Source organism: Pseudomonas sp. RIT-PI-AD, from assembly GCF_025642785.1.
GTDB lineage: Bacteria > Pseudomonadota > Gammaproteobacteria > Pseudomonadales > Pseudomonadaceae > Pseudomonas_T.
Map to the genome: position 1 here is coordinate 114,537 of NZ_JANZKU010000011.1, position 41,897 is coordinate 156,433.

Consider the following 41,897-nt stretch of genomic DNA (forward strand, 5'->3'; position numbering starts at 1 on the left):
CTTCCTGCTCGGCACACGCAGCTTCACCTGCAACGTCGAACGCTTCCCGGCCGGCTGCGAGCTGCGCATCCACGCCAGCCGCTCGCTGCAGGACGACAACGGCATGGGCGTCTTCGAATGCCGCCTGGAAGGGCCGGACACACTCGCCCAGGCGCGCCTGAACGTTTTCCGTCCGCCGCAGCCGGACCGCTATCTCGAGGAACCCGAAGCATGAACGATCCGATCCTGGTGACCGGCTCCAGCCGCGGCATCGGCCGCGCCATCGCCCTGCGCCTGGCGCGCGCCGGCCACAACCTGGTGCTGCACTGCCGCAACGGCCGCGCCGAGGCCGACGCGGTGCGCGAGGAGATCCTCGGCCTCGGCCGGCAGGCGCGGGTGCTGCAATTCGACGTGGCCGAGCGCGACGCCTGCCGGGCCGCCCTGGAAGCCGACATCGAGGCCCACGGCGCCTACTACGGGGTGGTCTGCAACGCCGGGCTGACCCGCGACGGCGCCTTTCCGGCCCTCAGCGAGGACGACTGGGACCTGGTGCTGCGCACCAACCTGGACGGTTTCTACAACGTCCTGCATCCCCTGACCATGCCCATGGTGCGCCGCCGCAAGCCGGGGCGGATCGTCTGCATCACCTCGGTCTCCGGGCTGATCGGCAACCGTGGCCAGGTCAACTACAGCGCCTCCAAGGCCGGCGTGATAGGCGCGGCCAAGGCCCTGGCGATCGAACTGGGCAAGCGGCGCATCACGGTCAACTGCGTCGCCCCCGGACTCATCGACACCGACATGCTCGACGAGCGGGTGCCGGTGGAAGAGATGCTCAAGATGATCCCGGCGCAGCGCCTGGGCACCCCGGAAGAGGTCGCCGGCGCGGTGAACTTCCTGATGTCGGAAGAAGCCGCCTACATCACCCGCCAGGTGATCGCGGTGAACGGAGGGCTCTGCTGATGGCTACGATCAAGCGCGTGGTGGTCACCGGGATGGCCGGGATCACCTCCCTGGGCGACGACTGGGCGAGCATTTCGGCGAACTTCGCCGCCAATCGCAGCGGCATCCGCTACATGGCCGAATGGGAGCGCTACACCGAGTTGAACACCCGCCTGGGCGGGCCCATCGACGACTTCGCCGTGCCGAAGAGTTGGACCCGCAAGCAGTTGCGTAGCATGGGCCGGGTTTCGCGGCTGGCGGTGCGCGCGGCCGAGCGGGCCCTGGAGGACGCCGGCCTGCTCGGCGACCCGAGCATCCGCGACGGACGCATGGGCGTGGCCTGCGGCTCGTCCACCGGCAGCACCGAGGAGATCAAGGCATTCGGCAACATGCTGCTCAACTCGGTGGCCGACGGCCTCAACGCCAACTCCTACGTGCGCATGATGCCCCACACCACCGCGGCCAATATCAGCATCTTCTTCGGCCTCACCGGGCGCCTGATCCCCACCTCCAGCGCCTGCACCAGCGGCAGCCAGGGCATCGGCTACGCCTACGAGGCGATCAAGTTCGGCCGCCTGCCGCTGATGCTCGCCGGCGGCGCCGAGGAACTCTGCCCCACCGAGGCCATGGTCTTCGACGCGCTCTACGCCACCAGCCTGAAGAACGCCGCGCCCCAGTCCACACCGCGCCCCTACGACGAAGGGCGCGACGGCCTGGTGATCGGCGAGGGTGCCGGCATGCTGGTGCTGGAAGACTTGGAGCACGCCCTGGCGCGGGGCGCGCGCATCCATGCGGAAGTGGTGGGCTTCGGCAGCAACGCCGACGGCCAGCACATCACCAAGCCCGAACTGACCACCATGCGCGGCGCCATGCAGCTGGCGCTGAACGATGCGGAGCTGGCGCCGCAGGCCATCGGTTACGTGAACGGCCACGGCACCGCCACCGAGCAGGGCGACATCGCCGAGACCCTGGCCACCAGCAGCCTGTTCGGCACCAACATGCCGATCAGTTCGCAGAAAAGCTTCCTCGGCCACACCCTGGGCGCTTGCGGGGCCCTGGAGTCCTGGTTCAGCATCGAAATGCTCAACGGCGACCGCTATATCCACACCCTGAACCTCGACCAGCTCGACCCGCGTTGCGGCGAACTCGACTACCTCACCGGCGCGCCCCGGTCGATGAGCCACGAGTACGTGATGAACAACAATTTCGCCTTCGGTGGGGTCAATACCTCGCTGATCTTCCGTCGCTGGCGCTGATCCCGGGTCGAATCGACGACCCGACCGCGCCCCGCGCCATTTTCGATGACCCAGAAAGGAGAGTACCCATGAAGAACAAGAGCTGGATGATCGCTGCACTTTGCCTCGGCGCGTTGCCGGGCATCAGCCAGGCCCGCGACACCGTGCACTACCTGCCCTTCGACGCGGTGGTCGCCGAGGCCGTGCAGGCCGGCCGCCTGGACGGCAGCGTGAAGTTCTACCTGAACAAGCGCCCCGCCGGCAAAGTGACCGTCGTCAAGCCGAACGTCACCACCAATCAGAAGACCAACGCCTTCAACAAGTCCGACGAGGAAGCCTGCAGCTGGGTGCTGCAATCGGCGCTGATCCGTATGCAGGATGCCGCCAAGGCCGCCGGCGCCAACGCCGTGGTCAACATCGTCAGCAACTACAAAAGGAACGAATACCGCGACAACACCAGCTACGAGTGCCATGCCGGCGCGGTCATCGCCGGCGTCGCCCTCAAGGGCGACCTGGCCACCGTCAAGTAAGGCCAGCGCCCGACCAGACGCCCCGCCCCGCGCGGGGCGTTTTCGTTTCGCAGGGGCAGAATCGCAAGGCCACACCCGCAACGGGTAAGGAACGAAGAACCTGACCCCCAGGTCAACCCGGGGTCACGCCCGCGTTCCGCGAGCGCTCAGCCGGAGGTCCCATGCCCCGCATCACCCTGAACTACAGGTTCCGCGACGAACCGCGCCGCCATACCCTGGATTTCGACGAGGCGCGACCGGCGCCGCACCGGTTGGCCTATCGGCTGATCCTGTTGCACTACGCCGATGCCGAGAACAGCCTGCTGATCCCCTCCGCTGACGACAGCCCCGAGGCCATCCTTGAACAGGCGGAGGTGCTGGAGATCACCGACATCCGCGGCCAGGCGGAGAGCGGGGAAACGCCGCCGGCCTGAGACCGCGCGGCGCGGCAGGCGCCGTCTGACCTCAGCCCTGGTGGTAACCCGACGACAGCTCGTGCACCGCGTCGATGAAGGCGCCGGCATGGGCCGGATCGACTTCCGGGGTGATGCCGTGGCCCAGGTTGAACACATGGCCGGGCCCGGGGCCGTAGCTGGCGAGGATGCGCCCGACCTCGCGGCGGATCGCTTCGGGACGGGCATAGAGCACCGTGGGGTCCATGTTGCCTTGCAGCGCGACGCGCTCGCCGACCCGCCGGCGCGCTTCGCCGATGTCGCAGGTCCAGTCCAGGCCCAGGGCGTCGGCGCCGGTGGCGGCCATGCTTTCCAGCCACAGGCCGCCGTTCTTGGTGAACAGGATGACCGGCACGCGCCGGCCCTCGTGCTCGCGGATCAACCCGGCGACGATGCGCTGCATGTAGGCCAGGGAGAACTCCAGGTAGGCCGCCGACGACAGGCTGCCGCCCCAGGTATCGAAAATCTGCACTGCCTGGGCGCCGGCGCGGATCTGCGCGTTGAGGTAGTCGGTCACCGACCGCGCCAGCTTGTCGAGCAGGGCGTGCATGGCCTGCGGGTCGTCGTAGAGCATCGCCTTGCACTTGCGGAAGTCCTTCGACGAGCCGCCCTCGACCATGTAGGTGGCCAGGGTCCAGGGGCTGCCGGAAAAGCCGATCAGCGGCACCCGGCCGTTCAGTTCGCGGCGGATGGTGCGCACCGCGTCCATCACATAACCCAGGTCCTTTTCCGCATCCGGCACCGGCAGCGCGGCGACGTCGGCGGCGCAGCTCACCGCCTTGCGGAAGCGCGGCCCCTCGCCGGTCTCGAAATGCAGGCCCAGGCCCATGGCATCGGGGATGGTGAGGATGTCCGAGAACAGGATCGCCGCGTCCAGCGCATAGCGCTCCAGGGGCTGCAGGGTGACTTCGCAGGCCAGATCCGCGTTCTTGCACAGGCTCATGAAGTCGCCGGCACGGCCGCGGGTGGCGCGGTATTCCGGCAGGTAACGGCCGGCCTGGCGCATCATCCACACGGGGGTGACGTCGACGGGCTGCTTGAGCAGGGCACGCAGGAAACGGTCGTTCTTCAGGGCAGTCATGGCGGTATCCGGCAAAAGAGTGCGGGCATTTTCGCAAACTGCGCCGCAAAAAGGCACCGGCTGAACGCCCCGATGACACCGCAGCGACGAGACGGCCGTGGGACCGGGCCGGCAATGGGTTCAAACGGTCTCTTATAGCCATTCAGGTAATAAAGATAACTAACCAATCTACCTATCCGGAATAAAGAAATTGCCCCTGGCGGGCACAGGCTTCTATATTTCCTGACCTCTTATAACTAAATATACAGTTATTGATATAAGGACCAGTAAATGAATTTTAAGAAGTCGGTTCTCAAACGCGTGCTCCCGCTATTCGCCCTGGCCGCCGCCGGGCTGGCCTTCATCGCGCCTTCCGCCTCGGCCGACACCGAGAAAACCCTGCGCATCGGTTATCAGAAATTCAACAGCCTCAACATCCTCAAGGGCACCGGCGCCCTGGAGAAAGCCCTGGCGAGCCAGCACGTGAAGGTGAGCTGGCATGAGTTCGCCGCCGGCCCGCAGTTGCTCGAAGCCCTCGGCAGTGGCGCCATCGACCTGGGCCACGCCGCCGATACGCCCTCGGTGTTCGCCCAGGCCGCCGGCAAACCGGTGGTCTATCTCGCCGCGGAACAGCCCTACCCGCGAGGTATCGGTATCCTCGCCGACAAGGATTCGGCCATCGACACCATCGCCGACCTGAAGGGCAAGCGCGTCGCCATCGGCCGCGGCTGGAACGCCCAGTACCTGCTGGTGCTGGCCTTGGAAGAGGCCGGCCTGAGCTACAAGGACATCACCCCGGCCTACGTCAACAACGCCGCCGACGCCATCGCCGCGCTGCAATCCAAGAGCGTCGACGCCGTCGGCCTGTGGGACCCCTTCCTCGCCGCGGCGGAAAAGACTCTGCCGGTGAAGACCCTGCGCGACGGCCAGGGCCTGTCCAACAACCGTACCTTCTACCTGTCCACGGCCGCCTTCGCCGACGCCAACCGCCCCCTGCTGAAAACCTTCTTCGAGCAGCTCGGCCAGACCGCCGAGTGGGCCAACGCCAATCCCCAGGGGGTCGCGGACCTGCTCGCGCCGCAGTTGGGCATCGGCGCCGACGTGCTCAAGCTGGCCACCGAGCGGCGCAACTACGCGGCCGTGCCGATGGACGCGGCGATCACCGCCGAGCAGCAGAAACTGGCGGACACCTTCCTCCGCCTCGGCCTGATCCCGAAGCCATTGCGCGTCCAGGACGCGATCTACCCGGACACGCCGCTGCGCTGATCCGCGCGCCGGGCCGCCGCCTCGGCGGCCCGCTCCGGTTCCGCCGCACCGTCGGCGGCTTCCCTCCACGAACGCAGCCATCGCCATGTCCACGCCCCCACGCAAGCCCATTCGCTTCAACGCTTTCAGCATGAACGCCGCCAGCCACCAGTCGCCCGGTCTCTGGCGGCATCCGCGCGACCGCTCCTCGGAATACACCGACCTCGCCTACTGGACCGAACTGGCGCAGTTGCTCGAGCGCGGCCTGTTCGACAGCCTGTTCATCGCCGATGTGATGGGCGTCTATGACGTCTACCGCGGCTCGCCGGACAGCGCGCTGGCCGGCGCCGTGCAGGTGCCGACCAACGATCCCCTGCTGGTGGTCCCGGCGATGGCCGGGGTCACACGCCACCTGGGCTTCGGGATCACCTTCTCGCTGACCTACGAGCACCCTTACCCCTTCGCCCGGCGCATGAGCACCCTCGACCACCTGACCCAGGGCCGGGTCGGCTGGAACATCGTCACCGGCTACCTCGACAGCGCCGCGCGCAACCTGGGCCTGGCCCGGCAGCTCGGCCACGACGAGCGCTACGACCTCGCCGAGGAATACCTGGCGGTGCTGTACAAGCTCTGGGAGAAGAGCTGGGAGGACGGCGCGGTGCTGCGCGACCGCGCGGGCGGGCGCTTCACCGATCCTGCGCGGGTGCATCCGATCCGCCATGCCGGCGAGCACTTCCAGGTTCCCGGCATCCACCTCTGCGAACCCTCGCCGCAGCGCACCCCGGTGCTGTTCCAGGCCGGCGCCTCGGCGAAGGGCCAGGCCTTCGCCGCGCGGCATGCCGAGTGCGTGTTCATCAGCGCGCCCAGCGAAACCGCACTGCGCCGCTACGTCGACGGCATCCGCCAGGCGGTGGCCGAGGCCGGACGCCCGGCGCAGGAGGTGCTGATCTACGCCCAGGCGCTGATCGTCCTCGGCGACAGCCGCGAGGCGGCCGAGGCGAAATTCGCCGAATACCGTCGCTACGTGGACAGCGAGGCGGCGCTGACGTTGCTTTCCGGCTGGACCGGCATCGACTTTTCCGGCTACGACCTGGATGCCCCGGTGGAGTACCTGGAGAACGATGCCGGGCGCACCGCCCTGGCCGCCTTCACCACGGCCGACCCGCAGCGCCGCTGGACGGTGCGCGAAGCGGCGGAATTCGTCGGCCTGGGCGGCCGCGGCCCGGTGCTGCTGGGCTCGCCCGCGGAGGTCGCCGACCAGTTGGAGCATTGGCTGGACAGCACCGGGATCGACGGTTTCAACCTGACCTACGCAGTGGCGCCGGACGACCTGCGCGCGGTGGTCGAGCAGCTCGTACCCGAATTGCAGCGCCGGGGCCGCTACCGCCGCGAGTACCCGGCAGGCACCCTGCGGCACAAACTATTCGGCCAGGGCGACCGGCTGCCGCCGAGGCACCCCGGGCCGCGCAGCGAGATCGGCGCGGACTGAGGCGGGAACAGGGCCGGCGCCATGGGCCGGCCCGCCGGTCAGACGCCGAGGTAGTCGAGGATGCCCTCGGCGGCGTTGCGGCCCTCGAAGATCGCGGTCACCACCAGGTCGGAACCGCGCACCATGTCGCCACCGGCGAAGATCTTCGGGTTGCTGGTCTGGTGCTTGAAGGTGTTCTGCTCCGGCGCGACCACCCGCCCCTGGGCGTCGGTGGCGATCTGAAACTGCTCGAACCAGGGCGCCGGGCTGGGGCGGAAACCGAAGGCGATCAGCACCGCCTCGGCCGGGATGATTTCCTCGGACCCGGGGATCGGCTCGGGGCTGCGACGGCCCCGCGCATCCGGCTCGCCGAGGCGGGTCTCCACCACCTTGACGCCCTCGACCCGGCCGTCGCCGACGATGGCGATGGGCTGGCGGTTGAAGAGAAACTTCACCCCTTCTTCCTTGGCGTTCTTCACTTCCTTGCGCGAGCCCGGCATGTTCTCTTCGTCGCGGCGATAGGCACAGGTCACGCTTTTCGCGCCCTGGCGGATCGAGGTGCGGTTGCAATCCATGGCGGTGTCGCCGCCGCCGAGCACGACGATCCTCTTGCCCTTCATGTCGATGAAGTCTTCCGCGCACTTCTCGAAGCCGAGGTTGCGGTTGACGTTGGCGATGAGGAAGTCGAGGGCGTCATGCACGCCGGGCAGGTCCTCGCCGGGGAAACCGCCCTGCATGTAGGTGTAGGTGCCCATGCCCATGAACACCGCGTCGTACTCGGCGAGCAGCGCTTCCATGCTCAGGTCCTTGCCGATCTCGGTGTTGAGGCGGAACTCGATGCCCATCCCGGTGAAGACGTCCCGGCGCCGGCTGAGCACGCTCTTCTCCAGCTTGAATTCGGGAATGCCGAAGGTCAGCAGGCCGCCGATCTCCGGGTTGCGGTCGAACACCACCGGCGTCACCCCGTTGCGCACCAGCACGTCGGCGCAGCCCAGCCCGGCCGGCCCGGCGCCGATCACCGCGACGCGCTTGCCGGTCGGCTTGACCTTGGACATGTCCGGGCGCCAGCCCATGGCGAAGGCGGTGTCGGTGATGTACTTCTCCACCGAGCCGATGGTCACCGCGCCGAAGCCGTCGTTGAGGGTGCAGGCGCCTTCGCACAGGCGGTCCTGCGGGCACACCCGGCCGCAGACTTCCGGCAGGGTGTTGGTCTGGTGGGACAGCTCGGCGGCCGCCAGGATGTTGCCTTCCGAGACCAGCTTCAGCCAGTTGGGAATGAAGTTGTGCACCGGGCACTTCCATTCGCAATAGGGGTTGCCGCAGCCCAGGCAGCGATGCGACTGGTCCGCCGCCTGCTGCGGCTTGAACGAATCGTAGATCTCGACGAACTCGCGCTTGCGTTGGCGCAGCAGCTTCTTCTTCGGGTCCTTGCGGCCCACTTCGATGAACTGGAAGTCGTTGTTCAGACGTTCAGTCATTTGGCACAAACCTCTTAACAGCAGTCGCGAGCCGTGGCTTCGAGCTGCGAGACGATCACGGTGAGCGGGCGGGCCCTTGCACGGGCTCGCGCCACGAGCGGCGGCTTCTTATTGCGGGTTCGCCCGGGTACTGGAAAGCAGCGAGGCGAGGTTGGCCGCCTTCGGCTTGACCAGCCAGAACTTGCGCAGGTAGTCGTCCAGGTTCTCGGAGAGGGTCCGCCCCCACTCGCTGCCGGTCTCCCGCACGTATTCGGCGAGCACCCGCTCCAGGTGGCTGCGGTACGACTCCATCGACTCGTTGTTGATGCGCTGGATTTCCACCAACTCGTGGTTCACCCGGTCGACGAAACTGTGGTCCAGGTCGAGTACGTAGGCGAACCCGCCGGTCATGCCGGAGCCGAAGTTGTGGCCGGTCCGTCCCAGCACGCAGACGAAACCGCCGGTCATGTATTCGCAGCAGTGATCGCCGGTGCCTTCCACCACCGTGTGGGCCCCGGAGTTGCGCACGGCGAAGCGCTCGCCGGCGGTGCCGGCGGCGAACAGCCGGCCACCGGTGGCGCCGTACAGGCAGGTGTTGCCGATGATCGCGGTGTCCTGGGTCTTGAACGGGCTGCCCTGGGGCGGGGTGATCACCAGCTTGCCGCCGGTCATGCCCTTGCCGACGTAGTCGTTGGCGTCGCCCTCCAGGTACAGGTTGAGGCCGCCGGCGTTCCACACGCCGAAGCTCTGCCCCGCGGTGCCCTTGAAGCGGAAGGTGATCGGCGCCTTGGCCATGCCCTGGTTGCCGTGGGTGCGGGCGATCTCGCCGGACACCCGTGCCCCGATCGAGCGGTCGCAGTTGCAGATGTCCAGCTCGAACTCGGCGCCGCAGGCGTCGGCGATGGCCGGCTTGGCCAAGGCGACCATCTTCTCGGCCAGCAGGCCTTGGTCGAACGGCGGGTTGCGCTCGACCTGGCAGAACTGCGGCTTGTCCGCCGGGATGTGGTCGCTGCCGAGCAGCGGCGTCAGGTCCAGGTGGGCCTGCTTGTCGGTCTCGCCGGGCAGCCGCTCCAGCAGGTCGGTGCGGCCGATCAGGTCGCCCAGGCTGCGCACGCCCAGCTTGGCCAGCCACTCGCGGGTTTCCTCGGCGATGTAGGTGAAGAAGTTCACCACCATGTCGACGGTACCGATGAAATGGTCCTTGCGTAGCTTGTCATTCTGCGTCGCCACGCCGGTGGCGCAGTTGTTCAGGTGGCAGATGCGCAGGTACTTGCAGCCCAGGGCGATCATCGGCGCGGTGCCGAAACCGAAGCTTTCGGCGCCGAGGATCGCCGCCTTGACCACGTCGAGGCCGGTCTTCAGGCCGCCGTCGGTCTGCACCCGGACCTTGCCACGCAGGTCGTTGCCGCGCAGGGTCTGGTGCGTCTCGGCGAGGCCCAGTTCCCAGGGCGCGCCGGCGTACTTGATGGAGGTCAGCGGCGAGGCGCCGGTGCCGCCGTCGTAGCCGGAAATGGTGATCAGGTCGGCATAGGCCTTGGCCACGCCGGCGGCGATAGTGCCGACGCCGGCTTCCGCCACCAGCTTCACCGAGACCAGCGCCTGGGGATTGACCTGCTTGAGGTCATAGATCAGCTGCGCCAGGTCTTCGATGGAATAGATGTCGTGGTGCGGCGGCGGCGAGATCAGGGTCACGCCGGGCACCGCGTAGCGCAGCCGGGCGATCAGCCCGTTGACCTTGCCGCCCGGCAACTGGCCGCCCTCACCGGGCTTGGCGCCCTGGGCCACCTTGATCTGCAGCACTTCGGCGTTGACCAGGTATTCCGGGGTGACGCCGAAGCGGCCGGTGGCCACCTGCTTGATCTTCGAGCTGCGCACCGTGCCATAGCGGGCGGGGTCTTCGCCGCCCTCGCCGGAGTTGGAGCGCCCGCCCAGGCGGTTCATCGCCTCGGCGAGGGCTTCGTGGGCCTCCGGCGACAGTGCGCCGAGGGAAATCCCGGCCGCATCGAAGCGCTTGAAGATCGCCTCCAGCGGCTCGACCTGGTCCAGCGCCAGCGGCGTCTCGGCCAGGCGGACCTGGAGCAGGTCGCGCAGCATCGACACCGGACGGTTGTCCACCAGCGCGGTGTATTCCTTGAATTTCGCGTAGCTGCCTTGCTGCACGGCGGCTTGCAGGGTGTTCACCACGTCCGGGTTGTAGGCGTGGTACTCGCCGCCGTAGACGAACTTCAGCAGGCCGCCCTGCTGGATCGGCTTGCGGTTGTTCCAGGCCTCGAAGGCCAGCAGCTTCTGCTCGGCCTCGATGTCGACGAAACGCGCGCCCTTGATCCGGCTGGCGACGCCGCGAAAGCTCAGGCCGACCACCTCTTCGGAGAGGCCGACCGCTTCGAACAACTGGGCGCCCCGGTAGGAGGCGACGGTGGAGATACCCATCTTCGAGAGGATCTTCAGCAGGCCCTTGGTGATCCCCTTGCGGTAGTGCTTGAACACTTCGTAGAGGTCGCCGAGCACTTCGCCGGTGCGGATCAGGTCGGCCAAGACCTCGTAGGCGAGGTACGGGTAGATCGCCGTGGCGCCGAAGCCCAGCAGCACCGCGAAGTGATGGGGGTCGCGGGTGGTGCCGGTCTCCACCAGGAGGTTGCAGTCGCAACGCAGGCCTTTTTCCAGCAAGCGGTGGTGCACCGCGCCGACGGCCAGGGACGCATGGGCCGGCAGCTTGCCGGGGGCGATGTGGCGGTCGGTGAGGATCAGCAGGACCTTGCCGGCGCGCACGGCTTCCTCGGCCTGGTCGGCGATGTTGCGCACCGCCGCCTCCAGCCCGAGCGACTCGTCGTAGTTGAGGTCGATGACGTGCCGCTCGAACCCGGGACGCTCGAGGGTCATGATGGTCCGCCACTTGGCGGGCGAGATCACCGGGGTGCTGAGGATCGCCCGGTTGCCGTGGTCGGCGGTTTCCTCGAAGACGTTGCGCTCGGCGCCGAGGCAGGTCTCCAGGGACATCACGATGGCTTCGCGCAGCGGGTCGATCGGCGGGTTGGTGACCTGGGCGAACTGCTGGCGGAAATAGTCGTAGGTGGAGCGCACGCGCTTGGACAGCACCGCCATAGGCGTGTCGTCGCCCATGGAGCCGACCGCCTCCTGGCCCTGCTCGGCGAGCGGGCGCAGCACTTGGTCACGCTCCTCGAAGGTGACCTGGAACATCTTCATGTAGTGCTTGAGCTGGTCGGAGTCGTAGCTGGCGACGCCGTGGTCGTCTTCCATGGTCGCGCGGATGCGCAGGGCGTTCTTGCGCAGCCACTGCTTGTACGGATGCCGCGACTTCAGACGATTGTCGATGTCGTCGGTGTGCAGCACCTGACCGGTCTCGGTGTCCACCGCGAGGATCTGCCCGGGACCGACGCGGCCCTTGGCAATGACGTCTTCCGGCTGGTAGTCCCACACGCCGATCTCCGACGCCAGGGTGATGTAGCCGTTGCGGGTGGTCACCCAGCGCGCCGGGCGCAGGCCGTTGCGGTCGAGCAGGCAGACCGCGTAGCGGCCATCGGTCAGCACCACGCCGGCCGGGCCGTCCCAGGGCTCCATGTGCATGGAGTTGTATTCGTAGAAGCCGCGCAGGTCGGCGTCCATGGTCTCGACGTTCTGCCAGGCCGGCGGGATGATCATCCGCAGGCCGCGGAACAGGTCCATGCCGCCGGTGACCAGCAGCTCGAGCATGTTGTCCATGCTCGAGGAATCGGAACCGACACGGTTGACCAGCGGGCCGAGCTGGTCGAGGTCGGGGATCACCTCGCTGGCGAACTTGGTGCGCCGCGCCTGGGCCCAGTTGCGGTTGCCGGTGATGGTGTTGATCTCGCCGTTGTGGGCGAGGAACCGGAACGGCTGGGCCAGCGGCCATTTCGGCAGGGTGTTGGTGGAAAAGCGCTGATGGAACACGCAGATCGCGGTCTGCAGGCGCGGATCGCCCAGGTCTGGATAGAACTGCTGCAGGTCCGCCGGCATCATCAGGCCTTTGTAGATGATCGCCTTGTGGGAAAAGCTGCAGACGTAGTGCTCGGTGTCCTCGGCGTTGGCCACCGAGGAGCGGCGGCGGGCGCTGAACAACTTGATCGCGAACTGCTGGTCGTCCAGGCCTTCGCCGGTGATGAACACCTGCTCGATGCGCGGCAGCCGCTCGAGGGCCAGGCGGCCGAGCACGCTGGTGTCGATCGGCACCTGGCGCCAGCCGACCAGCTTCAGGCCGGCGGCGACAATCTCGCGGTTCATGTTGTCCCGGGCGCGCTCGGCCTTGGCCTGGTCCTGGTTGAGGAAGACCATGCCCACCGCGTACTGCGCGGGCAATTCCACACCGAACCGCTCGTGCGCCACCGCGCGCAAGAACGCATCGGGCTTCTGCATCAGCAGGCCGCAGCCATCCCCAGTCTTGCCGTCGGCATTGATGCCGCCGCGGTGGGTCATGCAGGTCAAGGCTTCGATGGCGGTTTGCAGCAGGTGGTGGCTCGCCTCGCCCTGCATGTGGGCGATCAGGCCGAAGCCGCAGTTATCCTTGAACTCATCAGGATGATACAGACCTGCTTTCATAGGGGGACTCTCACCAGGCTGCCTTCAGGCGAAGGCAAATTACTTTTCTAATTCAGAGGCTTACCTTACGCGCAGGACTAAGCGCCGGCTTTTGCGCAGGCAAAGGGAGGTCATTGTACATAGCGAGGGGGTACGTCACAAATGTTCGTGACGTGCCCATGAAAATTAATGTCGCTAAAGCGAAGGATTCGACCGAAAGGTCATGCTAGCGACTGACTGGTCATAGCCCTGAAAAACCCAGCCCCTCAACGGGACTGGGTGATTTCCTGCTGGATGCTTCCGACGGTACGCGGCCAGGGCTTGCCCGCCTGGGCCTTGGCCGGCAACGACTTCACAGCAGCCTGGGCGGCGGCGCGGTTGGCGAAATTACCGTAGGTGACCACGTACAGCGGCTTGCCTTCGTGGGTTTTCTGGAAATACCGGTAATCGCTGCCGTTCTGCTGGACGAACGCTTTCGCGCTGCTCTCCGCACGGGTCCCGAGCACCTGCAGGACATAGTTGCCCGCGCTCTGCGAACGGTACCAGTCGCCGCCGGGGGCCACCGGCGCGCTGGCCGGTTTACTCTCGGCGACTTTCGGCGCCGTCGGCTTGGCCGCGCCCGCGGGTACCGGCGCCGGCTTGGCGGCGTTCTGCGCGGGCTTGGGAGCGGCCGCGATCGGTGCCGACGGGGCGACCGGGGTGGCGGGTTTGGCGGCACTCGCCACCGTGGGTTGCGGCGCCTTCACCGGCGCGGGCACCGGCGCGGGTGTGGTCACGGGTGCGGCGGGAGCGGGCGTCGGAGCCGGCGCGGTGGTCACCGCCGGCGGCGGCGCAGGCGGGGTTCCGGCGATGGCGCCGACCGGCGGGGCGATGCTGGTTACGGTGGGCGGCGTGGCGGCACCGGCCGGCTCGTTGCCGGGCGCATCCTCAGGCTCGCCCTGCCCGGCTGCCTGGGCCAAGGGCTCGCGAACCACGGGCTGCGCCCCGGTCATCGGCAAGGACTGCGGCTTGGCGCCCCCGAACTCGATGGCCGGCTTGCCGCCGTCGGGTTCGGCGGGAGTGGGCGCCGCCTCGGTGGCAGGGGCGGTGCCCTGCCCCAGCGGCAATTGCGCGGTGGTCGGTTCAGCCGGCTTCTCCGCGCTGGTGCGACCCTGCATGAACCAGGCGGCACCCACGGCGACCGCGACGACCGCCAGGGCCAGCAGGTGCTTTTTCGGCAGGGAGAACCCGAGCCCTTTGCCACGGGCGGAACCGCGGGACGCAAGCATCGCCTCGATCATGCTTTCCCGGGCGATCTGGTTGATCGCGCCCGGCCAGCCTTCCGATTGCAGGTGGATGTCGGCGATCTGTTCGGCGCTCAGCAGTTCGATGCCCTGCCCGGCACCGGCCAGGCGCTGCGCCAGGTAATCGCGGGTTTCTTCTTCGCTGTAGGGTTGCAGCTCGATGACATGGAAGCGTTCTTCACCCGCGGACAGGCTGTCCAGGTGCGGCAGGATCGCGGTGTCGGCGAACAGGAAAATGTGCGGACGTCCCTCGGCGGACCCCGCGGCCAGGGCTAGCAAGGCTTCCAGGGAGGCGTCGTCCAACTGCTCGGCGTCGTCCACTAGCAGGTACACTTCCTGCCCGGTCAACGCCAACTGGGCGATCTGGGCGAGGATCGAACGCACGTCCGACTGGGCCATGTTCAGGTACTGCGCCACCTGGCGCAGCACGCCGCCGGACTCCGCGGTGCTGCGGGCGGAGAGCACCACGCTCTGCACCGTCTGCTTGTTGGTACTGGCCACCAGCGCCTGACGCAACAGCGTCTTGCCGCTGCCCTCGGGACCGCTCACCACCAGCAGCAGTTGGCTGTAGCGGGCCAGATGGTGCAGTTGCCCGAGGACCGGCTTGCGCTGGGCGGGGAAGAACTTGAACCCGGGCACGCGCGGAGCGAACGGATCGTGGGTGAACTGGTAGTGGCCGAGGAAGGCCTCGTCGGCATGCAGAGTGGTCATGAGACTTTCGTTACTCTCCGAGCTGTGCGGCCAGGGTGCGATAGTCCGCACGCAGGGTCGCATCCAAGACGTCGCGCGGGTAATCGGCCGTTACCACGGCATCACCCATGCGGTTGAGCAGAACCAGGCGAAGGCGCCCGTCGAGCACCTTCTTGTCGACTGCCATGTGTTCCAGGAAGTGTTCCGGCAACATGCCCTCAGGAGGGACAACGGGGAGGCCCGCGCGTTGCAACAGGCGGATGCCGCGGTCGCGCTCGGCGGCGTCGATCCAGCCCAGGCGCATCGACATCTCCAAGGCCATGACGGTGCCGGCGGCGACCGCCTCGCCATGCAGCCAGACGCCATAGCCCATGTGCGTCTCGATGGCATGGCCGAAGGTATGCCCCAGGTTCAGGGTGGCGCGCAGTCCAGATTCCCGTTCGTCGGCGCCGACGACCCGCGCCTTCGCCACGCAGGAACGCTCGATCGCCTCGGTCAATGCCGCGGAATCGAGCGCGAGCAGGCGATGCAGGTGGCTTTCCAGCCAGCCCAGGAAGGGCTCGTCGCAAATCAGTCCGTACTTGATCACCTCGGCCAGGCCGGCAGCCAATTCGCGCGGCGGAAGGGTCGCCAGGGTGGTGGTATCGATCACCACGGCCTTGGGCTGATAGAAAGCCCCCACCATGTTCTTGCCCAGCGGGTGGTTGATGCCTGTCTTGCCGCCCACGGACGAATCGACCTGGGACAGGAGCGTGGTCGGCACCTGGATGAAGTCCACTCCGCGCTGGTAGCACGCGGCGGCAAAGCCCGCCATGTCGCCCACCACGCCGCCGCCCAGGGCGATCACGGTGGTGCGCCGGTCATGCCGCGCGCGCAGCAGACCGTCGAAGATCAATTGGAGGGTTTCCCAATTCTTGAAGGATTCGCCGTCGGGAAGCACGACGGGCACCACGGCGTAGTCCGCCAAGGCATCGGTGAGCGCGCTCAGGTACAGCGGCGCCACGGTTTCGTTGGTGACGATCGCCACCTGCCGGCCAGCGATATAGGGCTGGAACAGCCCGGGCTGGATCAACAGCCCTGCACCGATGAAAATGGGATAGCTGCGTTCGCCAAGATCGACCTGAAGTGTCCGCATTGGAGCCCCCAATAATGAAGGGCGATAGGATAGCGCAGATCGCGGTGCGCTTTAACGGGGAGGCAACTGTTGCAGGCGATGGAGTATCTCCATCACGACCAATCGCGGCGGTCTTTCATCCGTTTCGATGATGATATCGGCGATTTCCCGGTAGAACGGGTCGCGAATCGCCATCAGGTCGCGCAGTACCCGCCCGGGGTCGCCCGTTCGCAGCAGCGGACGATTGCGATCCCGCGAGGTACGGTCGATCTGCTGCTCCACGGAGGTATGCAGGTACACCACCCGCCCGCCCGCGTAGAGCACCTCGCGGTTCGCGGCCCGCAGCACGGCGCCACCGCCGGTGGCCAGCACCACGCCATCCAGCTCGCACAGCTCGGCCAGCATCGCCTGTTCGCGATCGCGGAAGCCCTGCTCGCCTTCCACGTCGAAAATCCAGGGGATGTCGGCGCCCGTACGCTGCTCGATTTCCTTGTCCGAGTCCTTGAAAGGAACGCGCAACTCCTTGGCGAGCAAGCGCCCGATGGTGCTTTTGCCAGCACCCATCGGGCCTACCAGGATCAAGTTCGGCACTGAATCAATGGCTCACTGCAATGGCCTGGTTATTCATGATGCGCGGAGTGAGGAAGACCAGCAGCTCGGATTTTCTGTCCTGCACCAGATCGCGCTTGAACAGCCTACCGACGAAGGGTAGGTCGCCCAGGAAGGGTACCTTCTCCACGGAGGAGGTTTGCTGGTTGGAGAACACGCCGCCGATCACGATGGTTTCGCCATCGGAGACCAGTACGTTGGCGTTCACTTCGTTCTTGTTGATCGGCGGAACACCGTTCAACGCATTGCCGAAGTCCGGCGCATCCTTGGTTACCTTGACCTCCATGATCACCCGGTTATCCGGGGTGATCTGCGGGGTCACTTCCAAGGACAGGGCCGCTTCCTTGAAGGAGGTGGTGGTGGCGCCGCTGGAACTGGCTTCCTGGTAAGGAATTTCCGAGCCCTTGAGGATCTTGGCCGTCTGCTTGTCGGAGGTCACCACCTTCGGCTGGGACACGATCTCGCCATTGCCAGTCTTTTCCATGGCGGACAATTGCAGATCGAGGATCAGGTTATTGGTGATGAAGCCGATGCCGAGACCGGAGGTACTATTGGCAGCACCCAGATCGACGAACGGAGTCGGGTTGTTACCGGTACTGGTGGTCGGCAGCGTGCACCGTCCGGCGAAGGGACCGCAGCTATAGCCGTCCTCATCCTTGATACCGACGTTGCCGTCCTTGCCATAGGACCGCCAATTACCCTTGCCGAAGGCTCCGCCCCAGCGAACGCCCAGGCTCTTGTCGTAGTCGACGTTGGCCTCGACCACCCGTGCCTCGATCATCACCTGACGCACCGGAATGTCCAACTGCGCGACGATACGCGTGATCTCGTCCAGTTTTTCCTGAGTTTCATAAACGATCAGGCTATTGGAGCGATCATCGAAGATCATCGAACCGCGGCCGAGGCCCCAGGATTGGTTATTGGCGCTGTTGCCGGCCGCCACGGCCGCGCCACCTTCTTTTTGCTCGAACAACTTGGCGATATCCGACGCCTTGGCGTAGCTCACGCGGATGATCTGCCGACGCAGGGGCGCCAGTTCCTGCAATTGCTTGCTGGACTCCAGTTCCTGACGCTCCCGCGCGGCGATCTCGTCGGCCGGAGCCACGAGCAGCACGTTGCCTACCTTACGCTTGTCCAGGCCCTTGGTCTTGAGCACCAGATCGAGTGCCTGGTCCCAGGGCACGTTCTGCAGACGCAAGGTGATGTTGCCCGCTACGGAATCGCTGGCCACCAAGTTCAGGTCGGTGAAGTCGGCGATCAGTTGCAGGACCGAGCGCACATCGATGTCCTGGAAGTTGAGCGACAGCTTCTCGCCGTTGTAGGCGAAGCGCTCGGCGCGCTGCTTCTCCACGTCTTCCTTGGCCAACGGCTTGACGCTGATGGTCAGCTTGTTCTCGGTCTGATAGGCCAGGTAATCGTAGTAACCGGTCGGTTCGATGGTGATGACGGACTTGCCGCCTTCGCTGCCGGCGTTGACGAACTGGACCGGGGTCGCGAAATCCTTCACGTCCAGCTTCACCCGCAGCGATTCGGGCAACTCGGCCTTGGCGAAGTCCAGGCGAATCTTCCCGCCCTGATCCTGGATATCCGGTGCGATGGAGGAATCCGACAGTTCGATGACGACGTTGCCTTCGCCCTGCTCCCCCCGCTGAAAGTCGATGTTGCGAATCGACTTGCTGGCAGCGACGTAAGGCCTGGAAACCGCCGGAGCCGGACGGGCGACGGCCGTGGAGGAGGCGACCGGGGCCGCAGCCACTTTCGCAGGCGTAGTCGTGGAACCGCCGTTGCCGGTACCGCCCACCACCACGTACAGGTTGTTGCCTTCCACGCGGGTATTGTAGGGCGCCAGCGATGTCAGGTTGATGATCAGGCGCGTGCGGTCCTTGGCTTCGACCACCGTGACGCTGCGCGCATTACCCATGCCCAGTTCGCGGTTCTTGGTATTCAGCTTGCTGGAAACGCCCGGCAGGTCCAGCGCGATGCGCGCGGGCTGCTCGATGCTGTAACCACGAGGATTCGCCACCGGCTCATCGAAGGCGAGCTTCAACTCCACCCGATCCCCGGGCAGCGAAGCGACGTCCATCGCGTTGAGCGTGGCGGCCAACAGGGCGGGCGACAGTATCGTCGATAGTATCGAAACACCCAAAAGCGTAAAGGATCTGTTCATTGCCCGATTCCGTTGTGCAGATCTGTCATTCTTTTTCATAGTCATCCCCGCCCCCTCAGGAGCGCTCCTTCAGGGTGATACTGCGGGGACGCTCAAGCCAGCCGCCATCACCGTCCGGTACGATCTCGACCACATTGATCTCGGCCGGGCTGATGCCGGTTATGCGTCCATGGTTACGCCCGAGGTAATCACCGATCTTGACCCGGTGCACTCCTCCTGCACCGCGGACCAAAGCGAAAACGCCGTTATCGTTGGACAATGTCCCAACCATCTCGAAGATTTCGATATTGAAACCCTCGAGGAATTGCTTGACCCGGGTTTCGTCCGGTTTGACGACCTTCGAGCCTTTCTGTTGATTGGCAAGATCGATCTTCACCGGCGCCTGGAACGGGCTCCTCAAGGAAGACGCGTTGTACGTGAACGCCTCGTAGGGCGTGAATTTCGGCAGCGGCTCGATGGTGCCTTTCGGCCGAGCCCTGACTTCATCCATGTAACGCTGCAGATCGCTGAAGTCGCTGCTCGCACCACAGCCGGCCAGGCCAATCATCAGCATGCCGCACAACAAGAGACGGGTACGCATCATTTCTGCACCCCTTTCTCGTTGTAGCGATAGGTCTTGGCCAGGATGCTCATGCGCAGTTTGGACGTGCTTTCCGCGCTCACCGGTTTGATCTCGAAATCATGCAAGGTAACGATACGCGGCAGGCTGGCCACGCCGCTGACGAAGGTGGCGAGGTCGTGATAGGCGCCTACCACGGTGATCTGGATGGGCAGCTCGATGTAGAACTGCTGGGCTACTTCCGGCTGGAGCTTGATCTCCTCGAACTCCAGGCCGCTTCCCAGTCCGGTGCGGGTGATGTCCTCGAGAAGCCCCGGAACCTCGGTATCGCCAGGCAGCTGCTTCAGCAGGGCGCCGAACGAGTTCTCCATCTCGACCATCTGTTCCTTGTAGGCCTCCAGGTTGGCCGCCTGGAACGCCTTGCTTTCGAACTGCTGCTTGAGCGTCTGCTCTTCGCTCTGCTGCGACTCGAGTTGTTCCTGCAGATCCTTGAGATGGAAGTTGTAGCCGAGGGCAATGATGAGCACGAAGATCAACAGGCACGCGATGCCACGGACGACCGCAGGCCAGGAGCCGATGTTGTTCAGGTCGAGGTCGGAAAAATCAACCTCGCGCAAACTGCCAAGGGTTTTACCCAGACTCATTTCTTCACCCCTTCTGCTTCGACCGAAGGCTGGGTCTGGCGCACGTTGAGCTGGAACATGTTGGCCTGATCGACTTCTCCCGCGGTAACTGCTTTCACTTCCGTCAGCGTCGGCGCTTCCAGCCACTCGGATGCGTCCAGGTTGCGCATGAGGTTGGAGACCCGGCTGTTGGACTCGGCCGCGCCTACGATCGAAATGACCTTGCCGGCCATTTTCAGATCGGTGAAGTAGACGCCATCTGGAAGCGTGCGAACCAACTGATCGAAGATGCGCCCGATGATCGGACGGTTACCCTGCAGGTCCTGGATGATCTTCATCCGCTCGAGCAGTTGCTGGCGCTTGGTCTTCAGCTCGCTGATCTCCTTGATGCGCGCATCCAGGACAGCGATTTCCTTGCGAACGAATTCGTTTCGCGAAGTCTGGTTCTCGATCGCGCCGTTCAGGTACTGATCACCCAGGAAAATCACGCCCGCCGCCACGATGATGACCCCGACCAGCGTGACGAGGAAGCGTTGCTTTCGCTCCTCGCGCAGTTGCTCGCGCCAGGGTAATAGGTTGATACGCGCCATCAGTCGAAACTCCTCATCGCCAGGCCACAGGCAATCATCAAAGAGGGCGCATCGCTGGCCAGGGCGCCCGCATTGACCTTGCCGCTCAGGGCCATGTCGGCGAATGGATTTGCGACTTGAGTGGGCGTACCGATCTTCTGCTGGATCAACCGATCCAGATCGGGAATCGAGGCGGTACCGCCTGCCAGCAAGATGTAGTCGACATCGTTGTATTGGCCGGCAGCGAAGAAGAACTGCAACGAACGCGAAACCTGCTGGACCACCGCCTCCTTGAACGGCAACAGAACCTCGCTGTCGTAGTCATCGGGGAGCCCGCCCTGTTTTTTGGCCAGGCCCGCTTCATCGACCGATAAGCCATAACGGCGCTGGATCTCTTCGGTCAACTGGCGGCCGCCGAACAGCTGCTCACGGGTATAGATGGTGCGGCCGTTGTGCAGCACGCTCAGGGTGGTCATGGTGGCGCCGATATCGACGATGGCTACGGTCAACTCGTCCTGTCCGCCACCCAGGTGTTCGGACAGCAAGTTGTAGGCGCGCTCCAAGGCATAGGCTTCGACATCCACGACCTTGGCCGTCAGGCCCGCCAGTGCGAGCGCCGCCTCGCGCACCTCGACGTTCTCCTTGCGGCAGGCGGCAAGCAGGACTTCCACCCGTTCCGGATTACGCGCCGACACCCCCTGCACTTCGAAGTCGATGGCGACTTCCTCCAGAGGGTAGGGAATGTATTGATCCGCCTCGATCTTCAGCTGGTTCTCCAACTCGTCGTCGGACAGGCCAGCCTCCATCTCGATGCTTTTGGTGATGACAGCCGAACCGGCAACGGCTACTGCGGCTGCCTTCACACCCGTCTTCGACTTGGCGATGACGCGCGCGAGTGCCTGGCCGACCCCCTCCAGTTCAGCGATGTTCTTTTCCACCACCGCATTGGCTGGAAGTGGCTCGACGGCGTAAGCCTCCACTTTGTAGCGGCTTCCGGAGCGACTCAATTCAAGTAGCTTTACCGAGGTCGAGCTAATGTCGATCCCCAGCAGCGTATTCGCTTTCTTATTGAAGAGCCCTAGCACGACCGTTTTCCTATCCGCATCCGTAACTTACGGATGATTTATGTTTTTCCACATTAAATAACAGTCTTGACAGAAGCGCAAATGGCTACCCAGGAAAAAAACCGCTTATAATGTGAACAGTTTTACCCTTTTAGCTTTGCCTTCCGCTTAACTCATTCTTTTATCTGGAAATCCAACAACCTTGATGCGCCTGCTGAAGTTTTTATGGTGGTCCTGTGTCGCTGTATTTTGTGGGCTATTGCTCAGTTTCAGCGGCGTTTATCTCTACCTGAGCCCCGCGCTGCCGTCCGTCGACTCGCTGCGCAGCATACAGCTGCAAATCCCGCTGCGGGTTTATAGCAGCGATAACAAGCTGATCGCGGAATTCGGCGAAATGCGCCGCTCTCCCATTCGCTTCGCCGATATCCCCCCGGAATTCATCCAGGCATTGCTGGCAGCGGAAGATGACAATTTCGCCAACCATTATGGCGTCGATCTCAGCAGTTTGATGCGCGCTGCCACGCAATTATTGAAGAGCGGCCACATTCAGTCCGGCGGCAGCACCATCACCATGCAGGTGGCGAAGAATTTCTTCCTCACCAGCGAACGCAGCTTTTCACGCAAGATCAACGAGATTCTGCTCGCTTTGCAGATCGAGCGCGAGCTGAGCAAGGACGAGATCCTCGAGCTCTACGTGAACAAGATCTACCTCGGCAACCGCGCTTATGGCATCGAGGCCGCGTCGCAGGTGTATTTCGGGAAATCGATTCGCGACGCCAGCCTGGCGCAGATGGCGATGATCGCGGGCCTGCCGAAAGCACCCTCGCGCTTTAACCCGCTGGTCAACCCCACCCGTAGCAAGGAGCGGCGCGACTGGATCCTCGGCCGCATGTTCAAGCTCGGGCGCATCGACCAGGCCCGCTACCAGGCCGCCATCGACGAACCGGTGGACGCCAGCTACCACGTGCCGACGCCCGAGCTCACCGCCCCCTATATAGCCGAGATGGCACGGGCCGAGATGGTCGGCCGCTACGGCAGCGATGCCTACACCGAGGGCTTCCGCGTCACCACCACGGTGCCGAGCGGCCTTCAGGAAGCGGCGAACACTGCGGTACGCGACGGGCTGATCGCCTACGACCAGCGCCATGGCTACCGCGGGCCGGAAACCCATTTCCCGGGCATGACCCGGGAAGCCTGGCTGCAGGAACTGGCCAAGCAACGCAACGTCGGCGGCCTGGAGCCGGCGATCGTGACCCAGGTGGAAAAGAGCGGCGTATTGGCGCTCACGCGCAGTGGCCAGGAAGAGACCATCGACTGGGACAGCATGAAGTGGGCGCGCCCGTTCCTCACCACCAACAGCATGGGGCCGAGGCCGCAGAAGCCGGCGGACGTCGTGCAGGTGGGCGACCTGGTCCGCGTGCAGCGCATGGCCGAAGGCGTCCTGCATTTCTCGCAGATCCCGGCCGCGCAAGGCGCACTGGTGTCCCTGGACCCGCAGAACGGCGCCATCCGCGCCCTGGTCGGCGGGTTCTCCTTCGAGCAGAGCAACTACAACCGCGCGGCCCAGGCCAAGCGCCAGCCCGGCTCGAGCTTCAAGCCGTTCCTCTACAGCGCCGCGCTGGACCGCGGATACACCGCCGCCAGCCTGGTCAACGACGCGCCGATCGTCTTCGTCGACGATTACAACTCGGACAAGATCTGGCGGCCGAAGAACGACAACAACACTTTCCTTGGCCCCATCCGCCTGCGCGAGGCCCTGTACAAGTCGCGCAACCTGGTATCGATCCGCCTGCTCCAGGCCATCGGCATCGACTACGCGGTGGACTACATCAGCCGCTTCGGCTTCAACAAGCAGGAGCTGCCGCACAACCTGTCGATGGCCTTGGGCACCGCGACCCTCACCCCGCTGGAAATCGCCGGCGGCTGGAGCACCTTCGCCAACGGCGGCTACAAGGTGCAGCCCTATCTCGTGGACCGCATCGACAGCCGCGAAGGCAAGCCGCTGTATATCGCCAACCCGCCCAGCGTTCCCCACGACGCCCCGCCCGCCGGCCAGCTCGATACGCCGGAAGTCGCCGAGGCCGCCGCCACCGAAGGGCCCACGCTGGAGCCGGTGGCGGCCGAGCGGATCGTCGACGCGCGCACCGTCTATATCCTGAACAGCATGCTGCAGGACGTGATCAAGCGCGGCACCGGTCGCCGCGCCCTGGCGATGGGCCGCGGCGACATCGCCGGCAAGACCGGCACGACCAACGAATCCAAGGACAGCTGGTTCTCCGGCTACAACGCCGACTACATCACCTCGGTCTGGACCGGTTTCGATCAGCCGGAAAGCCTGGGTCGCAACGAGTACGGCGGCACCGTGGCCCTGCCGATCTGGATGAACTACATGAGCGCCGCGCTCAAGGATCGCCCCCCGCACACCCTCGCCGAACCCGAAGGGCTGCTGACCCTGCGCATCGACCCCGTCAGCGGGCGCGCCGCCGCGCCTGGGGCGCCCGGCGCCTTCTTCGAGATGTTCAAGAGCGAGGATACGCCACCGACCATGGGCGAGCTGGACCCGAGCCTGGGCAGCCCCGGCAGCCCGTTGCCGGCGGACGAAGCGGCGCCGATCGACCTGTTCTGACTGGCCTGCATGAAAAAGCCCCGCGATCGCGGGGCTTTTTCATGGCCGGGACAGACCGCGACGCGGTCAGCCGTTGAACACGTCATCCACCGATTTCAGCGGATAGTTGCTCGGATACGGCAAGGTGGCCACGCCAGTCTCGATGGCGGCCTTGGCGACCGCATCGGAGATGACCGTGATCAAACGGGCATCCATCGGCTTGGGAATGATGTACTCGCGGCCGAACTCCAGCTTGATGCCGCCATAGGCATCGCACACTTCTTGGGGCACCGGCAGCTTGGCCAGGTCGCGCAGCGCGTTGGCGGCGGCGATCTTCATTTCCTCGTTGATCCGCTTGGCCCGCACGTCCAGGGCACCGCGGAAGATGAACGGGAAACCCAGCACGTTGTTCACCTGGTTCGGATAGTCGGAACGACCGGTCGCCATGATCACATCGTCGCGAGTGGCATGGGCCAGCTCCGGCTTGATTTCCGGGTCGGGGTTCGAGCAGGCGAAGACGATGGGGTTCGGCGCCATGCGCTTGAGCCCTTCCGCGCTGAGCAGGTTGGCGCCCGAGAGACCGACGAACACGTCGGCACCGGTCAGGGCGTCGTCCAGGGTGCGCTTGTCGGTCTCGTGGGCGAACACCGCCTTGTATTGATTGAGGTCGTCGCGCCCGGAGTGGATCACCCCCTTGCGGTCGATCATGAAGATGTTCTCGACCTTGGCGCCCATGCTGATCAGCAGCTTCATGCAGGAAACGGCCGCGGCGCCAGCGCCCAGGCAGACGACCTTGGCTTCCGGCAGGCTCTTGCCGACGATTTCCAGCGCGTTGAGCATGCCGGCGGCGGTGACGATGGCGGTGCCGTGTTGATCGTCATGGAATACCGGGATGTCGCATTGTTCGATCAGGGTGCGCTCGATCTCGAAGCACTCGGGCGCCTTGATGTCTTCGAGGTTGATCCCGCCGAAGGTGATGGAGATGCGCTTCACCGTGTCGATGAAGGCCTGCGGGCTCTCGGCGTCCACCTCGATGTCGAACACGTCGATCCCGGCGAAGCGCTTGAACAGCACGCCCTTGCCTTCCATCACCGGCTTGGAGGCCAGCGGGCCCAGGTTGCCCAGGCCGAGAATCGCGGTGCCGTCGGAAATCACTGCCACCAGGTTGCCCTTGCCGGTGTACCGATAGGCCAGTTCGGGATCGCGGGCGATCTCGCGCACGGGCTCGGCTACGCCCGGGCTGTAAGCCAGCGCCAGGTCGCGCGCGGTCGCGGTCGGCTTGGTCAGCTCGACGCTGAGTTTCCCCGGACGCGGATGGGCATGGTATTCGAGAGCGGCAGTTTTCAGATCAGACATGGTGGCGATTCCGCTTTACTTATGAAGAGACGGACGGGCGAGGATACGCAAGATGCCTGACCCGGACAAGACGCCCCGCCGAGGCGGGGCGGGCGCCTAACGCAGGATTTTCAGCCATTCGCCGGGGCTCGCCTCACCGCTCGGGTAAAGGTTGTTGAGCAACCGCAGGCGCGCTTCGGCCTCGTCCGGCTGCGGATCGTCCTTGACCAGGTCGGCCATCCGCTGCACGCCCGTGGCGCGGATCAGATGCAGGCGCAGCGGCTGCGCGAGGGCCTTTTCCTGTTCTTCCAGGGGCCGGAAGCTGCGGATCACCGAGACGAACTCCTGGTCATGGCCCTCCAGCGAGCCCGAGCGCACTCCGCCGCCGAAGAAGAAGGGTCGGCCATCCTTGTAGATCACCGCTACCCGCTTCGCCGGCGTGCCGGGAAGGATCGCCATGGCGCCGCGCAGGCCGTTCTGCTCGAAACCCTCCGCCGCCAGCAGGCGCCTGCCCAGGTACTTGTACATATACTCGAGCGGCTCCAACCCACCGGGATCTTCGCCCAACTTGACGAGCATCACCGCCTGCTCGTCAGCGGAGAGGCCAAACAGGCGGCTCGCCTGGTTTTCCAGCGTCCAGCGCGGCGGAAAGGCGAGGGTGAAGCCCAGCTCGGCGTGAAAGAAACGCTGGCCGCGGCGCACCCCGGTGGCGGCGGAATCGGTCAGCGGCAACCCTTCCAGGTGCTGCAGGAACACGTCGCGGTTGATTTCCTGCTGGCCGCCGGCCAACGCCTGCGCCGGGCCGATCACCTGGTGCAGCCGGGTGTCGTTGTCCGGGTGCGTATCGAACAAGCCGTGATAGCCCACCGGGGCCACCTTGCCCTGGCGCGAGGCCTGGTCGCGGGCGAAGATTTCCTGGTTCTTGAGAATCTTCACCACCTCGATCATGGCCCGCGGGTCGTAGCCGCTGCGGGCCAGGTACTGCGCGCCGAGGCCGTCGGCCTCCAGCTCCATGTCGCGGCCATAGCCGCGGACCACGGCGTTGCCCAGGGCATTGGTCAGGTCGCCGGCCAGCCTGACCCCACTGCCGATCGCCACCGCCTGGCCGAGTATCCCCCAGGCCATGCTCTGGCTTTGCTGCCGCACGCTGTGCCGCGCGGTGACGTGCCCGACCTCATGGCCGAGCACCGCGGCCAGCTCGGCTTCCGAGTTGAGGTAGGCCAGCAGCCCGCGGTTGATATAGATGTAGCCGCCGGGCAAGGCGAAGGCATTGATCTCCGCCGAGTCCACCACACTGAAGTGATAGGCCAGGTTGCTGCGATGGCCGTAGCGCGCCACCCGCTCGCCGACCTGCTGGACGTAGGCCTGCAACGCCTCGTCGGCGTAGGGCGGGGATTGCTTGACGACCTCCTGGCTGTAGCGACGCCCCAGCTCGAGTTCCTGCTGTTCGCTCATCATCACGAAGTCGCTGCGCCCGGTCACTGGGTTGACCGCGCAGCCGGCGAGCACCGCCAGCCAGGAGAACAGCAGGAGAAGACGTCCGCTCAAGGCAGCACCTCGATCATGTCAGGATGGGAAAGCGGCAGCATCCAGCGCGCCTGCCCGCTCGGTACGTCGCCGCGCCGCGAGCGGTCTATCACCCAGCCGCGAACCTCGACGCGACGCCCCGCGAGGGATTGCGGGAAACGCCTGGAAAACCCTTTCAGCAGCGCCGATTCCACGCGCACTACCAGGGGCCCGTCAAGCTCCAGCCAGAGACCGCCGCGGTTGCGCTGCGCCCGCGCGACCCGCCCCTGCACCAGGGCGAAACCGCTCTCGACGATCCGCTGCGGGCTCAGCAGCGGCGGATCGCGCCACAGGCCGCGTGCGCCACGCCGGGCGGAGGCCTCCGCCTCGCGCTGGCAGGCCAGCAGCCGCGTGTTGGGGGCGATGGCGACGCGATAGCCGAAGCCTTCTTCGAGCAGACGCGCCTCCAGGTTCTGCCCGGTTTGGTCGTAGACGTGGGCCAGCGTCCGCCCATAGCGATCCTTGGGCTGCTCGCCGAGGCGCAGGCCGACGCGCCCATGGCTGGCCGCTACCAGCTCCGCCAGGCGCCGCCGAGCCGCCTCGGCGAACGGCTGGCTGGCGTGGCCGTGTCGACCGATTTCCGGGGCGTTGACCCCGATCAGGCGGACGCTGCGGCCATCCGCCAAGCGCAGGGTGTCGCCGTCCACCACCTGCTTGACCTCGAGCGTCCGCAGCCCGGGCTCCAGCGGGCATTGCGCCCGGGCGGCGCAAACGCCCGCCAGGGAAACGAAAAAGGCGCCCACTAGGGACGCCTTTTTCAATCGCGCGAGAAACGCCATCGGTTTTCGCGTGAGGCTTCTTCGGCTTATTTGGTGCCGAATACGCCGAAACGCTGCTTGAAGCGATCGATACGACCGCCGGTATCCAGCACTTTCTGCTTACCGGTGTAGAACGGGTGGCATTCGGAGCACACGTCCAGGCTGATGTTCTTGCCCAGAGTGGAGCGGGTCTTGATCACGTTGCCGCAGCTGCAGGTGGCGTCGATCGCGACGTAGTTCGGATGGATATCGGCTTTCATGGTATGTCCTCGTGTCTGGCGTGCCGCCACTCGACCCTATGTCAAGCACCGCACGGAAACAGGCGGCGGACTATACCCCCGGGGGCGACGGGCCGCAAGTCGCCGTCCATCGGTAACCGCCGAGGCTCGACCCGCCGGTGGCGCCTGCTAAGATCGCCGGTCGATTCCTGAGGAAGCCCGTGTGCCCGACGCCATCCTGCGCCTCGCCTTGCCCTCGCCCTTGCGCCGCCTGTTCGACTATCGCGCGCCGCCCGGCATCCCGGCGGCCGCCCTGCAACCCGGCATGCGCCTGCGGGTGCCGTTCGGCCGCCGCGAGCTGGTCGGCATCCTGGTGGAGGTCGTCGACCACAGCGAGGTGCCGGCCGACAAGCTCAAGCCGGCGCTGGAGCTGCTCGACCGCGTCTCGCCGCTGCCGGCCGCGCTGTTCCGCCTGTGCCTGTGGACGGCACAGTACTACCAGCACAGCCTGGGCGACACCCTGAGCTGGGCGTTGCCGGTGCTGCTGCGCCAGGGCGAGCCGGCCGAGGCGCGCCAGGAGCGCTTCTGGCAGGCCTGCGAGGGCGCCCGCGCCGAAGACCCGCGCCTGGCCCGCGCACCGCGCCAGCGCCAGGCGCTGAGCACCCTGGCGCAGCATCCCCACGGCGTACCGCATCACTTGCTGACCCACCTGGAGATCAACCGCGACAGCCTGAACCTGCTGCTGGAAAAAGGTCTGGTGCGCATGGAGGTGCGCCGCCATGCGCCGGCCGAGCGCCACGCCGGCTGGCTGGCCCAGGCGGAGTTGCCGCTCAACCCCGAGCAACGCGCCGCCTGCGACGCCGTGCAGTCGAGCTTCGGCGGCTTCAACGCCTTCCTGCTCGCCGGGGTGACCGGCAGCGGCAAGACCGAGGTCTACCTGCAACTGATCCATCGCACCCTCGAGGCGGGCAAGCAGGCGCTGGTGCTGATCCCGGAGATCAACCTGGGCCCGCAGACCCTGGAGCGCTTCGCCCGGCGCTTCAACGCGCGGATCGCGTTGCTGCATTCGGCGGTCAACGACCGCGACCGCCTCGACGCCTGGCTGGCCGCCCGCGACGGCGAAGCGGACATCATCATCGGCACCCGTTCGGCGCTGTTCACCCCACTGAAGAATCCCGGGCTGATCATCGTCGACGAGGAGCACGACGCCTCCTATAAACAGCAGGAAGGCCTGCGCTACCACGCCCGCGACCTGGCGCTGGTGCGCGCGCGGCAGGAAAACGTGCCGATCCTGCTCGGCTCCGCCACGCCCTCCCTGGAAAGCCTGCACAACGCCCACAACGGCCGCTATGCCCTGCTGCGCCTCACCCAGCGCGCCGGCGGCGCTCAGCAACCGCGCTTCCTGCGCCTGGACGTGAAAAGCCGGCCCCTCGATTCGGGCCTGTCGATGCCGCTGCAACAGGCCATCGCGCAGACCCTCGAAGCCGGCCAGCAAGTGCTGGTGTTCCTCAATCGCCGCGGCTTCGCCCCGACCCTGCTGTGCCACGACTGCGGCTGGATCGGCCAGTGCAACAGCTGCGACGCGCGGATGACCCTGCACCAGCGCTCCGGCGAGTTGCGCTGCCACCACTGCGGGCACGCCGAGCGACGCCCGAGCCACTGCCCGTCCTGCGGGCGCCTCGACCTGCGCCCGGTGGGCGCCGGGACCGAACGCGCCGAGGAACGCCTGGCGCTGCTCTTTCCCCAGGTGCCGGTGCTGCGCATCGACCGCGACACCACCGCGCGCAAGGACGCGATGAGCGCGCTGTTCGCCACCATCCAACGCGGCGAACCCTGCATCCTGGTGGGCACCCAGATGCTCGCCAAGGGGCATCACTTCCCCCGGGTGACCCTGGTGGCGATCCTCGACGCCGACGGCGGCCTGTTCTCCGCCGACTTCCGCGCCAGCGAGCGCATGGCGCAGTTGATCGTGCAGGTGGCCGGACGCGCGGGGCGCGCCGAGGAGCCGGGCAAGGTGATCATCCAGACTCACCTCGCCGATCACCCGCTGCTGGTGCAACTGACCGAACAGGGCTACTTCGCCTTCGCCGAACAGGCTTTGAGCGAACGCCGCGCCGCCGGCCTGCCGCCTTTCTCCCACCTCGCCCTGCTGCGCGCCGAAGCGCACAAGCCGGGCCAGGCCGAGGGCTTCCTCGACGAGGCCTGCGGCGAGGCCGAGCGCCTGATGGGCGAGGCGGAACTGGGCGGCATCGAGTTGCTCGGCCCGGTGCCGGCGCCCATGGAGAGGCGCGCCGGCCGCTACCGCGCGCAACTCTTGCTGCAAGGCAATGCCCGGGCACCGCTGCATCGCCTGTTGGCGTTGTGGTTGCCGGTGCTCGAACAGATGCCCGGCGGACGCGCGGTGCGCTGGTCCCTGGACGTCGATCCGATCGACCTGTTCTAGCCCGCCGCGGCGCCGGCGAGCCCCTCAACTTGCAGGGGGCGCCTGTGCCGCTGATAATTCCGCCCCCGTAGCCCGACCTATGCCTCTGCCCATGAAAGACGTCATCCGCCACCTGATCCAGCAAGCCCTGACCCGCCTGAGCGCCGAAGGCGTGCTGCCCGAGGGGTTGGCGCCGACGATCCAGGTGGAGAACACCAAGGACAAGACCCACGGCGACTTCGCCAGCAACATCGCCCTGATGCTGGCGAAACCGGCGGGGATGAAGCCCCGCGAGCTGGCGGAGAAACTGATCGCCGCCCTGCCGGTCGACGAGCGAGTGAGCAAGGTGGACATCGCCGGCCCCGGCTTCCTCAACTTCTTCCAGAACGGCGAGGCCCTGGCTCAGCGCCTGGAAGCCGCCCTCGCCGACCCGCACCTCGGCGTACGCAAGGCCGGCGCGGCGCAGCGCGTGGTGATCGACCTGTCCTCGCCGAACCTGGCCAAGGAAATGCACGTCGGCCACCTGCGCTCCACCATCATCGGCGACGGCGTCGGCCGCGTGCTGGAGTTCCTCGGCGACGAGGTGATCCGGCAGAACCACGTCGGCGACTGGGGTACCCAGTTCGGCATGCTGCTGGCCTACCTGGAAGAGCAACCGATCGACGCCGAAAGCGAGCTGGCGGATCTGGAAGGCTTCTACCGCGCGGCGAAGAAACGCTTCGACGAGTCCCCCGAGTTCGCCGACCGCGCGCGCCAGCTGGTGGTCGAGCTGCAAGCCGGCGACGCCGATTGCCTGCGCCTGTGGAATCGCTTCAACGACATTTCCCTGAGCCACTGCCAGAAGGTCTACGACCGCCTCAACGTCAAGCTGACCCCGGCCGACGTGAAGGGCGAAAGCGCCTACAACGACGACCTGGCCCAGGTGGTCGCCGATCTCAGGTCCCGTGGCCTGCTCACCGAGGACAAGGGTGCGCAGTGCGTGTTCCTCGACGAATTCAAGAACGCCGAAGGCCAGCCGCTGCCGGTGATCGTGCAGAAGGCCGGCGGCGGCTACCTCTATGCCACCACCGACCTGGCCGCCATGCGCTACCGCAGCCAGGTGCTCAAAGCGGACCGCGCCCTGTACTTCGTCGACCAGCGCCAGGCCCTGCACTTTCAGATGGCCTTCGAAGTGGCGCGCCGCGCCGATTTCGTCCATCCGGGGATGCGCCTGGAGCACATGGGCTTCGGCACCATGAACGGCGCCGACGGCCGCCCGTTCAAGACCCGCGACGGCGGCACGGTCAAGCTGATCGACCTGCTCGACGAGGCCGAAGAACGCGCCTACGCCCTGGTCAAGGGCAAGAACCCCGAGCTGGACGAGGTCGAGCTGCGCCACATCGCCCGCGCCGTCGGCATCGGCGCGGTGAAGTACGCCGACCTGTCCAAGCACCGCACCAGCGACTACAGCTTCAACTTCGAGCAGATGCTCAGCTTCGAGGGCAACACCGCGCCTTACCTGCTCTACGCCTACACCCGCGTCGCCAGTGTGTTCCGCAAGCTGGGCCAGGCGCTGGACGTGCCCTTGGCGGGTCACATCCGGCTGGAGGCGGAACAGGAGCAGGCCCTGGCGACCAAGCTCGCGCAGTTCGGCGAAGTGCTGAACAACGTCGCCGAAAAAGGCATGCCGCACCTGCTCTGCGCCTACCTCTACGACCTCGCCGGGCTTTTCTCCAGTTTCTATGAACACTGCCCGATTCTCGCTGCCGAACAGCAGGATCAACAGCAGAGCCGCCTGCGCCTGGCCGCCCTCACCGGGCGCACCCTCGGCCAAGGCCTGAACCTGCTCGGCCTGGAAACCCTGGAGCGCATGTAAGTGGCAGCGAAGAAAAAAGCCCCTCCGAAGCGCGGCGCCAGCCGCTACCAGGCGCCGGCGAAAAAGCCGATGCCGGGCTGGCTGTGGCTGGCTTGCGGGCTGGTGATCGGCGCCTTCGTGGTGTTCCTGATGAAGCTGGAACCCGGCCGTAACGAGGTCAAGCGGGAGAAGCCCGAGCAGGCCCAGCGCCCCGGCACGACCGCACAGCCCACCAAGCCGACGACTCCGCCTCCGCCGGCCAGCCAGGAGCCGGTGAAGCCCAAGTACGACTTCTACACCCTGCTGCCGGAATCGGAAGTCATCGTCCCGCCGGACGCGCTTCCGCAGACCCCGCCGGACAAACCCCAGGCCCCGGTCACCCCGGAGCAGGCGGCGAAGATCGACACCGCCCGCGCCGAGGCCGCCCTCGCCGGGCAGACCCCGCCACCCCCGCCGCCGGTGCTGGCCAAGGCACCGGTCAGCACCCAGTTCTTCCTCCAGGCCGGCTCCTTCCGCAAGCAGGCCGATGCCGAGAAGGTTCGCGCGCAGATCATCCTGCTCGGGCAGAACGTCCAGGTGGAATCGGGCACGGTGCGCGAGGAAACCTGGTACCGCGTCCTGGTCGGTCCCTTCGCCAGCCGCGATCAATTGACGGTGGCGCAGAAACAGCTCGCCGGCAGCGGGTTCAGCAACCTGCTCCTGCAACAGCGGCAGAACCGCTGACCCCTGGGCGCGAGGCGACACGCATCCTGTCGCCTCGCGTATCCGCAATCGCCTCTTCCTGCTGCCGCCAGGGTAAAGATCCGGATACAAAGGAATTCCTCGCCGGGGCCCGCCACTAAGGCCAGGCAGGGGCGACGCCTTCGCGCGCCCGGTTCCGCGATTCCAAGGGGTAGCCATGCGTCCGATCCACCGTTCCACCACCTGCCTGTGCGCTCTGTTCTATCTGTACGGCTCGCTGGCCCTGGCCGCGCCCGGGCCGGGTAACGACAGAGGTCCGCGCGATCCCCAGGGGCAGCCGCACGGCGCGTCCCAAGCCCCCGGTACTCCGCAAAACGGTCAGAACGGTCGATATGGTGGTGCGCCGCCCAGGGGTGCGGACAATGGAGCGAACGGCCGGCGCGAGGCGCCACCCATGGACTTCGACCAGGCGCGCCGGGACATCCGCGAGCACCGCGACGAGATCGGTAGGGGTCCCGCCGTGCAGCATGTCGCCATCGTCAAGGGTCGCCCGCTGCCCCAGGGCTACGGCAAGCGCCTGCCGCCGCCGTTGCTGGACCGACTGCCGCACTACGAGGGCTACGAATGGCGCCGGGTCGGCAGCGACATGATCCTGGTCGCGCTGACCACCGGCATCGTCTATGAAATCCTCTCCGGCGTGCTCGACTGAGCCGCCCCGCCGGCCCGTCGTCGCAACGGGCCGGCCTGAGGCTTCCGCTTGAAGCCCGCCGTTCGCGCCCCCATATGATCTCCACTTGGGCAATAACGCCTCGCTGCGTGGAGATTCTCCCCTTGACCACCATCGTTTCAGTCCGCCGTCACGGCAAAGTCGTCATGGGCGGCGACGGCCAGGTCTCCCTGGGCAACACCGTGATGAAAGGCAATGCGCGCAAGGTTCGCCACCTCTATCACGGCCAGGTGTTGGCCGGGTTCGCCGGCGCCACCGCGGACGCCTTCACCCTGTTCGAGCGTTTCGAAGGACAACTGGAGAAACACCAGGGCCACCTGGTCCGCGCCGCCGTCGAGCTGGCCAAGGACTGGCGCACCGACCGCTCCCTGAGTCGCCTGGAAGCCATGCTGGCGGTGGCCAACAAGGACGCCTCGCTGATCATCACCGGCAACGGCGACGTGGTCGAACCCGAGCAGGGTCTGATCGCCATGGGTTCCGGCGGCGGTTTCGCCCAGGCCGCGGCCATGGCGCTGTTGCAGCACACCGAGGCGCTGTCCGCCCGCGAAGTCGCCGAGACCGCGCTGAAGATCGCCGGCTCCATCTGCGTCTTCACCAACCAGAACCTGACCATCGAGGAGCTGGACTCCGCCATCTGAGGTCCAGCCCCGGAGCATTCCGCATGTCCATGACCCCCCGCGAGATCGTCCACGAACTCAACCGCCACATCGTCGGCCAGGACGATGCCAAGCGCGCCGTCGCCATCGCCCTGCGCAACCGTTGGCGGCGCATGCAACTGCCCGCCGAGCTGCGCGCCGAGGTGACGCCGAAGAACATCCTGATGATCGGCCCCACCGGCGTCGGCAAGACCGAGATCGCCCGGCGCCTGGCGAAGCTGGCCAACGCGCCCTTCATCAAGGTGGAAGCGACCAAGTTCACCGAGGTGGGCTACGTCGGCCGCGACGTCGAGTCGATCATCCGCGACCTCGCCGACGCGGCGATCAAGCTGTTCCGCGAGCAGGAAATGATCCGCGTGCGCCACCGCGCCGAGGACGCCGCCGAGGAACGCATCCTCGATGCACTGCTGCCGCCGCCGCGTCTCGGCTTCAACGAAGACCCGGCCCCGAGCCAGGACTCCAACACCCGCCAGCTGTTCCGCAAACGCCTGCGCGAGGGCCAGCTGGACGACAAGGAAATCGACATCGAAGTGGCCGAGCAGCCGGCCGGCATCGAGATCATGACCCCGCCGGGCATGGAAGAGATGACCAGCCAGTTGCAGAGCCTCTTCGCCAACATGGGCAAGGGCAAGAAGAAAGCTCGCAAGCTCAAGGTCAAGGACGCGCTCAAGCTGGTTCGCGACGAGGAAGCGGGCCGCCTGGTCAACGAGGAGGAGCTCAAGGCCAAGGCCCTCGAAGCGGTGGAACAGCACGGCATCGTCTTCATCGACGAGATCGACAAGGTCGCCAAGCGCGGCAACGTCGGCGGCGCCGACGTGTCCCGCGAGGGCGTGCAACGGGACCTGCTGCCGCTGATCGAGGGCTGCACGGTGAACACCAAGCTGGGCATGGTGAAGACCGACCATATCCTGTTCATCGCCTCCGGTGCCTTCCATCTGTCCAAGCCCAGCGACCTGGTCCCGGAGCTCCAAGGCCGCCTGCCGATCCGCGTGGAACTCAAGGCGTTGTCGCCGGAAGACTTCGAGCGCATCCTCACCGAACCCCACGCCTCGCTCACCGAGCAGTATCGCGAGCTGCTGAAGACCGAAGGGCTGAACATCGCCTTCGCCGAGGACGGCATCAAGCGGCTGGCGGAGATCGCCTGGCAGGTCAACGAGAAGACCGAGAACATCGGTGCGCGGCGCCTGCACACCCTGCTGGAGCGCTTGCTGGAAGAGGTCTCCTTCAGCGCGGCCGACCTGGCCAGCCAGCACACCGAGGCGCCCATCCATATCGATGCCGCCTACGTGAACAGCCACCTCGGCGAACTGGCCGAGAACGAAGACCTGTCCAAATACATTCTTTAACGTTCGACCGAGCGGTCCCGGCAGCGGGGCCGCAACGGGTTCCAGGCCGAAGGAGCAGCGTCATGCGGGTGCCCACATCCATCGAGCTGCACAAGGCGTCCAAGACCCTGACCCTCGGTTACGGCGCCCACGAGCGCTACAGCCTGTCCGCCGAGTTCCTCCGGGTCCATTCGCCCTCCGCCGAGGTGCAGGGCCACGGCAAGCCGATCCTCCAGTACGGCAAGCTGTACGTCGGCCTGAGCGCCCTGGAGCCGGCGGGCAACTACGCCCTGAAGCTGACTTTCGACGACGGCCACGACAGCGGGCTGTTCACCTGGGATTACCTCTACGAACTCTGCGTGCGCCAGGATGAGCTGTGGGCCGACTACCTCGACCAGCTCGCCGCCGCCGGCCGCTCCCGCGACCCGCACGAATCGCCGGTCCGGCTGATGCTCTGAGCATCGAGCCCCGCGTCTGTCATTCGCCTTCCTGGACATGACGCCGGCCCGTTGCTCGGCGTGATGCCGAGGGCGGGCGAGCCTTCGCACCACGTGCCGCTGGAGCGGCCTAGGGCCTTTTCGATCCTGCGCGATGGCCTCGAACCCGGCGAAACGCCCGGCCGATGCCGGGCGTGGCACCGATCAGGACGACGCCGAAGGCGTGGCGGCCGGGCCGGCGGAAGGTTCGGGCGTAGCGGCGGAAGTGCCGGCCTTGGTGGCCTTGGGCACCGCCGGTTTCCTCGGCGCCGGGCGCTTCGCCGCCGAGGCCGTGGAGGTCGACGTAGAGGCGTCGCTCGCCTTGGGCGAAGCGCGCTTGGCGGTGCCGGCGGTGGATGGGGTTTTCGCTGCCGTGCCCGGCTTGGTCGGCACGGCCTTGGCGACGGGCGCCGCAGCCTTGGCGTTCGACTCGGCCGCGGGTTTCGCCGGCGAACGCTTGGGCTTGGCAGGCGCTGCACCGCTCGCCGGAACGGCCTTGGCACGGCTACGGCCCGGCGCGCCGGCCGCCGCGGGAGCCGTGGCCGTGCCGGCGAGGCTTTGCAGTTGCCGGGCCAACCGGTCCACCTGCTCCTGCAGGGCCTTGACGTCGTTCCGGCTCGGTACGCCGAGGCGGGAAATGGCGCTGTTGAGGCGCTTGTCGAAGGCCTCTTCCAGCTCGTTCCACTTGCCCAGGGCCTTGTCCTTGATGCCCTCGCCGCGCCCCTTGGCGGCGCCCGGCTTGCCCGGCCCGGCGGATTTCCCGGTGCCCGTCTGGGCCTGTTTCTCGAATTTCTCGCCCTCTTTCACCAACGCGTCGAACGCCTTGGAGCCCTCTTTGAGGACCTTGGAGTAGGCGCCCAGGCCTGCCAGCCAAATCCGTTGCGACTGCTTTTCGACGTCGCCCGGCAGGGCATCGCTTTCTTTCTCGACCTTTTTCTTGCCAGCCATCCTGCTCTCCTTGAGTGATGCGCGCGAAGTGCTCAGCTCAACCAGCGTAGCAGAGGCTTGCGGAGCGTCCCGCCCGGGGATCGCCGCGCGATCGGCCGGTTTCGCAGCGCGTCGAGGCAGGCATGCCTCCGGGCTTGCGGCGGCGCATCGCCGTCGTGCCCGCCTCGACCGAGCCCCCATGGGATCGCCGGTCATCGCGCCCTCAGGCCTGGCGCCGGCGGGCATCCCGGCGCCGGACCCGCAGCGAAACACCGCACGCCGCCACGCCCGCGGCCCCCGTGCGGCATTCGGTCACGGCGCCTCGCCCGCCCGGCCATCCGCGCCGTTCGCGTCCGCCGCGCGACGCGCGGGCGGAAGCCGAGCGCGCGGTTTTCGGTTTAGAATGGCGCGCGATCTTTATCCGGTGAGAGCGACATGAGCGATCCGCGCAAGGCCCCCGAACACGAACCCACGACCCATTTCGGCTACCAGAACGTGCCGGAGAGCCAGAAGGCGGAAAAAGTGGCCGAGGTGTTCCACTCGGTGGCCGCCAAGTACGACCTGATGAACGATCTGATGTCCGGCGGCATCCACCGCCTGTGGAAGCGCTTCACCCTGGAGCTGTCCGGCGTACGCCCCGGCAACCGGGTGCTGGACATCGCCGGCGGCACCGGCGACCTCACCCGCCAGTTCTCCCGCCTGGTCGGGCCCAAGGGCGAAGTGGTGCTGGCCGACATCAACGCCTCGATGCTGAAGGTCGGTCGCGACCGCCTGCTGGACAAGGGCGTCGCCGGCAACGTCGCCTTCGTCCAGGCCGACGCGGAAAAGCTGCCCTTCCCGAGCAATCATTTCGACGTGGTCACCATCGCCTTCGGCCTGCGCAACGTGACCCACAAGGAAGACGCGCTGCGTTCCATGCTGCGGGTGCTCAAGCCCGGCGGGCGCCTGCTGGTGCTGGAATTCTCCAAGCCCACCAGCAGCTTGCTGAACAAGGCCTACGACGCCTACTCCTTCACCCTGCTGCCGCTGATGGGCAAGCTGATCACCCGCGACGCGGACAGCTACCGCTACCTCGCCGAGTCGATCCGCATGCACCCGGACCAGGACACCCTGAAAGCGATGATGATCGACGCCGGCTTCGAGCGGGTCACCTACCACAACATGACCGGCGGCATCGTCGCCCTGCACCGCGGTATCAAGCCCTGATGCTGCGCCAGGCGCTGCTCGCCGGGCTCGAGCTCGGCCTCAATCGGGTGCTGGCGCTGGACGCCACGGCGCTGCCACGGCTCGGCCGGCTCGCCGGGCAGGTGATCGAGATCGATTGCCGGGCGCCCGCCCTGCGCCTTTTCATCCTGCCCGGCGAGGACGGCCTGCGCCTCGCCAGCCATTGGGAAGCGCCGGCGGATTGCGTGCTGCGCGCGCCGGCATCGAGCCTGGCGCGGCTGGCCCTGGCCCGGGACAAGGTGGCCGTGCTGCACGCGCCGGAGGTGGAGATGGAGGGCGACAGCGCCGCGCTGCTCGACCTCACCGCGATCCTCCAGGACCTGGAGCTGGACTGGGAATACGAGCTGTCGCGCTGGCTCGGCCCGGTCGGCAGCGGCCTGCTCGGCAGCCACCTGCGCAGCCGGGCCCAGTGGACCGCGCAGAGCCTGGACAGCCTGAGGGACAACCTCGCCGACTACCTCAGCGAGGAGTCGCGCACCCTGGTCGGCCGGCGCGAGGTGGAGACCCGCTTCGCCGAGCTGGACGACCTCAAGCTCGCCCTCGACCGCCTCGATGCGCGCGTCGAGCGGCTGGCCCAGCGGACGAACCCCACCGAATGAAGCTGCTCGCCGTCCGCCGTCTGCTGCGCATCCAGAGTGTCGTGATCCGTTATCGCCTCGACGACCTGATCTTCGAGGACCTGCCGCTGCTGCCCTGGTGGCTGCGCGCCCTGCGCTTCCTGTTGCCCTGGCGCTGGCTGCCGCGGCGTCCGCTGGCGCTGACCCGCGGCGCGCGCCTGCGCCTGGCGCTGGAAGACCTGGGGCCGATCTTCATCAAGTTCGGGCAGATCCTGTCCACCCGCCGCGACCTGCTGCCGGACGACATCGCCTGCGAGCTGGCCTTCCTCCAGGACAAGGTGCCGCCCTTCGATTCCGACCTGGCGGTGGCGCTGATCGAGGAGCAGCTCGGCGTTTCCATCGCCCAAGCGTTTTCCCGCTTCGACCGCCAGCCGCTGGCCTCGGCCTCGGTGGCCCAGGTCCATGCCGCGCAGTTGAAGACCGGCGAGGACGTGGTGGTAAAGGTGGTGCGACCGAACCTCAAGCCGGTGATCCGCCAGGACATCGCCTGGCTGTTCGTCATCGCCCGCCTCGCCGAGCGGCTGTCCAGCGAGGCGCGCCGCCTGCATCCGGTGGAGGTGGTCAGCGACTACGAGAAGATCATCTACGACGAGCTCGACCTGCTGCGCGAGGCGGCCAACGCCAGCCAGTTGCGTCGCAACTTCGAGGGCTCGTCCCTGCTCTACGTGCCCCAGGTGTACTGGGACTGGTGCCGCCCGCGGGTGCTGGTGATGGAGCGGATCTACGGCATCCCGGTGACCGACCTCGCCGCCCTCGCCGACCAGCGCACCGACATGAAGCTGCTGGCCGAGCGCGGCGTGGAAATCTTCTTCACCCAGGTGTTCCGCGACAGTTTCTTCCACGCCGACATGCACCCCGGCAACATCTTCGTCAGCACCCGCCAGCCCTGGAGCCCGCAGTACATCGCGATCGACTGCGGCATCGTCGGCAGCCTCACCCCCGAGGACCAGGACTACCTGGCGCGCAACCTGATGGCCTTCTTCAAGCGCGACTACCGCAAGGTCGCGCAGTTGCACATCGACTCCGGCTGGGTGCCGGCGGAGACCAAGGTCAACGACTTCGAGGCGGCGATCCGCACGGTCTGCGAGCCGATCTTCGAGAAGCCGCTCAAGGACATCTCCTTCGGGCAGTTGCTGCTGCGCCTGTTCCAGACCGCGCGCCGCTTCAACATGGAGATCCAGCCGCAACTGGTGCTGCTGCAGAAGACCCTGCTGAACATCGAGGGGCTCGGCCGCCAGCTCTATCCCGACCTCGACCTGTGGAGCACCGGCCAGCCGTACCTGGAACGCTGGATGCGCGAGCGGGTCAGCCCCAGACGCCTGTTGCAGGACCTGAAGGCGCAGGTGGAGCAGGTGCCGCACCTCGCCGGGATGACCCGCGACCTGCTCGAACGGTTGTCCCAGCCCCACGCCCATGACCCGCCGCCGCCCTGGCACCGGCGCGACGAACGCGTGCTGCGGGCGATCGGCTCGCTGCTGCTGATCGCCGCCGGCAGCTTGCTGCTCACCGCTCCGGCGGCCTGGCCGGCCTGGCTGATGGGCGCCACGGGGTTCTACCTCGTCGTGCGCCGATAGCCAGTCGCGGCCCCGGCTGGCACACTAACCGGCCGAATCGCCAGGCACGGACGCCGACGCCATGGCGAGGCACCAGGACGGCGCGGCCCCACCCGATTGAGAAGCCCGCACGGGCGGACGAGCGACGATGAACGATTGGCTGGACGAGATTAACTGGAACGCCGACGGCCTGGTGCCGGCGATCGCCCAGGACCACGAGACCGGGCGCATCCTGATGATGGCCTGGATGAACCGCGAGGCGCTGGCCCTGACCGCCGCCGAGCAGCGCGCGATCTACTGGTCGCGCTCGCGCGGCAAGCTGTGGCGCAAGGGCGAGGATTCCGGGCACGTGCAGAAGCTGCACGAGCTGCGCCTGGACTGCGACGCCGACGTGATCCTGCTGTCGGTCGAGCAACTCGGCGGCATCGCCTGCCACACCGGGCGCGAAAGCTGCTTCTACCGGGTCTACCGCGAGGGCGCCTGGCAGACCCTCGACCCCGTGCTGAAGGACCCGTCCGCCATCTACGCGTCCCATGACGCGGAGGGACCAGCCGATGAATGACACCCTGAGCCGGGTCGCCGAGGTACTGGAGGCGCGCAAGGGCGCGGCGCCGGAAAGCTCCTACGTGGCCAGCCTGTATCACAAGGGCCTGAACAAGATTCTGGAGAAGGTCGGCGAAGAGTCGGTGGAAACCATCCTCGCCGCCAAGGACGCCGCCGCCAGCGGCGACTACGACGCCCTGATCTACGAAACCGCCGACCTCTGGTTCCACAGCCTGGTCATGCTCGCCGCCCTCGGCCAGCACCCCCAGGCCGTGCTGGACGAACTGGAGCGGCGCTTCGGCCTGTCCGGGCACGCCGAGAAGGCGTCCCGCGGCGGCTCAAACCAATGACATTCGAGGAGTGACGGCATGGGTATTTTCGACTGGAAACACTGGCTGATCCTGCTGGTGGTGGTGGTCCTGGTGTTCGGCACCAAGAAACTGAAGAACTTCGGTTCCGACCTCGGCGAATCCATCAAGGGGTTCCGCAAGGCGATGAACAGCGAAGAGGACGAGGTGAAGCCGCAGCCGCCGGTCACCCCGCCGCCCAGCCAGCCGCTGAACCCACCCCACACCCTCGACGCGCAGGCGCATCAGGTCGACGAACCCGTCCGCCGCGACTGAAGGTCAGCATCATGTTCGGTATCAGCTTCAGCGAGTTGCTCCTGATCGCCCTGGTGGCCCTGCTGGTCCTCGGCCCCGAGCGCCTGCCCGGCGCCGCGCGCACCGCCGGTCTCTGGGTCGGGCGCCTCAAGCGCAGCTTCAACGCGATCAGGCAGGAAGTGGAGCGTGAGCTGGGCGCCGACGAGATTCGCCGGCAACTGCACAACGAACAGATCCTCGCCCTCGAGCGGG

Annotated in this window: 38 protein-coding genes (1 of these 38 only partly in view); 22 read left to right on the forward strand and 16 right to left on the reverse strand. The window is 66.5% G+C overall.

Annotated features, from left to right (window positions below):
* From OGL92_RS11965 to OGL92_RS11985, 5 genes are all read left to right on the forward strand, one after another.
* A protein-coding gene (locus OGL92_RS11965) for a hotdog family protein (protein WP_263143835.1) crosses the window boundary here: on the forward strand, positions 1–214 show its 3' portion. 236 nt of this gene lie to the left of the window's left edge; only the last 214 of its 450 coding nucleotides appear in the window; the start codon falls outside the window, past its left edge; it ends in the stop codon at positions 212–214.
* Positions 211–939, forward strand: a complete 729-nt coding sequence (locus OGL92_RS11970) for a 3-ketoacyl-ACP reductase FabG2 (RefSeq protein WP_263143836.1) — start codon at positions 211–213, stop codon at positions 937–939. The genes OGL92_RS11965 and OGL92_RS11970 overlap by 4 nt, the downstream gene beginning before the upstream one ends.
* An 8-nt stretch (positions 940–947) precedes the next feature.
* Positions 948–2,174 (forward strand): beta-ketoacyl-ACP synthase, encoded by a 1,227-nt coding sequence (locus OGL92_RS11975; protein ID WP_263143875.1) that lies wholly within the window; start codon positions 948–950, stop codon positions 2,172–2,174.
* Positions 2,175–2,242: 68 nt separating this feature from the next.
* The gene (locus OGL92_RS11980; protein WP_263143837.1) at positions 2,243–2,683 is read left to right on the forward strand and encodes an excinuclease; all 441 of its coding nucleotides are present in this window, start codon (positions 2,243–2,245) and stop codon (positions 2,681–2,683) included.
* Between the two features lie 161 nt (positions 2,684–2,844).
* On the forward strand, positions 2,845–3,096 hold the full coding sequence (locus tag OGL92_RS11985; RefSeq protein ID WP_263143838.1) for a hypothetical protein: 252 nt from the start codon (positions 2,845–2,847) through the stop codon (positions 3,094–3,096).
* A 31-nt stretch (positions 3,097–3,127) separates the two neighbouring features.
* On the opposite strand, the gene hemE is transcribed toward OGL92_RS11985, so the two are convergent.
* Entirely contained in the window at positions 3,128–4,195 is a 1,068-nt protein-coding gene (hemE, locus tag OGL92_RS11990; RefSeq protein WP_263143839.1) for a uroporphyrinogen decarboxylase, read from the reverse strand.
* Positions 4,196–4,465: 270 nt separating this feature from the next.
* Here hemE and OGL92_RS11995 point away from each other — a divergent pair, with 270 nt between their 5' ends.
* Positions 4,466–5,440 (forward strand): aliphatic sulfonate ABC transporter substrate-binding protein, encoded by a 975-nt coding sequence (locus tag OGL92_RS11995; protein ID WP_263143840.1) that lies wholly within the window; start codon positions 4,466–4,468, stop codon positions 5,438–5,440.
* Positions 5,441–5,525: 85 nt separating this feature from the next.
* Positions 5,526–6,908: an LLM class flavin-dependent oxidoreductase gene (locus tag OGL92_RS12000; RefSeq protein WP_263143841.1), complete on the forward strand. Its 1,383-nt coding sequence runs from the start codon at positions 5,526–5,528 to the stop codon at positions 6,906–6,908.
* Positions 6,909–6,946: 38 nt separating this feature from the next.
* Here OGL92_RS12000 and OGL92_RS12005 read toward each other — a convergent pair whose 3' ends face one another.
* From OGL92_RS12005 to OGL92_RS12050, 10 genes are all read right to left on the reverse strand, one after another.
* The gene (locus tag OGL92_RS12005; protein ID WP_263143842.1) at positions 6,947–8,365 is read right to left on the reverse strand and encodes an FAD-dependent oxidoreductase; all 1,419 of its coding nucleotides are present in this window, start codon (positions 8,363–8,365) and stop codon (positions 6,947–6,949) included.
* A 108-nt stretch (positions 8,366–8,473) separates the two neighbouring features.
* On the reverse strand, positions 8,474–12,919 hold the full coding sequence (gltB, locus tag OGL92_RS12010) for a glutamate synthase large subunit (protein WP_263143843.1): 4,446 nt from the start codon (positions 12,917–12,919) through the stop codon (positions 8,474–8,476).
* Between the two features lie 245 nt (positions 12,920–13,164).
* Positions 13,165–14,892, reverse strand: coding sequence for an SPOR domain-containing protein (locus tag OGL92_RS12015; protein ID WP_263143844.1), 1,728 nt, complete (start codon positions 14,890–14,892; stop codon positions 13,165–13,167).
* 10 nt (positions 14,893–14,902) lie between these two features.
* Positions 14,903–16,006, reverse strand: coding sequence for a 3-dehydroquinate synthase (gene aroB, locus OGL92_RS12020; RefSeq protein WP_263143845.1), 1,104 nt, complete (start codon positions 16,004–16,006; stop codon positions 14,903–14,905).
* A 51-nt stretch (positions 16,007–16,057) separates the two neighbouring features.
* Positions 16,058–16,576, reverse strand: a complete 519-nt coding sequence (gene aroK, locus OGL92_RS12025) for a shikimate kinase AroK (RefSeq protein WP_263143846.1) — start codon at positions 16,574–16,576, stop codon at positions 16,058–16,060.
* Between the two features lie 4 nt (positions 16,577–16,580).
* On the reverse strand, positions 16,581–18,761 hold the full coding sequence (locus OGL92_RS12030) for a type IV pilus secretin PilQ family protein (protein ID WP_263143847.1): 2,181 nt from the start codon (positions 18,759–18,761) through the stop codon (positions 16,581–16,583).
* A gap of 55 nt (positions 18,762–18,816) precedes the next feature.
* Positions 18,817–19,341: a type 4a pilus biogenesis lipoprotein PilP gene (pilP, locus tag OGL92_RS12035; RefSeq protein ID WP_263143876.1), complete on the reverse strand. Its 525-nt coding sequence runs from the start codon at positions 19,339–19,341 to the stop codon at positions 18,817–18,819.
* Positions 19,341–19,964, reverse strand: coding sequence for a type 4a pilus biogenesis protein PilO (gene pilO, locus OGL92_RS12040; protein ID WP_263143848.1), 624 nt, complete (start codon positions 19,962–19,964; stop codon positions 19,341–19,343). Before pilO ends, pilP begins: the two co-directional genes overlap by 1 nt.
* Positions 19,961–20,533, reverse strand: coding sequence for a PilN domain-containing protein (locus tag OGL92_RS12045; protein WP_263143849.1), 573 nt, complete (start codon positions 20,531–20,533; stop codon positions 19,961–19,963). Before OGL92_RS12045 ends, pilO begins: the two co-directional genes overlap by 4 nt.
* Positions 20,533–21,597, reverse strand: a complete 1,065-nt coding sequence (locus tag OGL92_RS12050; RefSeq protein WP_263143850.1) for a pilus assembly protein PilM — start codon at positions 21,595–21,597, stop codon at positions 20,533–20,535. The genes OGL92_RS12045 and OGL92_RS12050 overlap by 1 nt, the downstream gene beginning before the upstream one ends.
* A 184-nt stretch (positions 21,598–21,781) precedes the next feature.
* Between OGL92_RS12050 and OGL92_RS12055 the strand changes: the two genes are divergently transcribed.
* The gene (locus tag OGL92_RS12055) at positions 21,782–24,202 is read left to right on the forward strand and encodes a penicillin-binding protein 1A (protein WP_263143851.1); all 2,421 of its coding nucleotides are present in this window, start codon (positions 21,782–21,784) and stop codon (positions 24,200–24,202) included.
* A gap of 66 nt (positions 24,203–24,268) precedes the next feature.
* Here the strand turns inward: OGL92_RS12055 and OGL92_RS12060 are convergent, their stop codons facing one another.
* The 4 genes from OGL92_RS12060 to rpmE all read right to left on the reverse strand — a co-directional run bounded on the left by OGL92_RS12060 (position 24,269) and on the right by rpmE (position 28,100).
* On the reverse strand, positions 24,269–25,537 hold the full coding sequence (locus tag OGL92_RS12060; RefSeq protein ID WP_263143852.1) for a malic enzyme-like NAD(P)-binding protein: 1,269 nt from the start codon (positions 25,535–25,537) through the stop codon (positions 24,269–24,271).
* Between the two features lie 96 nt (positions 25,538–25,633).
* Entirely contained in the window at positions 25,634–27,064 is a 1,431-nt protein-coding gene (locus tag OGL92_RS12065) for a M48 family metalloprotease (protein WP_263143853.1), read from the reverse strand.
* Entirely contained in the window at positions 27,061–27,861 is an 801-nt protein-coding gene (locus tag OGL92_RS12070) for a thermonuclease family protein (RefSeq protein WP_263143854.1), read from the reverse strand. Before OGL92_RS12070 ends, OGL92_RS12065 begins: the two co-directional genes overlap by 4 nt.
* A 26-nt stretch (positions 27,862–27,887) precedes the next feature.
* Positions 27,888–28,100 carry a 50S ribosomal protein L31 gene (gene rpmE / locus OGL92_RS12075; RefSeq protein WP_263143855.1) on the reverse strand — a complete coding sequence of 71 codons (213 nt, stop codon included), beginning with the start codon at positions 28,098–28,100 and terminating at the stop codon, positions 27,888–27,890.
* A gap of 181 nt (positions 28,101–28,281) precedes the next feature.
* On the opposite strand from rpmE, the gene OGL92_RS12080 reads away from it, so the two are divergent.
* The 7 genes from OGL92_RS12080 to OGL92_RS12110 all read left to right on the forward strand — a co-directional run bounded on the left by OGL92_RS12080 (position 28,282) and on the right by OGL92_RS12110 (position 36,161).
* Positions 28,282–30,501, forward strand: a complete 2,220-nt coding sequence (locus tag OGL92_RS12080) for a primosomal protein N' (protein WP_263143856.1) — start codon at positions 28,282–28,284, stop codon at positions 30,499–30,501.
* Positions 30,502–30,592: 91 nt separating this feature from the next.
* Positions 30,593–32,335 carry an arginine--tRNA ligase gene (gene argS, locus OGL92_RS12085; protein ID WP_263143857.1) on the forward strand — a complete coding sequence of 581 codons (1,743 nt, stop codon included), beginning with the start codon at positions 30,593–30,595 and terminating at the stop codon, positions 32,333–32,335.
* Complete coding sequence (locus OGL92_RS12090) at positions 32,336–33,037, forward strand: SPOR domain-containing protein (RefSeq protein ID WP_263143858.1); 702 nt, start codon at positions 32,336–32,338, stop codon at positions 33,035–33,037. It begins immediately after the preceding gene.
* 175 nt (positions 33,038–33,212) lie between these two features.
* Positions 33,213–33,704: an anti-virulence regulator CigR family protein gene (locus OGL92_RS12095; RefSeq protein WP_263143859.1), complete on the forward strand. Its 492-nt coding sequence runs from the start codon at positions 33,213–33,215 to the stop codon at positions 33,702–33,704.
* Between the two features lie 122 nt (positions 33,705–33,826).
* Positions 33,827–34,360, forward strand: a complete 534-nt coding sequence (gene hslV, locus OGL92_RS12100; protein WP_263143860.1) for an ATP-dependent protease subunit HslV — start codon at positions 33,827–33,829, stop codon at positions 34,358–34,360.
* 23 nt (positions 34,361–34,383) lie between these two features.
* Positions 34,384–35,724: an HslU--HslV peptidase ATPase subunit gene (gene hslU, locus OGL92_RS12105; RefSeq protein ID WP_263143861.1), complete on the forward strand. Its 1,341-nt coding sequence runs from the start codon at positions 34,384–34,386 to the stop codon at positions 35,722–35,724.
* A gap of 62 nt (positions 35,725–35,786) precedes the next feature.
* Positions 35,787–36,161 (forward strand): DUF971 domain-containing protein, encoded by a 375-nt coding sequence (locus tag OGL92_RS12110; protein ID WP_263143862.1) that lies wholly within the window; start codon positions 35,787–35,789, stop codon positions 36,159–36,161.
* Positions 36,162–36,344: 183 nt separating this feature from the next.
* Here the strand turns inward: OGL92_RS12110 and OGL92_RS12115 are convergent, their stop codons facing one another.
* Complete coding sequence (locus OGL92_RS12115; RefSeq protein WP_263143863.1) at positions 36,345–37,127, reverse strand: phasin family protein; 783 nt, start codon at positions 37,125–37,127, stop codon at positions 36,345–36,347.
* A gap of 414 nt (positions 37,128–37,541) precedes the next feature.
* Here OGL92_RS12115 and ubiE point away from each other — a divergent pair, with 414 nt between their 5' ends.
* From ubiE to tatB, 7 genes are all read left to right on the forward strand, one after another.
* On the forward strand, positions 37,542–38,312 hold the full coding sequence (ubiE, locus tag OGL92_RS12120; RefSeq protein ID WP_263143864.1) for a bifunctional demethylmenaquinone methyltransferase/2-methoxy-6-polyprenyl-1,4-benzoquinol methylase UbiE: 771 nt from the start codon (positions 37,542–37,544) through the stop codon (positions 38,310–38,312).
* On the forward strand, positions 38,312–38,929 hold the full coding sequence (locus OGL92_RS12125) for an SCP2 sterol-binding domain-containing protein (RefSeq protein ID WP_263143865.1): 618 nt from the start codon (positions 38,312–38,314) through the stop codon (positions 38,927–38,929). The genes ubiE and OGL92_RS12125 overlap by 1 nt, the downstream gene beginning before the upstream one ends.
* Positions 38,926–40,521 carry a ubiquinone biosynthesis regulatory protein kinase UbiB gene (gene ubiB, locus OGL92_RS12130; RefSeq protein ID WP_263143866.1) on the forward strand — a complete coding sequence of 532 codons (1,596 nt, stop codon included), beginning with the start codon at positions 38,926–38,928 and terminating at the stop codon, positions 40,519–40,521. Before OGL92_RS12125 ends, ubiB begins: the two co-directional genes overlap by 4 nt.
* A 127-nt stretch (positions 40,522–40,648) precedes the next feature.
* Positions 40,649–41,062: a phosphoribosyl-AMP cyclohydrolase gene (gene hisI, locus OGL92_RS12135; protein WP_263143867.1), complete on the forward strand. Its 414-nt coding sequence runs from the start codon at positions 40,649–40,651 to the stop codon at positions 41,060–41,062.
* Positions 41,055–41,393, forward strand: coding sequence for a phosphoribosyl-ATP diphosphatase (locus tag OGL92_RS12140; protein WP_263143868.1), 339 nt, complete (start codon positions 41,055–41,057; stop codon positions 41,391–41,393). The genes hisI and OGL92_RS12140 overlap by 8 nt, the downstream gene beginning before the upstream one ends.
* An 18-nt stretch (positions 41,394–41,411) precedes the next feature.
* A complete protein-coding gene (locus OGL92_RS12145) occupies positions 41,412–41,666 on the forward strand; it encodes a twin-arginine translocase TatA/TatE family subunit (protein ID WP_263143869.1) in 255 nt (84 codons plus the stop codon).
* An 11-nt stretch (positions 41,667–41,677) separates the two neighbouring features.
* On the forward strand, positions 41,678–41,897 hold a 220-nt coding region (gene tatB, locus OGL92_RS12150; protein WP_263143870.1), incomplete at its 3' end, for a Sec-independent protein translocase protein TatB.

Bases quoted from the DNA above. Each gene is read 5' to 3' on its own strand.
- OGL92_RS12140 (WP_263143868.1), top strand. From the start codon at position 41,055: ATGAATGACACCCTGAGCCGGGTCGCCGAGGTACTGGAGGCGCGCAAG.
- OGL92_RS12005 (WP_263143842.1), bottom strand. From the start codon at position 8,365: ATGACTGAACGTCTGAACAACGACTTCCAGTTCATCGAAGTGGGCCGC.
- OGL92_RS11995 (WP_263143840.1), top strand. From the start codon at position 4,466: ATGAATTTTAAGAAGTCGGTTCTCAAACGCGTGCTCCCGCTATTCGCC.
- OGL92_RS12110 (WP_263143862.1), top strand. From the start codon at position 35,787: ATGCGGGTGCCCACATCCATCGAGCTGCACAAGGCGTCCAAGACCCTG.
- OGL92_RS11980 (WP_263143837.1), top strand. From the start codon at position 2,243: ATGAAGAACAAGAGCTGGATGATCGCTGCACTTTGCCTCGGCGCGTTG.
- aroB (WP_263143845.1), bottom strand. From the start codon at position 16,006: ATGCGGACACTTCAGGTCGATCTTGGCGAACGCAGCTATCCCATTTTC.
- ubiB (WP_263143866.1), top strand. From the start codon at position 38,926: ATGAAGCTGCTCGCCGTCCGCCGTCTGCTGCGCATCCAGAGTGTCGTG.
- argS (WP_263143857.1), top strand. From the start codon at position 30,593: ATGAAAGACGTCATCCGCCACCTGATCCAGCAAGCCCTGACCCGCCTG.
- ubiE (WP_263143864.1), top strand. From the start codon at position 37,542: ATGAGCGATCCGCGCAAGGCCCCCGAACACGAACCCACGACCCATTTC.
- OGL92_RS12095 (WP_263143859.1), top strand. From the start codon at position 33,213: ATGCGTCCGATCCACCGTTCCACCACCTGCCTGTGCGCTCTGTTCTAT.
- OGL92_RS12045 (WP_263143849.1), bottom strand. From the start codon at position 20,533: ATGGCGCGTATCAACCTATTACCCTGGCGCGAGCAACTGCGCGAGGAG.
- OGL92_RS12115 (WP_263143863.1), bottom strand. From the start codon at position 37,127: ATGGCTGGCAAGAAAAAGGTCGAGAAAGAAAGCGATGCCCTGCCGGGC.
- hisI (WP_263143867.1), top strand. From the start codon at position 40,649: ATGAACGATTGGCTGGACGAGATTAACTGGAACGCCGACGGCCTGGTG.
- pilP (WP_263143876.1), bottom strand. From the start codon at position 19,341: ATGCGTACCCGTCTCTTGTTGTGCGGCATGCTGATGATTGGCCTGGCC.
- hemE (WP_263143839.1), bottom strand. From the start codon at position 4,195: ATGACTGCCCTGAAGAACGACCGTTTCCTGCGTGCCCTGCTCAAGCAG.
- OGL92_RS12060 (WP_263143852.1), bottom strand. From the start codon at position 25,537: ATGTCTGATCTGAAAACTGCCGCTCTCGAATACCATGCCCATCCGCGT.
- hslU (WP_263143861.1), top strand. From the start codon at position 34,384: ATGTCCATGACCCCCCGCGAGATCGTCCACGAACTCAACCGCCACATC.
- pilO (WP_263143848.1), bottom strand. From the start codon at position 19,964: ATGAGTCTGGGTAAAACCCTTGGCAGTTTGCGCGAGGTTGATTTTTCC.
- OGL92_RS11970 (WP_263143836.1), top strand. From the start codon at position 211: ATGAACGATCCGATCCTGGTGACCGGCTCCAGCCGCGGCATCGGCCGC.
- OGL92_RS12030 (WP_263143847.1), bottom strand. From the start codon at position 18,761: ATGAACAGATCCTTTACGCTTTTGGGTGTTTCGATACTATCGACGATA.
- OGL92_RS12015 (WP_263143844.1), bottom strand. From the start codon at position 14,892: ATGACCACTCTGCATGCCGACGAGGCCTTCCTCGGCCACTACCAGTTC.
- OGL92_RS12055 (WP_263143851.1), top strand. From the start codon at position 21,782: ATGCGCCTGCTGAAGTTTTTATGGTGGTCCTGTGTCGCTGTATTTTGT.
- OGL92_RS12125 (WP_263143865.1), top strand. From the start codon at position 38,312: ATGCTGCGCCAGGCGCTGCTCGCCGGGCTCGAGCTCGGCCTCAATCGG.
- OGL92_RS12000 (WP_263143841.1), top strand. From the start codon at position 5,526: ATGTCCACGCCCCCACGCAAGCCCATTCGCTTCAACGCTTTCAGCATG.
- rpmE (WP_263143855.1), bottom strand. From the start codon at position 28,100: ATGAAAGCCGATATCCATCCGAACTACGTCGCGATCGACGCCACCTGC.
- OGL92_RS12070 (WP_263143854.1), bottom strand. From the start codon at position 27,861: ATGGCGTTTCTCGCGCGATTGAAAAAGGCGTCCCTAGTGGGCGCCTTT.
- OGL92_RS12145 (WP_263143869.1), top strand. From the start codon at position 41,412: ATGGGTATTTTCGACTGGAAACACTGGCTGATCCTGCTGGTGGTGGTG.
- OGL92_RS11985 (WP_263143838.1), top strand. From the start codon at position 2,845: ATGCCCCGCATCACCCTGAACTACAGGTTCCGCGACGAACCGCGCCGC.
- gltB (WP_263143843.1), bottom strand. From the start codon at position 12,919: ATGAAAGCAGGTCTGTATCATCCTGATGAGTTCAAGGATAACTGCGGC.